Source organism: Nonomuraea sp. NPDC048892 (genome assembly GCF_040649735.1).
In the GTDB taxonomy this organism is placed as follows: domain Bacteria; phylum Actinomycetota; class Actinomycetes; order Streptosporangiales; family Streptosporangiaceae; genus Nonomuraea; species Nonomuraea maheshkhaliensis.
Window position 1 is genome coordinate 457,775 of sequence record NZ_JBEZFZ010000005.1, and the last position, 57,671, is coordinate 515,445.

At 71.4% G+C, this 57,671-nt stretch carries 48 protein-coding genes (2 of these 48 running past the window's edge); 29 read left to right on the forward strand and 19 right to left on the reverse strand.

The genetic code is table 11. The annotated features are described in order from the left end of the window. The 3 genes from AB0C28_RS19480 to AB0C28_RS19490 form a co-directional block, all read right to left on the reverse strand. On the reverse strand, window positions 1–565 hold the beginning of the coding sequence (locus AB0C28_RS19480; protein WP_357847256.1) for an acyltransferase family protein. It extends 713 nt beyond the left edge of the window; the window shows 565 of its 1,278 coding nt (coding positions 1–565); it begins with the start codon at window positions 563–565; the stop codon falls past the left edge of the window. Between the two features lie 176 nt (window positions 566–741). Continuing rightward, complete coding sequence (locus AB0C28_RS19485) at window positions 742–2,397, reverse strand: LCP family protein (protein ID WP_357847253.1); 1,656 nt, start codon at window positions 2,395–2,397, stop codon at window positions 742–744. 218 nt (window positions 2,398–2,615) lie between these two features. After that, window positions 2,616–4,070 carry a hypothetical protein gene (locus tag AB0C28_RS19490; RefSeq protein ID WP_358076133.1) on the reverse strand — a complete coding sequence of 485 codons (1,455 nt, stop codon included), beginning with the start codon at window positions 4,068–4,070 and terminating at the stop codon, window positions 2,616–2,618. A 282-nt stretch (window positions 4,071–4,352) separates the two neighbouring features. Between AB0C28_RS19490 and AB0C28_RS19495 the strand changes: the two genes are divergently transcribed. The 3 genes from AB0C28_RS19495 (at window position 4,353) to AB0C28_RS19505 (ending at window position 8,553) form a co-directional block, all read left to right on the forward strand. Further along, entirely contained in the window at window positions 4,353–6,464 is a 2,112-nt protein-coding gene (locus AB0C28_RS19495) for a glycosyltransferase family 39 protein (RefSeq protein ID WP_358076135.1), read from the forward strand. A 95-nt stretch (window positions 6,465–6,559) separates the two neighbouring features. Continuing rightward, window positions 6,560–7,489, forward strand: a complete 930-nt coding sequence (locus AB0C28_RS19500; RefSeq protein ID WP_357847244.1) for a glycosyltransferase family 2 protein — start codon at window positions 6,560–6,562, stop codon at window positions 7,487–7,489. Between the two features lie 2 nt (window positions 7,490–7,491). Then, a complete protein-coding gene (locus AB0C28_RS19505) occupies window positions 7,492–8,553 on the forward strand; it encodes a glycosyltransferase family 4 protein (RefSeq protein WP_358076138.1) in 1,062 nt (353 codons plus the stop codon). On the opposite strand, the gene AB0C28_RS19510 is transcribed toward AB0C28_RS19505, so the two are convergent. From AB0C28_RS19510 to AB0C28_RS19520, 3 genes are all read right to left on the reverse strand, one after another. Next, window positions 8,454–9,413 (reverse strand): lysylphosphatidylglycerol synthase transmembrane domain-containing protein, encoded by a 960-nt coding sequence (locus AB0C28_RS19510; RefSeq protein WP_358076141.1) that lies wholly within the window; start codon window positions 9,411–9,413, stop codon window positions 8,454–8,456. The two genes, AB0C28_RS19505 and AB0C28_RS19510, sit on opposite strands and share 100 nt — an antisense overlap. 9 nt (window positions 9,414–9,422) lie before the next feature. Continuing rightward, on the reverse strand, window positions 9,423–10,499 hold the full coding sequence (locus AB0C28_RS19515; protein WP_357847235.1) for a hypothetical protein: 1,077 nt from the start codon (window positions 10,497–10,499) through the stop codon (window positions 9,423–9,425). A gap of 78 nt (window positions 10,500–10,577) precedes the next feature. Continuing rightward, window positions 10,578–11,588 (reverse strand): SPFH domain-containing protein, encoded by a 1,011-nt coding sequence (locus tag AB0C28_RS19520; protein WP_358076144.1) that lies wholly within the window; start codon window positions 11,586–11,588, stop codon window positions 10,578–10,580. Between the two features lie 103 nt (window positions 11,589–11,691). Between AB0C28_RS19520 and AB0C28_RS19525 the strand changes: the two genes are divergently transcribed. The 7 genes from AB0C28_RS19525 (at window position 11,692) to AB0C28_RS19555 (ending at window position 21,189) form a co-directional block, all read left to right on the forward strand. Beyond that, window positions 11,692–12,519 (forward strand): class I SAM-dependent methyltransferase, encoded by an 828-nt coding sequence (locus tag AB0C28_RS19525; protein WP_357847228.1) that lies wholly within the window; start codon window positions 11,692–11,694, stop codon window positions 12,517–12,519. Beyond that, window positions 12,516–13,427, forward strand: coding sequence for a lysylphosphatidylglycerol synthase domain-containing protein (locus AB0C28_RS19530; RefSeq protein WP_358076147.1), 912 nt, complete (start codon window positions 12,516–12,518; stop codon window positions 13,425–13,427). Before AB0C28_RS19525 ends, AB0C28_RS19530 begins: the two co-directional genes overlap by 4 nt. 93 nt (window positions 13,428–13,520) lie before the next feature. Next, the gene (locus tag AB0C28_RS19535) at window positions 13,521–14,636 is read left to right on the forward strand and encodes a glycosyltransferase family 1 protein (RefSeq protein WP_357847221.1); all 1,116 of its coding nucleotides are present in this window, start codon (window positions 13,521–13,523) and stop codon (window positions 14,634–14,636) included. Window positions 14,637–14,656: 20 nt separating this feature from the next. Beyond that, window positions 14,657–15,748, forward strand: a complete 1,092-nt coding sequence (locus AB0C28_RS19540) for an NDP-sugar synthase (protein ID WP_357847218.1) — start codon at window positions 14,657–14,659, stop codon at window positions 15,746–15,748. 106 nt (window positions 15,749–15,854) lie between these two features. After that, complete coding sequence (locus AB0C28_RS19545) at window positions 15,855–16,748, forward strand: DNA-3-methyladenine glycosylase 2 family protein (RefSeq protein WP_358076486.1); 894 nt, start codon at window positions 15,855–15,857, stop codon at window positions 16,746–16,748. Between the two features lie 63 nt (window positions 16,749–16,811). Beyond that, a complete protein-coding gene (locus tag AB0C28_RS19550) occupies window positions 16,812–19,358 on the forward strand; it encodes a bifunctional FO biosynthesis protein CofGH (protein WP_357847215.1) in 2,547 nt (848 codons plus the stop codon). A gap of 82 nt (window positions 19,359–19,440) precedes the next feature. Then, window positions 19,441–21,189, forward strand: coding sequence for a substrate-binding and VWA domain-containing protein (locus AB0C28_RS19555; protein WP_358076150.1), 1,749 nt, complete (start codon window positions 19,441–19,443; stop codon window positions 21,187–21,189). 71 nt (window positions 21,190–21,260) lie between these two features. On the opposite strand, the gene AB0C28_RS19560 is transcribed toward AB0C28_RS19555, so the two are convergent. The 3 genes from AB0C28_RS19560 to cofD all read right to left on the reverse strand — a co-directional run bounded on the left by AB0C28_RS19560 (window position 21,261) and on the right by cofD (window position 24,627). Then, window positions 21,261–21,998, reverse strand: coding sequence for a lytic polysaccharide monooxygenase (locus AB0C28_RS19560; protein WP_358076153.1), 738 nt, complete (start codon window positions 21,996–21,998; stop codon window positions 21,261–21,263). A gap of 155 nt (window positions 21,999–22,153) precedes the next feature. Beyond that, window positions 22,154–23,692 (reverse strand): coenzyme F420-0:L-glutamate ligase, encoded by a 1,539-nt coding sequence (locus AB0C28_RS19565; protein WP_358076156.1) that lies wholly within the window; start codon window positions 23,690–23,692, stop codon window positions 22,154–22,156. Then, entirely contained in the window at window positions 23,689–24,627 is a 939-nt protein-coding gene (gene cofD / locus AB0C28_RS19570; RefSeq protein WP_357847203.1) for a 2-phospho-L-lactate transferase, read from the reverse strand. Before cofD ends, AB0C28_RS19565 begins: the two co-directional genes overlap by 4 nt. A 182-nt stretch (window positions 24,628–24,809) precedes the next feature. Between cofD and AB0C28_RS19575 the strand changes: the two genes are divergently transcribed. From AB0C28_RS19575 to AB0C28_RS19595, 5 genes are all read left to right on the forward strand, one after another. Then, the gene (locus AB0C28_RS19575) at window positions 24,810–26,981 is read left to right on the forward strand and encodes a hypothetical protein (protein ID WP_358076159.1); all 2,172 of its coding nucleotides are present in this window, start codon (window positions 24,810–24,812) and stop codon (window positions 26,979–26,981) included. Window positions 26,982–27,299: 318 nt separating this feature from the next. Further along, window positions 27,300–27,560: a WhiB family transcriptional regulator gene (locus AB0C28_RS19580; RefSeq protein WP_020546325.1), complete on the forward strand. Its 261-nt coding sequence runs from the start codon at window positions 27,300–27,302 to the stop codon at window positions 27,558–27,560. Between the two features lie 191 nt (window positions 27,561–27,751). Continuing rightward, window positions 27,752–30,685: a glycosyltransferase family 2 protein gene (locus tag AB0C28_RS19585; protein ID WP_358076161.1), complete on the forward strand. Its 2,934-nt coding sequence runs from the start codon at window positions 27,752–27,754 to the stop codon at window positions 30,683–30,685. A 53-nt stretch (window positions 30,686–30,738) separates the two neighbouring features. Continuing rightward, entirely contained in the window at window positions 30,739–31,620 is an 882-nt protein-coding gene (locus tag AB0C28_RS19590) for a DUF5719 family protein (RefSeq protein WP_358076164.1), read from the forward strand. 17 nt (window positions 31,621–31,637) lie between these two features. Continuing rightward, entirely contained in the window at window positions 31,638–32,054 is a 417-nt protein-coding gene (locus AB0C28_RS19595; RefSeq protein ID WP_358076167.1) for a DUF5719 family protein, read from the forward strand. Between the two features lie 56 nt (window positions 32,055–32,110). Here AB0C28_RS19595 and AB0C28_RS19600 read toward each other — a convergent pair whose 3' ends face one another. Then, a complete protein-coding gene (locus AB0C28_RS19600) occupies window positions 32,111–32,560 on the reverse strand; it encodes a metallopeptidase family protein (protein ID WP_346102633.1) in 450 nt (149 codons plus the stop codon). A 268-nt stretch (window positions 32,561–32,828) separates the two neighbouring features. Between AB0C28_RS19600 and AB0C28_RS19605 the strand changes: the two genes are divergently transcribed. From AB0C28_RS19605 to AB0C28_RS19625, 5 genes are read left to right on the forward strand one after another with little or no spacing between them, the layout of a single operon-like run. After that, complete coding sequence (locus AB0C28_RS19605; protein ID WP_357847191.1) at window positions 32,829–33,197, forward strand: DUF3499 domain-containing protein; 369 nt, start codon at window positions 32,829–32,831, stop codon at window positions 33,195–33,197. Between the two features lie 43 nt (window positions 33,198–33,240). Then, window positions 33,241–34,590: a phosphomannomutase/phosphoglucomutase gene (locus AB0C28_RS19610; RefSeq protein ID WP_357847188.1), complete on the forward strand. Its 1,350-nt coding sequence runs from the start codon at window positions 33,241–33,243 to the stop codon at window positions 34,588–34,590. Beyond that, window positions 34,587–34,754, forward strand: coding sequence for a Trm112 family protein (locus tag AB0C28_RS19615; RefSeq protein ID WP_106236648.1), 168 nt, complete (start codon window positions 34,587–34,589; stop codon window positions 34,752–34,754). Before AB0C28_RS19610 ends, AB0C28_RS19615 begins: the two co-directional genes overlap by 4 nt. Beyond that, complete coding sequence (locus AB0C28_RS19620) at window positions 34,751–35,857, forward strand: SIS domain-containing protein (RefSeq protein ID WP_357847183.1); 1,107 nt, start codon at window positions 34,751–34,753, stop codon at window positions 35,855–35,857. The genes AB0C28_RS19615 and AB0C28_RS19620 overlap by 4 nt, the downstream gene beginning before the upstream one ends. A gap of 49 nt (window positions 35,858–35,906) precedes the next feature. After that, entirely contained in the window at window positions 35,907–36,845 is a 939-nt protein-coding gene (locus AB0C28_RS19625; RefSeq protein WP_357847180.1) for a cation diffusion facilitator family transporter, read from the forward strand. 88 nt (window positions 36,846–36,933) lie between these two features. Here the strand turns inward: AB0C28_RS19625 and AB0C28_RS19630 are convergent, their stop codons facing one another. Then, window positions 36,934–37,266, reverse strand: coding sequence for a MerR family DNA-binding transcriptional regulator (locus tag AB0C28_RS19630; protein WP_106236653.1), 333 nt, complete (start codon window positions 37,264–37,266; stop codon window positions 36,934–36,936). A 115-nt stretch (window positions 37,267–37,381) separates the two neighbouring features. On the opposite strand from AB0C28_RS19630, the gene ahcY reads away from it, so the two are divergent. Continuing rightward, window positions 37,382–38,809, forward strand: coding sequence for an adenosylhomocysteinase (gene ahcY / locus AB0C28_RS19635; RefSeq protein WP_357847177.1), 1,428 nt, complete (start codon window positions 37,382–37,384; stop codon window positions 38,807–38,809). 187 nt (window positions 38,810–38,996) lie between these two features. Continuing rightward, window positions 38,997–40,232: an adenosylhomocysteinase gene (locus tag AB0C28_RS19640; RefSeq protein ID WP_358076170.1), complete on the forward strand. Its 1,236-nt coding sequence runs from the start codon at window positions 38,997–38,999 to the stop codon at window positions 40,230–40,232. An 86-nt stretch (window positions 40,233–40,318) separates the two neighbouring features. Here AB0C28_RS19640 and AB0C28_RS19645 read toward each other — a convergent pair whose 3' ends face one another. Both AB0C28_RS19645 and AB0C28_RS19650 read right to left on the reverse strand, forming a co-directional pair. Continuing rightward, entirely contained in the window at window positions 40,319–40,744 is a 426-nt protein-coding gene (locus AB0C28_RS19645) for a peptidase inhibitor family I36 protein (protein WP_357847171.1), read from the reverse strand. A 154-nt stretch (window positions 40,745–40,898) separates the two neighbouring features. Further along, window positions 40,899–41,534, reverse strand: coding sequence for a DUF305 domain-containing protein (locus AB0C28_RS19650; protein WP_358076173.1), 636 nt, complete (start codon window positions 41,532–41,534; stop codon window positions 40,899–40,901). Between the two features lie 165 nt (window positions 41,535–41,699). Here AB0C28_RS19650 and AB0C28_RS19655 point away from each other — a divergent pair, with 165 nt between their 5' ends. Together AB0C28_RS19655 and AB0C28_RS19660 are read left to right on the forward strand one after the other, a co-directional pair. After that, window positions 41,700–43,133, forward strand: a complete 1,434-nt coding sequence (locus AB0C28_RS19655) for a hypothetical protein (protein WP_358076175.1) — start codon at window positions 41,700–41,702, stop codon at window positions 43,131–43,133. 94 nt (window positions 43,134–43,227) lie between these two features. After that, the gene (locus tag AB0C28_RS19660; protein WP_357847162.1) at window positions 43,228–44,628 is read left to right on the forward strand and encodes a hypothetical protein; all 1,401 of its coding nucleotides are present in this window, start codon (window positions 43,228–43,230) and stop codon (window positions 44,626–44,628) included. Window positions 44,629–44,658: 30 nt separating this feature from the next. On the opposite strand, the gene AB0C28_RS19665 is transcribed toward AB0C28_RS19660, so the two are convergent. Then, window positions 44,659–45,645, reverse strand: coding sequence for an RDD family protein (locus tag AB0C28_RS19665; protein ID WP_358076178.1), 987 nt, complete (start codon window positions 45,643–45,645; stop codon window positions 44,659–44,661). A gap of 51 nt (window positions 45,646–45,696) precedes the next feature. Between AB0C28_RS19665 and AB0C28_RS19670 the strand changes: the two genes are divergently transcribed. Then, window positions 45,697–46,692, forward strand: a complete 996-nt coding sequence (locus tag AB0C28_RS19670) for a stage II sporulation protein M (RefSeq protein ID WP_357847156.1) — start codon at window positions 45,697–45,699, stop codon at window positions 46,690–46,692. A 7-nt stretch (window positions 46,693–46,699) separates the two neighbouring features. Here the strand turns inward: AB0C28_RS19670 and AB0C28_RS19675 are convergent, their stop codons facing one another. From AB0C28_RS19675 to AB0C28_RS19695, 5 genes are all read right to left on the reverse strand, one after another. Next, complete coding sequence (locus AB0C28_RS19675) at window positions 46,700–48,070, reverse strand: DUF58 domain-containing protein (RefSeq protein ID WP_357847153.1); 1,371 nt, start codon at window positions 48,068–48,070, stop codon at window positions 46,700–46,702. 88 nt (window positions 48,071–48,158) lie between these two features. Next, complete coding sequence (locus AB0C28_RS19680) at window positions 48,159–49,139, reverse strand: MoxR family ATPase (RefSeq protein ID WP_357847150.1); 981 nt, start codon at window positions 49,137–49,139, stop codon at window positions 48,159–48,161. Then, window positions 49,129–50,376, reverse strand: a complete 1,248-nt coding sequence (locus AB0C28_RS19685; RefSeq protein WP_358076181.1) for a DUF4350 domain-containing protein — start codon at window positions 50,374–50,376, stop codon at window positions 49,129–49,131. Before AB0C28_RS19685 ends, AB0C28_RS19680 begins: the two co-directional genes overlap by 11 nt. After that, window positions 50,373–51,122, reverse strand: a complete 750-nt coding sequence (locus tag AB0C28_RS19690; RefSeq protein ID WP_357847144.1) for a DUF4129 domain-containing protein — start codon at window positions 51,120–51,122, stop codon at window positions 50,373–50,375. Before AB0C28_RS19690 ends, AB0C28_RS19685 begins: the two co-directional genes overlap by 4 nt. Then, a complete protein-coding gene (locus AB0C28_RS19695; RefSeq protein ID WP_358076184.1) occupies window positions 51,119–52,465 on the reverse strand; it encodes a glycerophosphoryl diester phosphodiesterase membrane domain-containing protein in 1,347 nt (448 codons plus the stop codon). Before AB0C28_RS19695 ends, AB0C28_RS19690 begins: the two co-directional genes overlap by 4 nt. A 269-nt stretch (window positions 52,466–52,734) precedes the next feature. Between AB0C28_RS19695 and mtrA the strand changes: the two genes are divergently transcribed. The 4 genes from mtrA to AB0C28_RS19715 all read left to right on the forward strand — a co-directional run. Next, on the forward strand, window positions 52,735–53,412 hold the full coding sequence (mtrA, locus tag AB0C28_RS19700; protein WP_106236674.1) for an MtrAB system response regulator MtrA: 678 nt from the start codon (window positions 52,735–52,737) through the stop codon (window positions 53,410–53,412). 18 nt (window positions 53,413–53,430) lie between these two features. Continuing rightward, on the forward strand, window positions 53,431–55,209 hold the full coding sequence (gene mtrB / locus AB0C28_RS19705) for an MtrAB system histidine kinase MtrB (RefSeq protein WP_357847136.1): 1,779 nt from the start codon (window positions 53,431–53,433) through the stop codon (window positions 55,207–55,209). Continuing rightward, window positions 55,196–56,929 carry an LpqB family beta-propeller domain-containing protein gene (locus AB0C28_RS19710; protein ID WP_357847133.1) on the forward strand — a complete coding sequence of 578 codons (1,734 nt, stop codon included), beginning with the start codon at window positions 55,196–55,198 and terminating at the stop codon, window positions 56,927–56,929. Before mtrB ends, AB0C28_RS19710 begins: the two co-directional genes overlap by 14 nt. Window positions 56,930–56,991: 62 nt before the next feature. Further along, window positions 56,992–57,671: the 5' portion of a phosphoribosyltransferase family protein gene (locus AB0C28_RS19715; protein WP_357847129.1), read on the forward strand. The gene runs 40 nt beyond the window's last position; the window shows 680 of its 720 coding nt (coding positions 1–680); it begins with the start codon at window positions 56,992–56,994; its stop codon lies beyond the right edge, outside the window.

The window sequence follows — 57,671 nt, forward strand, 5'->3', positions numbered from 1 at the left end:
TCTGCCCGAGGGAGAAGCGCAGCGCCGCGTAGCCGACCTCGACGATCACGTAAGGGACGAGGAACGTGTCGACCAGTTTGTTGGTCTTCGCGTTGGAGTTCCAGAAGTTGCGCGACAGATAACCGCTGATCACCACGAACAGCGGCATGTGGAAGACGTAGATGAAGATGTAGAGCGCCCTGGCCGAGTCGGCGGCCAGGGTCGGCACCAGCGAGTGGCCGATCGGCACCAGCGCGATCAGGATGAACTTGACGTTGTCGAGGAACGGATCGCGCTTGCGCGGCTTCGGCTGCTCGGGCTGGGGACGCGGCTCCGGCCGCTCCTGGCGCTTCGCGCCGGACTCCGCGGCCTGGACCTGGGCGGGGGCCTGGGTGGGGGCTTTCGCCTGCACCGGGGGCACCGCCGCCTGCGGCGCGGTGCGCTCGCCCGGGGCGACTCCGTGGGGGTCGGTGGCCTCGCTCCAGAAGGTCTCCTCGGGAAGCGGCCACCGGGCCCCCGTGTCTGCGGGGCCCTCCTCTGGGCTCCGCGGGGGCGTGACCGGTCGGGAGGATCTGGTCTCAGACACTAGGGGAGTCGCTCAGCTTCGCTCGGGTCCGGGGAACACGACGGCAACACGACCAGGAACACCCTTGCGGCTCCGTGTCGCGCTGCGTCGCCGACCCGAAACAGACTATCCCGCACTCGTGGGTCCTGTCTCACGCAGCGGCCCAGATCGTCCCGTTACACAGGGAACTTTGAGGCTCAGGTGCAGACGTTCTTCTGCTCGGAGGCGGTGATGGTGCTGTTGTTGACGCTGTCGGGCAGCTTGGTCACCTTGACCGACTCGAAGTCCTCGCCGACCACCAGCTGGATCACCGGGGTGCCCTTCTTCGGGCCGGCTCCCGCCGTGGTGGCGGGGTTCGCGGTGGTGTACGGCTGCGCGTTGGTCGCCGCCACCTTGCCCGAGGCGGCCTGAGGCTTGGGCAGCACCGATGCGCCCAGCGCGACGGCGTGGTCGGCCGCCGTCTCGATCGTCTTGGCGTAGTGGATCTCACTCTTCGGCAGGCTCACGCCGCCCGGCGCCTCGAAGTTGCCCAGTCCGACGACGTTGAAGCCCTGCTTGGCCAGTTCGTCGGCGACCTCGCGGGCCTTGCCCACGGTCTTGGTGCCGTTGAGCACCTGGACCTTCACCTGCTCGGGCTTGATCGCGACCTTGGGCTTGGCGCTCGCGGTGGCGGTCGGCGCGGGGACGGGCTCGGTGTCGGTCTTGATCGAGGTGAACAGCTCGGTGGCGTCCGGCTCCTTCCAGACCACCCGGTTCGGATCGTCGGGGGCGGGACCCCAGGGCACCGTGGTGAACTTGACGCCGCCGGCGGTCATCTCCTTGGCGCTCATCGCGATCTGGATGAGCTGCTCGGTGTCGTTGGCCAGCTCGGGGTCCATGGTGACCGAGCCGGCCGCCGCCGCGATGAAGTCTCTGAGCCGGCCCACGTCGGTGAGCAGGTCGCTGCTGGTCGCCTTGGCCACGACCTTGCTCAGGAAGATCTGCTGCCGCTTGATGCGCTGGATGTCGCTGCCGTCGCCGTATTTGCGCAGGCGTACGTAGCCCAGCGCCTTCTCGCCGTTGAGCAGGCTCTTGCCGGCCGGCAGCACCAGTTTGGAGGCCCTGTCGTTGACGCCCGACTTCAGGCAGATCTCTATGCCGCCGAGCGCGTCCACGATGTTCTTGAAGCCGCTGAAGTCGACCTCGACGAAGTGGTTGACCCGGATGCCGGTCAGCGTCTCGATGGTGGAGATCGTGCAGGCGATGCCGCCCGAGTTGTACGCCGAGTTGATCATGTCCCGGCGCGGCGCCATCTCCTGCTTGGTGGCCTCGTTCTTGCACCTGGGGATCTGTACCAGGGAGTCGCGCGGGAAGCTGATCAGCCGCGCCTTGTCCCGGCCGGGGGAGATGTGCATGAGGATGATCGTGTCGGTGCGCTTGCCGCCGGCGTCGGCCGTGCGGGCCAGCTGCTGGCCGTAGCGCGCGTTGCCCTTGCCCGCCCGGGTGTCGGAGCCGACGAGCAGCACGTTGAGCGCGCCCGTGTCGGGAGGGCGGGGGTTGATGATGTCTTCCTTGACGCTCTTCTCGTTGATGTTGCCGAAGGCGTCGCGGTAGAGGGTGTACGCAGTCAGCGTGCCCGCGACCATCACCGAGGTCAGGCCGATGCTGACCCAGGCCAGCACGCGCATCTTGGTCTGGCCGTTGCCCGAGCCGCCCGAGCGGTGCCCGTGTGAGGGCCGCGGGTCCGGCGGCGGCGGGGGTGGCGGCGCGGCGGCGGCCGCCCGGCGGGCCATCCGGCTGCCCGGCTGCGTCGGCGCACCTCGGCGATCGTGCACGGGATCGACTACCGGCGGCACGCCTCTGTAGTCACTCATACGCCCCCTAGCCTCACTCCTTGCGCCGCCGGCTTGGTCGCTCCGCGCCACGAGACTAGGTCACGTACGGCGTGCCACGTGCCCGATCGTGCGGAACGGCCCGTGACCCGGGTGTGATGTTTCCGCGGCACAGCATACTCAGAGCCGGACATTGGGTGGAATATCATCGCCAAACTCTTTCCTGCCACCGATCCGTCCTCGGTCGTCAGGCTCGGTGGTCAGGCCCGAGGCTTCGACTTGATGCTCAGGGCGGCCGCCAGGCAGGCCAGGGGCACGGCCGGCAGCACGTACCGGTAGTCGAACTCGGCCGCCGCGGCCGGAGTGACCAGCAGCACCACGGCCACCGACCAGGACACCGCCCAGGCGGGCGGCCCCGCCGGCTTCGCGCCGGGACGCCTGCTCCGGCGCCGGCGGACGATCGCCGCGACCGGCGGCACCAGCAGGATCCCCAGGAGCACCGGGCCGGGCAGCCGCACCAGACTCTGGTAGGCCCGCAGCCATCCGGCGTAGGGCTCGACGATCTCCGTACCGATCGCACCCTGCTCGTAGAGCTTGGCATACTCGGCGCCGACCTGCGCGGGATAGCGCCCTGGCGGTCCGGGAGGGGTCACCGGGAACTGGTAGTAGGCGTAGATCTCGGGATCGGGGTAGACCGGGCGATCCCAGGTGAACGTGCGGCCCAGCTCGGTCAGCACCGAGGCGGCGTAGTCGAGCGGCTGGCTGGTGATCGCCAGCGTCGCGAACCTGGCCGCCAGGTCGTCGTTCTCCTTCGTGAACGTGATGCCCGGCCGCAGGACGAGCGGGGAGTCCTTGGCCCAGATGTACTCCTGCGACGGGGGCCGCCGCTCCGGCGGGCGCGGGTCGCACAGGACCGCCAGGTCGGGCGGGGGGTCCATCTTGGCGCAGTCGGCGAAGGACATCGCGCGCGCGTACAGGAAGACGCCGTTCGCGCCGATCAGGCCGGTTCGCTGGTAGGTGGCGTGGAACCAGGCGCCGTACGCGATGATCGGCACCAGCGCGGCGGCCAGCAGCACGGCGGCCGGCCTGAACCGCCGGCGCAGCACGAACCAGGCGGCCACCACCACGATGAGCGGCTGGCCGACGGTCCTGGTGAGCGTGGCGGCGGCCAGCAGCAGCCCGATCGCCACCACGGTGGCGGTCGTCGGGGCGGCCATCCGGGCGGGCCACCGTGTCGTGCACAGCGCCACGGCGGTGACGACCAGGAACATGAACAGAGTGTCGGAGACGAGCAGGTGCTCCAGCTCGATCTGGTACGCGTCCAGCAGCACCGGCACGGTCGCCAGCGTCCTCGCCCAGCGCGGGGCCCTGCGTGCCGCCCGGTAGATCAGCACGGCGGCGGCCAGGCCGAGCAGGTGCTGCACCACCGTGACGGCGGCGAAGGCGTGCAGCGGCTCAAGGAGCTTGAGGAACATCGAGTAGCCGGCCGGGCGCACCAGGTCGGGGCGGGGTCTGAAGACCGTGACGACGTAGGTGTAGGTGTCGGGGAACCACAGGGCGGGCCGGTAGCCCAGCATGGCCAGCGCGCGCAGGGCGGCGCCGAGGGCGAGCACCGCCAGGAACCAGCCGTGCCGCCGCGCCCAGGGCTTCGGGTCGCGCGGCAGGCGGTGGCCGCGGCCGGTCTTCGCGGGCTCGGCGTCACGAGCCTCCGACATCACCCGCACGTTCCTCCCGCTCCTCCGGCGCGTCGCCTGACCACAGGGCCACGTGGCCCGCTGACCGCGTCGCCGCACAGCTCGCCGGCCGCGTCGCCGCATGACCTCGCGAACCGCCGGCCGCGTGGTCCGTACGCTACCCGGGATCGGGGTGGACTCGTGCCGCCTGAGCGGCCCGTGCGGCGGGCGCGCACGGTTCCACCTGGGGGTTCGCGGGGTGGGGGCAAGATCGGCGGGTGCCGTGCGCACGGGGTGTGCCGGGTTGGATACGCTCGCTCAGCCATGGAAGTCGATCGACCCGGCCGGGTGCTCGCCACGCTGTCCGTACTGCCCGCACTGGCCGTGGCGGGCTGGCTGCTCGCGGGCCTGCCTCTGCTGCTGCTCGGCCGGTTCACGCCGCCGCTCGCCGCGCTGCTCGGCGTGCCCGCGGCGGCGCTGCTGTGCTGGGCGGGCACACGAGGGCTCGGCCGCCGCGCGGAAGCGCGCGGGCCGGGCGGCGCGAACGACGGGGACACATCGCGGCCGGGTGGCGCGAAGGGCGGGGACGCGTCGCGGCCGGGTGGTGCCACGGCCGGGGAGGCCGGGTCGGCGGCCACCTGGTGGCAGGTGGGCGGGGTCGCGGCGGTGGCCGTGGCGTCCGGGGCGTTCAACGCGATCATGCACAGCGAGCAGCTCGCCGTCAGGCGCGACCCGGCCACCTACGCCCAGTACGCCGCCTGGATCGCCGGCCACGGCTCCCTGCCCATCCCCACCCAGGCCGAGGCGTTCGGCGGCCCCGACCCGGAGTTGATCTTCAAAAGCGTCGGCTTGTACGCCGAGAACGGCGCCGTGGTGCCGCAGTTCATGCCGGGCCCGCCGCTGCTGTTCGCGATCGGGAACTGGCTCGGGACGCCGTTCCTGATCCCGGCTGTGCTGGGCGCGCTGGCCGTGCTGACGCTGGCCGGGGTGGTGGCACGGCTGTCGGGAGCGCGCTGGGCGGTGCTCGCGGCGCTCTCGTTCGCCGTGAGCCTGCCGATCCTCTACACCTCTCGCACCACGTTCAGCGAGATCCCGTCGCTGATCCTGCTGTTCGGCGGACTGGCGCTGACCTACGACGCGCTCGCCCGCCCGGCCTGGTGGAAGGGGTTGCCGGCCGGGCTGGTGTTCGGGCTGGCGGTGCTGGTCAGGGTGGACGGGCTGCGCGACGTGCTGCCGGTGCTGGCGTTCGCGGGGCTGCTGATCGCGATGCGGCGGCGCGGCAGGCCGCAGGGGGCGGTGGGGCCTGCGCTGCTGGCGGGGCTGATCGCCGGGGCCGGGATCGGGATGCTGGCGGCGTACGTACTGGCTCGTCCTTATCTTTCCTACCTGTCCGGGTCGGTGCGGCCGCTGCTGCTCATCTGCGCGGGCGTGCTCGTGCTGATCGCGGCCGGCACGGCCGCCGCGCCGGCGCTGGCCAGGACCCGGCTGCCGTCGTGGGCGCCGCCGGCGGGTGCGGGGCTGGTGCTGCTGCTGATGGCACTCCTGTACGCCCGCCCCTGGTTTCAGACCGTGACCCGGGCGCCGGCCAACCCCGACGACGTGCGCACGTTCGAGATGATCCAGCAGATCCAGCGCGCGAACGGCATGCCGCTCGACGGCACCCGCCTGTACTTCGAGAACTCCCTGCACTGGGTCGTCTGGTACCTCGGCGCCCCCGTCGTCCTGCTGGCCACGCTCGGCGCCGCGCTCCTCGTGCGCAAGCTGCTGCGCGACGGCGCGCCGTTCGAGTGGCTGCTGCCGCTCGCGATCGTGGGCTGGACGACCGTCACGACGCTGCTGCGCCCCGAGATCACCCCCGACCATCCGTGGGCCGCGCGCCGCCTGGTCCCGATCGTCATCCCCGGGCTGATCCTGCTGGCCACGTACGGGCTGGCCCGGCTGCACGTCCTGGCGGACCGGCATGGGCCGCTGGTGCGCAAGTGGGGGGCGGTGCTGACTGTGGCGCTCGTGCTCGTGCCGCCGGCCGTGACCTCGATCGGCACCGCGTTCACCCCGGTCGAGCGGGGCGAGGCGGCGGCGGTCGAGGCGATGTGCGCGCGGATCCCGCGCGACGCCTCCGTGCTGATCGTGGAGCGGGTCACCGCCGACCGGTTCACCCAGGTCGTCCGCGGCATGTGCGGCCTGCCCGCGGCGCAGGTGTCCAGGCCGGACCAGGGCCAGACCGCGCCGCCCGAGCAGGTGCGCAGGCTGGCCGGGCGGGTGCGGGCGGCGGGGCGCGTGCCGGTCGTGCTCGGGGCCGAGCAGGGCCAGGTCTCCCCGTACGGGACCGCCACGCAGATCCTCGGCCTGGTCACCCGCCAGGACGAACGCTCACTCGTGGACGCCCCGAACGCCACGTGGTCCCTGCGGATGAACGTGTGGATGGCCGTCGCCTGATCGTATGGTCCAGACTGGAAGCTGTCCCGAATCAGGAGCTCCCGGTAGGCCGATGTGGACTCGCCTTTCGGCTGGGCAGAGTAACCTCGACCCCCGTGAGCACGCTTGAGACCCCCAAGAGTGGAATTGCCGTGGAAGAAGCGCCGTACGTCACGATCGTCCTGCCCTGCTACAACGAGCAGGATCACGTCATCGACGAGGTGGAGCGCATCACCAAGGCGATGGACTCGAGCGGCTACACCTACGAGCTGGTCGCCGTGGACGACTGCTCGACCGACGACACGCTGGCCAAGCTGAAGCAGGCCGCGCCCGACTACCCCCACCTGCGCATCCGCGCCTTCCACCGCAACGGCGGCGCCGGCACCGTGCGGCGCATCGGCTCGCAGGAGGCCAAGGGCGAGATCGTCGTCTGGACCGACGCCGACATGTCCTACGCCAACGAGCGCATCCCCGAGCTGGTGCAGATCCTGGAGAAGGACGCCGCCATCGACATGGTCGTCGGGGCGCGCACCAGCGAGGAGGGCTCGCACAAGCTGCTGCGCGTGCCCGCCAAGTTCGTGATCCGCAAGGTGGCGGAGATGCTGGCCGGGCAGAAGATCCCCGACCTCAACTCCGGGCTGCGCGCCTTCCGCAAGTCGGTGGCCAAGCCCTACCTGCGGCTGCTGCCGCCCGGGTTCTCCTGCGTCACCACGATCACGCTGTCGTTCCTGTCGAACCAGCACGACGTCTACTACCTGCCGACCGAATACGCCAAGCGGGCCGGCAAGTCGAAGTTCAGCTTCGTCTCCGACGCCTACCGCTACATCCTCCAGGTGCTGCGGATGATCATGTACTTCAACCCGCTCAAGGTGCTCATGCCGCCGGCGTTGTGGCTGGTGGGCATCGGGTTCGTGAAGGGCGTCTGGGACATGGTCCAGCACCCGTTCTACTTCCCGGCCAACACCGTGATGATCTTCCTGTCAGGCATGCTCATCGGGTCCGTGGCGCTGCTGGCCGACCTGATCGTGCGCTCGCGGGGAGAGTGACGTTGCGGATCGCGATCGTCGGCCCGACATATCCGTACAAGGGGGGCGGGGCGCAGCATACGACCGAGCTGGCGCACCGCCTCGCCGCACTGGGCCACGACGTGGTGATCGAGTCGTGGCGGGCGCAATACCCGTCCTTCCTCTATCCGGGGCAGCAGACGATCTCCGCGCCCGAGGGCACACCGTACGAGAAGACCGCGCGCCGGCTCGACTGGCGGCGGCCCGACGGCTGGGTGGCGGCCGGGCGGCGGCTGCGCTCGGCCGACCTGGTGGTGCTGGCGGTGCTGAGCCCGGTGCAGGTGCCCGCGTACCTGGGCATTCTCCTCGGGATCGGGCGCAGGACCAGGACGATCGCGCTCTGCCACAACGTGCTGCCGCACGAGCGCAAGCCGTACGACCGGCCGCTGATGACGGCCCTGCTCAAGCGGGTCGACGCCGTGCTGACCCACTCCGAGCAGCAGGCGGCACTGGCCAGAGGGCTCACCGGAAGTCCGATCGAGGTGGCCGCGCTGCCGCCGCACCTTCCTTCCACGACCGGTGAGCGGTCGGCCGAGGTGCACCGGCGGCTGCTCTTCTTCGGCATCGTGCGGCCGTACAAGGGGCTCGACCTGCTGCTGCGGGCGCTGCCCGAGGGGATCGGGCTGACCGTCGCGGGCGAGTTCTGGGGCGGGCTCGACGAGACGAAGGCGCTGATCGCCGAGCTGGGCCTGGGCGAGCGGGTGGAGCTGCGGCCCGGCTACGTGGCGGCCGGCGACGTGCCGAAGCTGTTCGCCGCGGCCGACGCGCTCGTGCTGCCCTACCGCAACGCCACGGCCAGCCAGAACGTCTGGCTCGCGCACGAGCACGGCGTGCCGGTGATCGCCACCCGGGTGGGGGCGCTGGCCGACCACGTCACCGACGGCGTCGACGGGCTGCTGGTCGAGCCGGGCGACGTGGACGCGCTGCGCGCGGCCATCGAGCGGTTCTACGCCTCAGGCGAGCCCGAGAGGTTGCGGTCGGGGGTCAAGGCGGTCGATCCCGAGCCGTTCTGGTCGGCGTACGCCGGGGCGCTGCTCGGCGCCTGACGGCCCAGCAGGAACGCGATGCCCGCGGCCGCCGCGTCGGCCAGCGTGAACGCCAGCCGCGACACGATCGCCACCGCCAGCGCGGCCGGCGTGCCGATGACCGGGCCGAGCACGAGCACCAGCGCGCCCTCCCTGACCCCGACGCCGGCCGGGACCACGACCGTGAGGATGCCGGTCGCCCAGGCGAACGCGTACGCGCCGGTCGCGACGAGGTAGAGGTCGGTGCTGCCCGCGACCAGCCAGATGTGCACGCCGTAGACGAACCAGCCGAGGGCCGTCCACGCCACCGCGACCACCACCGTGCGGCCCGGCAGCACGCTCTCCAGCGGCTCCTTCCGCGCGACGCGCAACGCCAGGTTGAGGCCCCAGGTGAGCACCTTCGGATGCAGGCACACGATGATCGCCGGCACGAGCAGCACCAGGTACCAGGCTTCGCGCACCGCCTCCAGCCGGCTCAGCGTGGCCGCGGCGATCGAGATCGCCACCCCCAGGTTGATCACCAGGCCGAGCGAGATCGTGGCGAACGTGCGCCGCGGCGGGCTCCCGTGGTCGCGGCCGAGGTCCATCATCGCCGCGTACGCCCACACCGCCCCCGGGATGTACTTCCCGAGCTGCCCCACGAACATGATCCGCCCGGCGATCCGCACCGGCACCCGCGTGCCGAGCCCCGCCAGGATCTCCCGCCAGGCCAGCAGCATGAAGAACTGGCCGAGCAGCACCGCCGCGAAGGCCCCGAGCACCGCCCACGGCGACATCGCGGCCAGGGCCGTGGTCGTGTCGTCCCAGTTGGCGGCCAGCCCGTAGCCGAGGAAACCCAGCGCGACCAGGGCGAGCACGATGCGCAGCAGGCGGCGGAGCATTGGCTCAGGTTACGCGTGGTTCACCAGGTATAGCCAGACGGCCACGGCGACGATCAGCACGACGGCGGCCACGGCCATCGAGATCTTGACCACGCTGTACGGCCGGTCGCCCTGCACCTCCCCGTTCGCCCCGTTGATCAGCACCTGGTACGTCTTGCCGGCGAACAGGTAGTTGCCCGCCCACACCGGCAGCAGCACCAGCTTGAACGTGACGCCGGAGTAGGTCGTGCGCACCGACGACACCTGCTGCACGTCCCCGCCGATGTCGCGGCGGCAGTCGGCGTGGATGACCTCGGCCATGAGCTGCTTGGCCTGCTCGAAGCCGGTCTGCGGCTCGTAGTCGTAGCGCAGAGTGTGGTGCCCGGCGAGGTAGGCGGGGTCGTAGGGGAGCGCGTACCCCAGCGGCCAGGGCTGCAGCGCGGTCAGCCGCTCGGGCGGGACCCGGCCGGTCGCCACGGTCAGCACGTCGTCGAACCCGCGCGCCACCCGGCCCGCCGCCGGACGCCAGCGGGTGCGCCGCTGCCGGCGGGTGCGCCGGTTGCCGTTCGAGTCGGTGTAGCTGGAGCTCACGTAGTAGTGCTCGCCACGCCTGCCGGTGTAGTCGGAGACCGTCTGGGTGTCGAACGTCCAGTGCGGCAAGTACGTGCTCTTCATCGTCTCCGCCTCGCTGACCTTCTTGAGGCGGCTCGGGGCGAACCAGCGGCTCTTGACCCAGACGCGCAGTGCGTTCCGCGCGCCTGCCCGGTCCAGAGCGAACGGGAGCACCGCCTCGGGGGCGATCTGGTCGTCGTGCACCGGATCGGCCACCAGATTGGTGCCGCAGAACTGGCAGGCCCGCGACAGCGCGTCGCTGTCCGTACGGGCGCCGCAGCCCGGGCAGCTGTACTGGTGCCTGGCCAGGGAACGGACGCGCGGCTTGGCCATGAAGGCGTCGAAGGAGAACTCGCGTACCGGCCTGGCGGGCGAGGCGATGCGCTGCTCGGCGCCGCAGTACGGGCAGCGCAGGACGGCGGTGCCGGGAGCGAACGCCACGCTCGCGCCGCAGCCCTGGCAGGGGCGGGCGGGGGTCTGGGCGGGTGAGGTCATGGTGGATCAGGAGGGTGGGAGCGGGGGCGGGGTGTCGTGCAGGAGGGCGGCGAGTTCGGGCACGTCGCGGGCCGGAACTCACTGGGACATCCCGGTCTTCCACACCAGGCTCTCCGGCGTGAGCCCGTTGCCGGGCAGCTCCGCCGCGCCGAACGGTCCTCGTTGTGCGCCGTTCACCCCGATGAACCAGCGTTCGTTCCCGGGCAACGGTGGCGGCCCGTCAGAAGGCTGGGACGGCTGGGTTTTCTGGGGGGCCAGGGACTCGGCCATCTGCCGGCCGGCGGCGATGCCCATGCCCAGCCCCATGCCCTCCGCCGCCCCGCCCGCGTTCTCCAGCGCGTTCGCCGCCTGGAACCTCGCGTAGTCGCCCAGATCGCCCACGATCTCCATCTGCGACCGCTTGTCCAGCGCCCGCTCCACCTCCTCGGGCAGCGAGATGTTCTCGATCGTGAACGTGGGGACGGCCAGCCCCACGCCGGCCAGGTCGGCGGTCAGCGCCGTCGCCAGCCGCCGTCCCATCTCGTGCTGGTCGGCGGCCAGGTCGAGCAGGGGCACGCCGGCGCTCGCGAGGGCGGGCGCGAGCCGGCCCACGACGAGCTGGCGCAGGTAGCCCTCCACCTCCTCGGTACGGAACTGCGGATCGGTCCCCGCCAGCTCGCGCAGCAGCGCCGGGGCGTCGGTCACCCTGGCCGCGTACGAGCCGAACGCCCGCAGCCGCACCGGCCCGAACTCGGGGTCGCGCACGATGACCGGGTTCTGCGTCCCCCACTTGAAGTCGGCGAACTGGCGGGTGCTGACGAAGTACACCTCGGCCTTGAACGGCGAGTGGAAGCCGTGTTTCCAGCCCTTGAGCGTGGACAGGACCGGCAGGTTCCGCGTCTCCAGCGTGTAGGTCCCCGGCGCGAACGCGTCCGCGATCCGGCCCTCGTTGACGAAGACGGCGGTCTGCGACTCGCGCACGATCAGCCGGGCGCCCATCTTGATCTCGTTGTCGTGGCGCGGAAAACGCCAGACGAGGGTGTCGCGGGTGTCGTCGAGCCACTCGACGATGTCGATGAATTCGCCGCGGATCTTGTCGAACAGCGCCACTTCGCCCCCGTCCGTGCTGGTTTCGCCGGTCGGCCACCGTACCAAAGGCGTTTGACGTCGGAGTGGCGTCGAGGTCGGGTGGAGGTCGGTACGGTGGGGAACCGTGGTGAAGCAACGGGTCGCGCAGCTCGAATACTCAGAGTTCCAGTCCGCCATGCTCGACGAGGCGAAGCGCAGGCGGAAGGCGGCGAAGATCATCGCGGTGCTGGAACACTTCCACGGGCCGCTCAGCGGGCTGACCGTGGGCGACGTGGGCTGCTCCGCCGGGTTCATCGCCGACGAGCTGGCGGGCGCGGGGGCCGGCCACACCCTGGGCATCGACATCGACGTGCCGGGGCTGCGCAAGGCGGCCGACCGGTTCGGTGAGCGGGTGGCGTTCGTCTGCGGCGACGGCACGGCGCTGCCGTTCCCCGACGGCTCGATCGACGTGCTGGTGTTCAACCACATCTACGAGCACGTGGTCGACCCCGACGCCGTGGTGGCCGAGATGCACCGGGTGCTGTCCGACGACGGGGCGCTCTACCTGGGTCTCGGCAACCGGCTCGGGATCATGGAGCCCCACTACAAGCTGCCGTTCCTGTCCTACCTGCCGCCCGGCCTGGCCGACCGCTACGTGCGCGCCTTCGGGCGGGCCGACCACTACTACGAGCGGTTCAGGACGCGGCGCGGGCTGCGCAGGATGCTGCGGGCCTTCCACGTGTGGGACTACACGTTCCCGGTGCTCGCCACGCCCACGCAGTTCGCCGGGGGAGAGCTGTTTCCCGGGATGCCGGGGAAGGTGGTCAAGGCGGTGCTGTCGCGGGCCCCGCGCGGGGTGCTCAAACTGCTGCTGCCGGTGGTGCCGACGTACCTGTGGGTGGCGACAAAGACGCCGCGCCGGCCGGTGGGCGCGACGCTGCCGCAGCCGCCCGAACTGGTCCGCCCGCTGTGAGCGTCGAAGAAGACACGACGGTGGAGCCCGTGCCGCGCCGCCGGTCCATGGGTCGCCGGCTGGTCAGATACGGCTTTCTGGCGGTCGCGCTCGGCTTCGGCACGTGGGCGGTGGCCCGGCAGTGGGACGACGTGGTGGCCGGGTTCTCCCGGCTGACCCCGGCCGCGCTGGCGGGCGCGCTGGTGGCGGTGGTCGCCGCGCTGCTCGGGGCCATGCTCACCTGGCGCACGCTGCTGGCCGACCTGGGCTCGCCGCTGCCTCCCAGGCCCGCGGCCAAGGTGTTCTTCGTCGGCCAGCTCGGCAAATACATCCCGGGCACGATCTGGCCCGTGCTCGCCCAGATGGAGATGGGCCGCGACCTCGGCGTGCCCCGCGCGCGCAGCGCGGCGGCGTTCTTCCTGATGATGCCCATCCAGCTGGCCACCGGCCTGCTGGTCACGCTGGTCACGCTCGGCTGGGACCGCTACGGCTGGCTGCTGCTGTTCATCCCGCTGCTGCTGGTCCTGCTCGAACCCAAGGTGATCAACGCCGTCATCGGGTACGCCCTGCGCCGGCTCAAGCGCGAGCCCCTCGAACGGCCGCTGACCAGGCGCGGCATGCTCACGGCGCTGGGCTGGGCGTTGATCGGCTGGATCGCCTACGGTGTGCACCTCTACTTCGTCGCCCCCCAGGGCGGCCTCGTCTTCGCGATCGGAGCCTTCGCCCTGTCGTGGTGCCTGGGCATCCTGACCTTCGTGATCCCGGCGGGGGCGGGGGTCAGGGAGCTGGCCATGGTGGCGATCCTGGCGCCCCACCTCGATCAGGGCGCCGCCATCGCGGTGGCGCTTTCGTCAAGGATCGTCATCATCGTGGGGGATCTGATCTGTGCCGGACTGGCGGGAATCGCAGCGCGTCGCGACTCGGTGTGATTTGGCCCACGATTTAGGGGAGGCTGGTCATAAGGTGAACTTCAGAGGGGGACGACCAGTCCCACGTTGATCTTGAGGGGAGAAGATCTTCGTATGCCTCGAGTGCTCGTCGACGCGGTAGCGGTCCCCGCGGACCGCGGCGCGTTGATCAGATACGTTGACGGGCTGGTGGCCGCGCTCGACCGGGCCGGCGCCGACATCGCGGTGGTCTGCCAGCGGGCCGAAGCGGAACGCTACAGACGCCTCGCACCTTCGGCCCAGGTGATCCCCGGGCCGGTCTCGATCACCAACAGAGCCGCCAGGCTGGCCTGGGAGCAGAGCGGACTGCCCCTTCTCGCCCGCCAGGCCGGCGCCGACGTGATCCACGCCCCCTACTACTCCATTCCGCTCAGCGCGGGCCTGCCGACCGTCGTGACGGTGCACGACACGACGTGGTTCACCGAGCCCGACCAGCTCAGCCCGCGCGCCTCGTTCTTCCGCTCGGCCACCCGCACCGCCGTCCGCCACGCCAGGCGGGTGATCGTGCCGTCCAAGGCGACGAGGGACGAGCTCATCCGGGTACTGTCCGCCGACCCCACCCGCATCGACGTCGCCTACCACGGCGTCGACCTGACCCAGTTCCACCCGCCGACGGGCGAGGAGATCCGCAGGTCCGCCATGAGGTGCGGGCTGCACGACCAGCCGTACGTGGCCTTCCTCGGCGCCCTCGACCCGCGCAAGAACGTGCCCAACCTCATCAGGGGCTTCGCCGCCGCCGTCAAGCGGCTGGACGAGCCGCCGGCGCTGGTGCTCGGCGGAGGCGTGCACGAGGACGACGTGGACGCCGCCTGCCGGGAGGTGGAGGCCACCGTCAGGGTGATCAGGCCGGGCTACCTGCGCGCGCCCGACCTGCCCGGGTTCCTCGGCGGGGCGCTCGTGGTCGCCTTCCCCTCGCGTGGCGAGGGGTTCGGGCTGCCGGTCCTTGAGGCCATGGCCTGCGGCGCGCCGGTCCTGACGACACACCGCAGCTCGCTGCCCGAGGTGGGCGGCGACGCGGTCGCCTACACCGAGCCGGATGCCGACAGCATCGCCACGGCGCTCGGCGAGTTGCTGGCATCTCCCCAGCGCAGGCACCAGTTGCGGGAGGCGGGCCTGGCCCGATCCCGCGAATTCACCTGGGACGCCAGCGCCGAGGCGCATCTCAGCTCCTACCAACGCGCGATCGAATAGTTCGGTAACCTCACGGAGTGATGGAGAGCTCTTTGCCAGACCTCGAGGCGATCCTCCTGGTCGGGGGGCAGGGCACGCGCCTGCGTCCGCTGACACTGGGCACGCCGAAGCCGCTGCTGCCCACCGCCGGGGTGCCGTTCCTGGCGCACCAACTCGCCCGGGCGCGATCTTTCGGCGTACGCCGGATCGTGTTCGCGACGTCGTACAAGGCGGCCATGTTCGAGCCCGCCTTCGGCGACGGGGCGGCGTTCGGGCTCTCGCTGGAATACATGACGGAAGAGACGCCGCTGGGCACGGGCGGAGCCATCCGCAACGCCGGCGAGGCGCTCGACGCAGGCCCCGACGACCCCGTCCTCATCCTCAACGGCGACATCCTCTCCGGTCACGACATCGGCGCGCAGGTGCGCCTGCACCGTGACAGGCAGGCCGCTGTAACGCTCCATTTGACAGAGGTCGACGATCCCTCTCGCTTCGGCTGCGTGCCGACCGACGAGGCGGGGCGGGTGACGGCGTTCCTGGAGAAGACGCCCAACCCGGTGACCAACCGGATCAACGCCGGCTGCTACGTCTTCACCCGCTCGGTGATCGACTCGATCCCGCGCGACGAGGTCGTGTCGGTCGAGCGCGAGACGTTTCCCGGGCTGATCGAGTCGGATCAGCTCATCATGGGCTACGCCGACCGCACTTACTGGCTCGACGTCGGCACGCCGAGCGCCTACGTGCAGGGTTCGCGTGACCTAGTGCTGGGCCGGCTGGCCTCGCCCGCGCTGCCCGGCCCGACCGGCGAATACCTGGCGCTCGACGGCGCCAGGATCTCGCCCGAGGCCAAGATCCAGGACGGCACGGCGGTCGGCGCGCGCGTGGTCGTCGAGGCGGGGGCGACGGTGGCCGGGTCGGTGCTCAGCGACGACTGCGTCGTGGAGACCGGGGCCCGGGTGACCGACTCCGTCGTGGGGCAGCGGGCGCGCATCTGCGCGGGCACGGTGGTGCGCGACGCGGTGATCGGCGACGACGCCGTCGTGGGGCCCGGCAACGAGCTGCAGCACGGCGTACGCGTCTGGCCGGGCATCGAGCTGCCCGAGCGGGCCCTGCGTTACTCCAGCGACGTCTGACCCCCTTGTCTCGGCCGCGGCCCTGCTTGTGCTTGGGGCGCAGGCTGTTCGCCGCGCGCTGAGCCCGGCCTGAGCAGGTGAGGGGCAGGGGCAGACTGGTGGGGTGATGGAGCGCAGGTGGGTGCCCGCGGGGCCGCTGGACGTGGGGCTGACGCTGATGCCCCACCGGCGTGGCGGCGGCGACCCCACCTGGCGCCGTGAGAGCGGTGGCGTCGTGTGGCGCACCTCCAGGACCCCCGACGGCCCCTGCACGCTCAGGGTGAGCGTCAAGGCCGGGTGCGTGCACGGGCAGGCGTGGGGGCCGGGCGCGGTCTGGGCTCTGGAGACCCTGCCGGCGCTGCTGGGCGCCGATGACGACGTCGCCGGGTTCAGCGTCGAGCACGACGTGCTGGCCGAGGCGGTCAGGAGGAATCCTGGGCTGCGGATCGGGCGTACGGGGCGGGTGATGGAGGCCCTCGTGCCGGCGGTGCTGGAGCAGAAGGTCGTCGGGCGGGAGGCGTGGCGGGCCTGGCGGTGGCTGCTCGGCCGCTACGGCGAGCCTGCTCCCGGGCCCGCGCCCGAGGGCATGCGGGTCGTGCCGGAGAGCGACGTGTGGCGGCAGATCCCGAGCTGGCACTGGCACCAGGCGGGCGCCGAGGCCGTACGCGCCAGGACCATCGCGGGCGCCGCCTGGCACGCCGCCAAGCTGGAGGCCGCCGCCACCACCGAGGAACTCGACAGGCTGCTGCGCGCGCTGCCCGGGATCGGGGTGTGGACCTCGGCCGAGGTGCGCCAGCGCGCCTTCGGCGACCCCGACGCCGTCAGCGTCGGTGACTTCCATCTGGCCAAGCTGGTCGGTTACGCCCTGACCGGGGAGAAGACCGATGATTCCGGGATGATGCGGCTGCTTGAGCCGTACACCGGGCATCGGCACCGCGCCACGGTCCTGGTCTGGCTCAGCGGCGTGCGCCCGCCGGCGCGGGGGCCCCGGATGCCGGTCCGCGACTACCGCGCGTTCTGAGCCCGGTGTGGTGAGCCGACCCTGGGTGCGTACGGCGAACTCAGGCGGACGTACTGTGCCTCTATGAGTTCTGACTCCGCGCTCCGCCGCGCCCTCGCCCGCGCCAGGGACGGCAAGACCCTCGACGTCACCGAGGCGACCGTCCTCCTGCACGCCCGGGACGAGCACCTCGATACGCTTCTCGACCACGCCTCTCGCGTGCGCGACGCCGGGCTGCGTGCCGCCGGGCGCGAGGGGGTCATCACCTACAGCAGGAAGGTGTTCATCCCGTTGACCCGGCTCTGCCGGGACCGTTGTGGATACTGCACTTTTGCCACGGCTCCGCACAAGCTGCCCGCGCCGTTCCTGAGCCCGGACGAGGTGCTGGAGATCGCCCGCCAGGGGGCGGCGATGGGGTGCAAGGAGGCGCTGTTCACGCTGGGGGACCGGCCGGAGGACCGCTGGCACCAGGCGAGGGAGTGGCTCGACGCGCACGGCTATGACGACACGTTGTCCTATGTGCGCGCGATGGCGATCAGGGTGCTGGAGGAGACCGGGCTGCTGCCGCACCTCAACCCGGGGGTGCTGAGCTGGCGGGACCTGCAGCGGCTCAAGCCGGTCGCGCCGTCGATGGGGATGATGCTGGAGACGACGTCGCGGCGGCTGTTCGAGGAGAAGGGGCAGGCCCACTACGGCTCGCCGGACAAGGATCCCGCCGTGCGGCTGCGCGTGCTGGAGGACGCGGGACGGACGAACGTGCCGTTCACCACCGGGATCCTCATCGGCATCGGCGAGACCGTCGAGGACCGGGCCGAGTCGATCTTCGCGATCCGGCGGGTGGCCAGGGAGTACGGCGGCATCCAGGAAGTCATCGTGCAGAACTTCCGCGCCAAGCCCGACACCGCCATGCGCGGCCTGCCGGACGCCGACCTCCAGGAGCTGGCCGCCACGATCGCCGTTGCGCGGCTGGTCCTCGGCCCCCGCGTACGGCTGCAGGCGCCGCCCAACCTGGTGGACTCCGAGTACGAGCTGATGATCAGGGCCGGGATCGACGACTGGGGCGGCGTGTCCCCGCTCACCCCCGACCACGTCAACCCGGAACGGCCGTGGCCGCAGATCGACGACCTCGCGGATCGTACGGCCGGCGCCGGCTTCCAGCTCCGCGAGCGTTTGACGATCTATCCGGAATACGTGCAGGCGGGGGAGCCCTGGCTCGACCCCCGCCTGTTCGCCCACGTCGCCGCGCTCGCCGATCCGGCCACCGGCCTGGCCCGCGAGGACGCCGTGCTCGAAGGCCGGCCCTGGCAGGAGCCCGACGGCGGATTCACCGCGTCCGGCCGGGTCGATCTGCACGTCGAGGTCGACACCACCGGCCGCACCGCCGACCGCAGGGACGACTTCGACCACGTCTACGGCGACTGGGACGCCCTCCGCGACCGCCTCCCCTCGCCCGCCGCCGCGTTCTCTGGTGAGGTGCGGCAGGCGCTGGCCAGGGCCGCCGCCGATCCCGCCGGGCTGACGGACGCGGAGGCCGTGGCGCTGCTGAGCGCCGACGGCGAGGAGCTGGACGAGCTGGCCGCCATCGCGGACGCCCTGCGCGCGGAGGCGGCCGGCGACGCGGTCACCTACGTCGTCAACCGGAACATCAACTTCACCAACGTCTGCTACACCGGCTGCCGCTTCTGCGCCTTCGCCCAGCGCAGGACCGACGCCGACGCCTACACGCTCAGCCTCGACCAGGTCGCCGACCGCGCGGAGGAGGCGTGGGCGGCCGGCGCCACCGAGGTGTGCATGCAGGGCGGCATCCACCCCGACCTGCCCGGCACCGCGTACTTCGAGATCGCCAAGGCGGTCAAGGCCAGGACGCCCGGCATGCACGTGCACGCGTTCTCCCCGATGGAGGTGATCAACGGAGCGAGCCGGACGAACCTGTCCATCCGCGACTGGCTGGAGGCCGCCAAGGAGGCCGGCGTGGACTCCCTGCCGGGGACGGCGGCCGAGATCCTCGACGACGACGTGCGCTGGGTGCTGACCAAGGGCAAGCTGCCCGCCAAGGAGTGGGTCGAGGTCATCACCACCGCGCACCAGGTCGGCCTGCCCACCACCGCCACCATGATGTACGGACACGTCGACAACCACCTGCACTGGGTCAGGCACATCAAGCTCATCAGGCGGCTGCAGGAGCAGACCGGCGGGTTCTCGGAGTTCGTGCTGCTGCCGTTCGTGCACACCAGCGCCCCCATCTACCTGGCGGGCGTGGCCAGGCCGGGCCCGACCGCGCGGGAGAACCGGGCCGTGCACGCGCTGGCCAGGATCCTGCTGCACGGCGCGATCGGGAACATCCAGTGCTCCTGGGTCAAGCTCCAGGACGACCTGTGCCGCCAGGTGCTCACGGGCGGCGTCAACGATCTCGGCGGCACCCTGATGGAGGAGACGATCAGCCGGATGGCGGGGTCGGAGAACGGCTCGTACAAGACGATCAGCGAGCTGCGCGAGATGGTCGCGGTCACCGGCAGGCCGGCCAGGCAGCGCACCACCGAGTACGGCGTCCCGAGCGAGGAGCGGCTGGCGGCCTCGGCGGCCAGCGACGGCGTCTGCCAGAGCGTCAGAAGGGTGCTCCCGCTGGCCTAGTTGTAACATGTTCTAACAAGCACTTGCGTCCGCCCAGTGAGTCGCTGGGAGAATCGTCACTCCCCTGGGAGAGAGGTTCACCGTGCGGTTGGGTCGACACCGCGCCGCGCTGCCCCCCGAGCAGCGGCGGAGGAAGGCACTCCAGCGCGGCATCCTGGCCGGGCTGTCCGCCGTGGCCATCTTCGCGGCCGGCCTGGTCGTGATCTTCGGCAGCGGCGGCGTGCTGTGCACCACACGAGAGCCTGTTCTGGTCGACGTGGCCGCAGCGGTGGACGTGGCTCCTGCCGTGATGGAGGCGGCGAGCCGATTCAACGGGACGAAGACGGCCGTGGGTGGCCGGTGCGTGCTGGTCCAGGTGACCGAGCAGCCGCCGGCCACCGTCCTGCGCACGCTGATCGGCGACCGGGCCGGCGTGCTGAGCGAGCGGCCCGACGGCTGGATCGCCGACTCCTCCGCCTGGATCAGGCTGGCCCGCCAGCAGGGCGCGAGCGCGCTGCCCGCGGGGGAGAGCGTGGTGGCCACCTCGCCGCTGGTGTTCGCCACCCGGTCGTCGCTGGCCCAGCGCTTCTCCGTGGGGCGGACCGAGATGAACTGGCGGATGGTCTTCCCCTCGACCGTGCGCGGGCGGCTGACGCCCAACGCGGACGAACCGGACGTCGTACGCGTGCCCGACCCGTCGCTGGCCGGGGCCGGCATCGCGACCGTGGCCGCCGCGCGGGACGTCGTCGGGAAGGGGCCCGAGGCGGACAAGGCGCTGACCGCGTTCGTTCGGTGGGCGCAGGCGGGCTCGGCGCCCGACTACCGCAGCATGCTGGCCGCGGTGGACGACCGTACGTTCTGGCAGCGCCCGGTCGTGATCGTGCCCGAGCAGTCCGTGTGGCAGCACAACCTGCGGCCCTCCGCCGATCCGGTCGTGGCCCTGCATCCGCGCGAGGGCACGATCAACCTCGACTATCCGTACGTCGTCACCGCCACCGATCCCTCCGTCGCCGAGGCGTCGAGCGTCTTCGCGGGCTGGCTGAAGGGCGCGCAGGCGCAGGAGATCGTGCGCAGGGCGGGGTTCAGGTCGGGCGACGGCGCCCAAGGGCCGATCTCGCCCGGCCCGCAGATCCCCACGGAGGCGCCCAGGACCAGGGCCTCGGTGTCGCCGCAGGACATCGACGACGCGCTGCTGGCCTGGAGCAGGCTGGCCCCGCCGACCAACATCCTCGTGCTGGCCGACACCTCCAAGCACATGGCCGAGCCGTTGAACGGCACCCCGCGGGTCAGCGTGGCGCTGGCGGCGGCCAAGATCGGGTTGCAGCTCTTCCCCGCTTCCACGCACATGGGTCTGTGGGAGTTCGCCGACAAGGTCGGGCGCATCAAGGGGTATCAGGAACGCGTGGCCCTCGGCCCGATCAGCGAGCCCGACGGCGGGCAGGTCATCCGCAAGAGCCGCCTGGACGAGCTGACCAGCACGATCACCGCCCATCCCAAGCTCGCCAGCTCCCTGTACGACGCCATCCACAGCGGCTTTCGCGAGGTCAGCGAGGAGTACCGGGAGGAGATGAACAACGCGCTCCTGGTGATCACGGCCGGCCGGGACGACGGCAAGGGCCTGAACCTGCGCCAGTTGCTCGACCAGTTGCGGCGTGAGTGGAACCCGGACAAGCCCGTACAGATCATCGTCATCGCGTTCGGCAAGGACGTGGACCGGGCGGCCCTGTCGCAGATCACGGCCGCCACGAACGGCTCACTGCACGAGGCCCAGGAGCCCGGCGAGATCATCGACGTGTTCCTCGCCGCCCTGGCCCGCCGCCTCTGCCATCCGACCTGCAAACCCACCACCTGACCGCCCGCCCCAGGGAGAACGTGGACCGGCCGCCCAGGGGAGTCCTGGGCGGCCGGGCCGGGTCGGAGTGACTACACGCGCTGCCAGAGCGCCGGCACGTTCGGCGGCTCCCAGCCGGCGAGGGCGGTGTGCGCCTGGACGCACCGGTAGCTGACGCCGTTGTAGGTCACGGTGCTGCCGACGCTGTACGCGGTGCCCGCCCGCCAGGTGCCGGAAGGCGTCGTCGGGGGAGGCGTCGGCGTCGGCGTCGGGGTGGGAGTGGGCGTCGGCGGGGGCGTCGGGGTGGGGTTGCCGCCACCGCCGCCGAAGTTCAGGTCGATGCAGGAGTAGAAGGCGTTGGTGGTGTCGGAGATGTTCCAGATGGCGAGCACCTTCTGCCGGCCCGAGTAGCCGGAGAAGTTGACCGGGTGCGAGACCGTCGCCGGCGGCTGCTGGTTGTTGCCGGAGAAGCTGGCCACCCTGGTGTTGCCGATGTAGTACTCGAAGTTCGAGGTGGCGTGCCTGGCGGTGAACGTCCAGGTGAAGGTCACGGTGCTGCCCACCGACGCGGCGGGCCACGGCTTGCTCTCGTCGCTGAGCTGGGCGAACTGGCCGAGGTTGGCGTGGCAGTTGCGCAAGCCCTTGGGGCCTTCCACGCTCTGCGGCTCGTAGACGATGTTGCCGCAGCCGGAGACCTTGCCCTGGTGGCAGTTGGCCTGGCGACTGGGCGGCGTGAGCACGTACCCGTGCGCGAACGCGGGCGTGGTGTTGAACACCGTGGTGGCGACCGCGGTCACCGCCACGGCGAGTACTGAGAGAGTCCTTCGCATGAAGTGGCTCCTTTACATGGGGGGTGACCCCTAATGTAAAGGAAACTTTCCTAACGGTAAACTCGACTTGACCGCTGTCCGGACCGCCGTCAACGCGTCAGGACGAAGCCGTCACCGCGTGACGGATGAAGCCGTCACGTGTGCGGAAGAAGTCGTCATCGCGTCAGGATGAAGTCGCCGGGATCGCGCGGCGCCCGGTCGCGCGGCGGCGCGGCGGCGTGCCCGACGGCCACGCAGCCCATCGGGTCCCACGACTCGGGCAGGTCGAGCACCTCGCGCACCACGGGCCGGCAGAACATCGTGGACGACACCCACGCCGAGCCCAGCCCCTCGACGGCGAGCTGCACCAGGAAGTTCTCCACCCCGGCGCCGGTCGCCACGATGAACATCTCCCGCTCGGAGGCGTTGCGCCGCTCGTCCCTGTAGGTGTGGGACCCCTCCATCACCAGGCACGGCACCACCAGATAGGGCGCGTTACGCAGCACGTCGCCCCGTCTGACCCGCTTGGCGATCGACTGCTCGGTGAACCCGTCGCCGCGCAGGTCGGCGATCCACGCCTCGCGCATCGCGTCGAGCAGCTTCGTCCGCGTCTGCGGCGACTCCAGCAGCACGAACCGCCACGGCGTCGTGTGGTGCGGCGCCGGCGCCGCGATGCCCGCCGCGACCGCCCTGCGCACCGCCTCGGGATCGACGGGCCGGTCGGAGAACTCCCTGATCGTACGGCGGGCGAACACCACGTCACGCGACCCGAACCGGAACAGATCATCGTCGGCCGGCCGCACCAGCGGCCTGACCCCGGGACCGTCGTCCTCGGTCACCAGGTGGGACAGCCCGCGCACGATCGCCACCGGGACCCCGGCGAGCTTGCCCTTGACCAGCTCGGCGGCGCTCGCGATCTCGTCGGCCAGGGCTGTGACCGTGGCGCTGAGCTGGTTGCCGTAGGTGTCGGAGGTGCCGCGGTAGTCGTCGAGCGGGCGGAGGCCGGCCACCCCGATGGCCACGTCGGTGAGCCCGTTACGCCACGGCCGTCCGAACGTGTCGGACACGATCACCCCGACCCGCACCCCACCGCGCCCGCCATCGTGCCCGCCATCGTGCCCGCCATCGTGCCCGCCATCGTGCCCACCGTCGCGCCCACCGTCGCGCCCGTCGCCGGGCTCGCTGTCGCTCCCGCCGTCGCGCCCGCTGAGCCCTGCCCTGATGCGGCGGGCCGAGGCGTCGGAGTCTTCGGGCAGGAGCAGGACGGTGCCGGGCTCGGTGTTGGAGGCGTCGACGCCGGCGGCGGCCATGACGAAGCCGTGGCGGGTCTGGGAGATGACGGTGTCGCCGCGCCTGGCGACCACCCGCTCGGTCTCCTCCTCGATCGCCCGGGTGCGGTCGGGCGCGTGGCGCACCCGGCCCTCGGCCTTGCTCACGATCTTGGAGGTGATCACCACGATGTCGCCGTCACGCAGCCCGGCTCCGGCCAGCAGCGCCGCCACGTCGTCACCCGGCCGGACCTCGCCGATCCCGGTCACCGCGATCACCTCGACCCGCTCGGGCACCACCGAGCCGTCGTGCGGCGGGGCGGCGGGGCCGCCCTGCGGCAGGGACACGGCAGGAGCATCGTGCGGCGGGGTCGAGGCAGGGTCGCCCTGCGGCCGGGTCGCGGCAGGGGTGGCGGGCGTCGGGGCGCCGGGTGAAGGGGTGGTCATCGGGCGAGCTCCAGAGCGAGGTCGAGGGCGGTGCGGGCGATGGCGGCGGTGGCCTCGGCGTCGTGCATGAGGATCGGCCTGGCGACCACCCGCACGCCGTCGAGCGCGACCCCGGCGTCCTCCTCGGCCACCAGCCAGCCGTCGATCAGCTCGGAGCCGTACAGATCGAGCACCGCCTGCGCGGTCGTCTCGACCCCGATGGCGGTCAGGCAGGCGTCGGCCATGCCCCTGACCGGCGCGCCGCCGATGATCGGCGAGACGCCGACGACGGTCTTGGGCAGCAGCGCCTCGCGGATGCCGGGAATCTGGAGGATCGTGCCGATGCTGACCACCGGGTTGGACGGCGGCAGGACGACCACGTCGGCCTGCTCGATGGCCTCAAGCACCCCCGGGGCCGGCTTCGCGGTGTCGGCCCCCACCAGCGCGAACGACTGCGCGGGAACGGAGGCGCGCAGTCGCACCCACCACTCCTGGAAGTGGATCGCGCGCTTGCCGCGCTCGTCCTCGATCACGACGTGGGTCTCGCAGCGGTCGTCGCTCATCGGCAGCAGCCGCACGCCCGGCTGCCAGCGCGCGCAGAGCGCCTGCGTGATCTGCGAGAGCGGGTAGCCCGCCTCCAGCATCTGCGAGCGCACGATGTGGGTGGCGAAGTCGCGGTCGCCCAGCCCGAACCACTGCGGCTCGACGCCGTACGCGGCCAGCTCCTCCTTGACGACGTGGGACTCCTTGGCCCGGCCCCAGCCCTGCTCCTCGTCGATGCCGTTGCCCAGGGTGTACATCACGGTGTCGAGGTCGGGGCAGACCCGCAGGCCGAACAGGGTGATGTCGTCACCCGTGTTGCCGATGACGGTGATCGAGGAGTCAGGCGCGGTGGCGCGCAGGCCGCGCAGGAAGCGGGCGCCGCCGATGCCGCCGGCGAGTGACACGATGTGCATGCGCCCCAGTCTTTCACCGGGCTCCGACAACCCTTCCGGGGGACCGGTTTTCGCCTTTTTGTCGGCGGCGTACGTCCTGGTACTGCATGAATTGAGATGGAAGAGGTTGCTGGGACTCCCGGCAGGTGGGTCGGTGATGTGGCAAACTCCCTTCGGGCTAAAGGGTCCCGATGGGGGTAGTTGTGAGCAAACTTGACGTCGCTCGGCTGAAGGAGCCGGCCGCCTGGATCATGCTCGTCACCGGGTTGATGCAGGTCGTGCTGGCGATCGGCCACATCCTGATCGGGTCGACCGCGTCGTCGTCGTTCATGGAACGCGCGGCGGGGAACTTTTCGAGCGTGACCAGCCCGGTCGTGACGGCGCTGCTGCTCGGCGCCGTGCTGCTGGTGACGAAGGTGGGCGAGCCGTCGGCCAAGGCCAAGCCGATCACGTACGGCGCCGCCGCCGGACTGTTGCTGGCCTCGGTGTTCGGCATGCTTGCGCTGCTGCTCGGCCTGTTCTCCGGCCTCGGCGCCCGCTCCACCATCGAGTACGTGCTCCTCGGCGTGCCCACGCTCGCTCTGACCGCCATCGCGCTGGTCTACCTGCTGCCGCAGGTGATGCCTGAGCGGCCGGCGGCCCAGGTCTACCACGGCCAGTTCGGCGCTCAGCCCGGCTTCTTCGCCGGCCAGCCCCAGCAGTTCGGCCAGGGCGAGCAGCCCCAGCCCGGCTACGGCCAGCCCGGCTACCCGCAGCAGCCCCCCTCGGGCCAGCAGCCCTTCGGCCAGGACCAGCCCGGTCAGCCCGGCTACGGTCAGGACCAGGCGGCGGGCGGCTTCGCCCAGCAGCCCGGTCAGCAGGGCTTCGGCCAGGAGCAGGGTCCAGGCCAGCAGGGTCCTGGCGGTCCTGGTCAGCAGGGCCCCGGCGGTCAGCCCGGTTTCGGCGGCCCGCAGGACCAGCAGCAGGCCCCGTACGGCCAGCAGCCCATGTCGGGCCAGCAGCCCGGTCAGCCCGGCTTCGGTCAGGACCAGGCCGCCGCTCTCGGCGGCCCCCAGGACCAGCAGGCCCCTTACGGTCAGCAGCCGATGTCCGGGCAGCAGGGGTTCGGCCAGGAGCAGGGCCCCGGCCAGCAGGGTCCCGGTCAGCCCGGTTTCGGCGGTCCCCAGGACCAGCAGCAGGCCCCGTACGGCCAGCAGCCCATGTCGGGCCAGCAGCCCGGCTACGGCCAGCAGCCGCCGTCCACCCCCGGCTACGCGCAGCAGCCCCCCTCCACCCCCGGCTACGCGCCCCAGCCGCTCTCAGCCCCCGCGTACGACCAGCAGCAGCCGTCCGCCCCCGGATACAACCAGACGCCCGGCGGATACGGCCAGCAGCCCCCCTCGACGCCCGGCTACGGCCAGCAGCCCCCGAGCTTCGGCGGGCAGCCCGAGCCGCAGACCAACCCGCAGCAGCCGTACCCGCAGATCAGGGGCGCGCTGCCGGCCGCGCCCTCCGACCAGCAGCAGCCCGAGCCGTCCTTCCCGCCGCAGGGTTTCGGCCAGGGTTACGCCTCCGTCGACACGTCCCCGGCGGGCCAGGACTACAGCACGCCGCCGGCCGGGGAGTACACCCCCGCCCCGTACGTGCCCGCCGACAGCCAGCCGAACATCTACGGCCAGCCGAGCCCGAACCCGTACGCGCCCGCCGCGAACGACCAGGCCAATTCCTTCGCCCCGCCCGCCGACCAGCAGCAGGCGAACCCGTACGCGCCTCCGTCCGACAACGCGTACACGCCGGGCGAGACCGCCCCCAACACCTCGTTCCCGCCGGCCGAGCCGCAGCAGCAGTCGTACTTCGGCCAGAGCGCGTTCGACCAGCAGCAGCAGCAACAGCAGGGCGGCCAGCCGTTCACCGGCTACTCGGGCGCCGAGTTCGCCACCCCGTCCGCCTACCAGGAGCCCGACCCGCCGGTCGACCCGCGCTCGCAGCAGCTTCTCGACGCCTACCATCAGGCGGAGACATACCAGTCGAACGCCGGCCAGCCGAATGCGGGCCAGCCGAACGCGGGCACCCAGCCGGAGCTGCGCGTGCCCGACTACGGCCAGGGCGGCGGCCAGTACGGCGGCGACCCGTTCGGCCACCCGCAGCAGGAGCTCCTGCGACAGGTCCAGGAGCAGAACGGCGGGTACGAGCCCCAGCAGGGCCAGTACCGGCCCACCCACCAGGCTCCGCAGGCCGCCGCCGCCCAGCCGGGATGGCCGGACCAGGGCGAGTCCACGATGCGGCTCGACCCGGCGGCGTTCGGCGGCAACGCCTTCGGCGGCGACCAGCGCCGCCCCGGTGACGACCCGATCGACCCGACGGCCATATACACCCCCAACGAACCCCGCAGGTAACGGACCGGCAATGGACGGCTAGAGAGAAGGTGGGCCATGGGCGGGCGTGTTTCCCGCCCTGGTACGGTTCCGACCGCAGACAGCGTTGAACGAGCCAGGCCGACGCCATGCGTGCGAGGCGCCGGCCGGGTGCGAACATCACATGCCGAGCACACCGGGGCGAGATCTGGTCTTTCCCCGGATAGCTGCATGCCGCTTGACGTCACGCACGGCACGCGCGTGTAATTACAACCATGTTGTTACGCCTTCCTGTGGGTGGGTAATAAGGAAGGCGTCCATGGGGGGCTCCATTGCGGGCGGGCGGCAGGGAGGTGTGCAGTGACCGATCCGGTCATCGCACAGGATCAGCTTGACGCTGAAGAACTCGGCTGGCAGGAGCGCGCGTTGTGCGCGCAGACTGATCCGGAGGCGTTCTTCCCGGAGAAAGGCGGCTCCACCCGAGAGGCCAAGAAGGTCTGCCGATCGTGTGAGGTCCGTGCCGAGTGCCTGGAATACGCACTCGAGCACGATGAGCGGTTCGGCATCTGGGGTGGGTTGTCCGAGCGGGAGCGCAGACGGATCAAGCGTCAGGCCGTTTAGGCCGAATGAGAGATCCGGTGCGGGCCGCCGCTGCGGCGTGGGTCGCGGACGGCAGTCCGACCTGCGGTTTCTTATCGTTATATAGGGGGGAAGGGGTCACGCGGTCCGCCGTGTGACCCTTTTCGCATCTCCTGACAGCCGCGCACCTGTATGGTGGGGCCGCTGATCATCCCCCCAGGAGTCACCCACCCATGGCACGTCCCTACGTCACCGTGATCGTCGTCGCCCATGACGGCGCGCGCTGGCTCGGGGAGACGCTGCGCGCCCTGATCAACCAGAGCCGCAGACCGGACCGCGTGGCCGGCGTCGACAACGGCAGCAGGGACGGTTCGGCCGACCTGCTGGCCCAGACGCTCGGGCGCGGCAACCTGATCTCCCTGCCCCGCTCCACCGGTTTCGGCGAGTCGGTCGCCACGGCGCTGGAGAAACTTCCGTCCGCCGGACGGGACGAATGGATCTGGCTGCTGCACGACGACTGCGCCCCCGACAGGCGCGCGCTGGAGCTGCTGCTCACCGCGGCCGAGCAGGATCCCAAGGCCGCCGTGCTCGGCCCGAAGTTACGCGACTGGCTCGACCGCAGGCGGCTGCTGGAGATCGGCGTCACCGTGGGCCGTACGGGACGCAGGGACACGGGGCTGGAGCCGCACGAGTTCGACCAGGGGCAGCACGACGGCACCCGCGAGGTGCTGTCGGTGTCCACGGCGGGGATGCTGATCAGGCGCGACGTGTGGGAGAAGGCCGGCGGCCTCGACCCGTTCTTCCCGATCTTCCGTGACGACCTCGACCTGTGCTGGCGGGTGCGCAACGCCGGGCACAAGGTGCTGATCGTGACGTCCGCGGTGGCCTGGCACGCCGAGGCGGCGGCCCGCAGGCGCCGGCGCATCACGGTCAGCGGCGACCATCCGCGCCGCCTCGACCGGCGCAACGCGATCTTCGTGGTCATGGCGAACCTGCCGTTCCGCGCGATGTTGTGGGCGCTGCTGCGGAACGTGATCAGTTCCATCGTGCGCACGGTGCTGTTCATCGTGAGCAAACAGCCGGCGAACGCGCTGGACGAGGTCGTGGCCATCTGCTCGATCCTCGTGCATCCGTTCCGGCTGCTGCGGGCGCGCCGGGCCCGCCGTCACGGCCGCAAGAGGGGATATATACGCATAAAGCGGCTTATGACCCCTCGGGGTGCGGCCTACCGGCGCCTCACCGACATGGTGCAGAGCTTCCTGGCCGGCGAGGCGCCCGTCGACTCCGCCGGCCGGCATCACCACTCCACAGCCCACCCAACCGGCGCCTCGGGCGAGGAGCAGGACGTCGTCCCGCCGCCCGACACCGGCGCCTTCCAGCGCTTCATCGGCCGGCCCGGCGTCATCCTCATGTTCGCGCTGACCGTCGTCTCGCTGATCGCCGAACGCTCGCTCCTCGGCGGCGAACGGCTCGGCGGCGGCGCCCTCGTGCCGGTGACCGGCGGCGCGAGCGACCTGTGGGCCTTCTACACCGAGGGCTACCACGACGTCGGGTTCGGCTCCACCGCCTGGGCGCCGCCGTACGTGGCCGTGCTGGCCGCCCTGTCCACGCTCGCGCTCGGCAAGACCTGGGTGGCCGTGTCGGTGCTGCTGCTGGGCTCGGTGCCGCTGGCCGGGGTCACGGCGTACCTGGCCACGCGGCACATCGTCCCCGCGGTGCCGGCCCGGGCCTGGGCGGCGGGGACGTACGCGCTGCTGCCCGTCGGCACCGGGGCCATCGCGGCGGGGCGGGTGGGGACGGCGGTGGTGTTCGTCCTCGTCCCCGTGTACGCCTGGCTCTGCGCCCGGCTGCTGTCCGCCGAGCCGCGACCGGCCAGGCGGGCCGCGTGGGGTCTTGGCCTGCTGCTGGCCGTGGGGACGGCGTTCGTGCCCCTCGTCTACCCGCTCTTCGCGGTCCTCGGCGTGCTCGGCGCGGTGGCCTTCGGCGGCGTCCGCGGCCGGTCGCGTTCCGCCGGCCGGGATGACGCGCCGGGCGGCGCGCGAGGTGGTGTGCAGGGCGGCGCGCGAGGTGATGCGCAGGGTGGCGTGCGGAGTGACCTGCGAGACGGTGTGCGGGGCGGGGTCGCCGGGTCGATGGGCATCGCGCTCGCCGTGCCGCCGCTGCTCCTGCTGCCCTGGCTCATGGACCTGCTGGGCGAACCCTGGCGACTGCTCCTTGAGGCAGGCTTGCACGATCCGGCCCTGGTGGACCCGTCGTTGCCCGCCGCGTCCCTGCTGGCGATCAGCCCGGGCGGGCCGGGGTTGCCGCCGTTCTGGGTGAGCGCGGGGCTGGTGGCGGCGGCGCTGGTCGCGCTGCTCATGCGCCGCCAGCGCACGATCGTCGCCGTCGGCTGGGGCATCGCGCTCTACGGCGTGCTGGCGGGCGTCCTGGTCAGCCGGATCACCGTCGAAGGCGCGCGGGCCTGGCCAGGGGTGCCGCTGGCGTTCGCGGGCGCGGGGCTGGTGGTGCTGGTCGGGTTGACCGCCCACCGGCTGACCGAGCTGCGCGCGGGTGGCGGGCTGCGGGGGCTGGGGGCGACGGCGGTGGTGGCGGTGGCGTTCAGCACGCCGCTGCTGGCCGCCGGTTACTGGATGGCCGGTGGCGTACGCGGGCCGCTGCTCGGCGACGCGCCCGACGTGATGTCGGCGCTGGCCGCCGCCCGTACCACACAAGGGGAACGGACCCTGGTGATCAAGGGCTCCGGATTCACGGTGCTGCACGGGCGCATCCCGCTGATCGGCGAGGCGGAGCTGCCGGCCGACCCCCAGGCCCGCGCCCGGGTGGGCGCGGCGGCGGAAGGGCTGGTCGGGGGCCGCGGCGGCGACGCGGCCACGCTGGCTCAGCAGGGCATCGGCATGGTGGCGCTGGCGCCTCCGGTCTCCTTCGAGCTGGCCAGGACCCTCGACTCGCAGCCGTCGTTGCAGCGCCTGAGCCTGTCGGAGTCGGGCGGCCTGTGGCGGCTGGCGGAGCCGGTCACCCGCGTGCCCGCCCAGCCGGTGAGCGTCATGCACGTGCCGCTGCTGTGGGCGCAGGGGGCGTTCCTGCTGGTGGTGCTGCTGATGGCGGCACCAGGCCGGCAGCGACAGGAGACGGCGGAGCCCGCCGGCGTGGCACTGGCGGGCGCCTGATGCCGGGCAAACGTGGCACAGGCGGGCGTGTGCGGGCGGGCGGAGGTGGCGCGATGAGGGACTTCGTGGAGCACAGGGTCGGGCTGCTGGTGCTGGTCGTCGTGTCTTTGACCGCCCTGTACGGCGTCGCGTACGTCACCACCCCGGCCCCGATCCCGCCCCCGCCCTCGGCCCCGAGGAAGGTGTCCGTGGAGTCGGTCACCGCGGTCTGCCCGGGGGCGAAGGGCGAGCGGACCGGCGTCTACCTGCCGGGAACGGTGAACGGCGAGACCATGGAGGACGCGAAGCCGTTCGTGACCAAGGGCCCCGCCGGTCTTGAGGCCGGCTACCTCACCCGCGTCACGAAGGGCGCGGGCCGCGGCCTGGCGGGCGTCCGCTGCACGGAGCCGTCCGCCGCCACCTGGCTGGTCGGGCCGGGCCCCGCGAACGCCGACGTACGCCTGCACCTCACGAACGCCGACAAGGCCCCCGCGCTGGCGGACGTGCAGGTCTACGCGGCGGAGGGCCCGATCTCGGGTGACGCGGGCGTCGGGCTGGAGATCGCGCCGGGCGAGCACAGGGAGATCGACCTCAAGACGCTGGCCCCGTCCGCCGACATCATGGCCCTGAGCGTCACCACCGTCTTCGGCCGCGTGGCCGTGGCCGCCAGGACCACGCTGGAGACGGGCGGCGTGGACTGGCTCCCACCTGCGGCGCCGCCGGCCACGCGCGTGGTCGTGCCCGGCATCCCCGGGGGCGGCGGCCTGCGCCGCCTGCTCGTCGCCGCGCCCGGCGAAGAGGACGCGACCGTGCAGGTCAGGGCGGTGAGCGAGGACGCCGAGTTCGCGATGCGCGGCAAGGAGTCGCTGAACGTGCCGGCCGGCGGCGTGGTCGCCCTCGACGTCACCACCGGCATCGTCGGCAGCGCGTCCGCCCTCGTCCTGACCTCGTCCTGACCTCGTCCGCGCCGGTCGTGGCCGGGCTGATGATCACCGGCACGGGCGCGCGTTCGGACGTCGCCTTCACGGCGGGGACGCCGTCCCTGGAACTGGGCAGCGCTGTGGCCCGCAACGGCGCCGGCTCGGAACTCCTCCTCACCGCCGTCAGCGGCCCCGGCTCGGTGCGGGTCCAGGTGGTGCAGGGGGAGGGGGCGGAGCAGGCGCCGTTCGACGTGGAGGTGGCGGCGGGACGGACGCGGGCGGTGAAGCTCAAGGCCAAGGGGGACTTCGCGGTCGTGGTCACGCCGGTGTCGGGGGAGGTCTACGGCGGGCGGGTGGTGCGCGAACGCCTGAAGTCGGGCGTCCTGCTGACGGCGCAGCCGCTGGCTCCCGCACGAATGTGGACGATGCTCCGACCGCTGACGGACACCCCCCGCGTGGTGCTCCCCTGAGCACCGGAACCCCGGCGGGACAGGCTCCGCGTGGTGCTCTCTTGAGCACCGGGCGTTCAGCGGCGGTCGTCGTAGCCCGGGTCGACCGTCTCGGGGGCCAGGCCCAGCAGCGTGGCGACCTGTTCCACCACCGTGTCGTGGACCATCGCCCCCAGCGTGTCACGATCACGCGCCCTGGCCTCCAGCGGCCGCCGGTAGATCACGACGGACGCGGGCGACTGCCCGGCCGCGGCGTCGGCCCGGCCGAACGGGATCGGGTCGGAGCCGAGCCGGGGCCCGTCGCCCAGCTCGCTCAGCGGCGGCACCTCCTCCACCGCGAACTCCACCGCCGCGAGCTGTTTCTCCCAGCGCGGCCTGAGCCGGTCGACCGCGTCGAGCACCAGGTCGTCGAAGCGTTCGCTGCGCGACTTCGCGATGGGGACATGGGAGGGAGCGAGCGGGCCGCGCAGGCCGCGACCATGGCGATCGCGCCGTCTGGGCCCGCGCTTCTGAGTCACGTCAGCCAGTGTACGGGGCGCGTCCCCCGCGCACCGGGAGCACGTACGGGTTACGCCCGGGCGGCTCCGATGCGGGTTCTTGGCCAAGGAAGGGGAGGCAGGAGAGGTTGCTCATGAGGGGAGGTGGGGAAGCCGGGGAGGGAAGTGCGGGGGAAGGGGCGTTTTCTTCGGGGCATGTGGGTGGAAAACCTGCGACAGGTGTCCGAATTGTGGCGACACGCTCGTTAAGAGCGCTCAGGTAGTGGCGCCTCGCACTCTTACCAGATACGGTCCCTCCGTGAGCCCCGTCCGCCGCTGTTCCCGCACCGCCTGCAGCCAGCCTGCCGTCTTCACGCTCACGTACGTGTACGCCGACTCGACCGCTGTTCTGGGCCCCCTGGCGACGTACGCGGAGCCACATTGTTATGACCTGTGCGCCGAACATGCCGAGCGGCTGACCGCTCCCCGCGGCTGGGAGGTGGTACGGCTGCCGACGGACGGCGCCTCGCCCAGTTCCGACGACCTCGAAGCGCTGGCCAACGCGGTCAGGGAGGCCGCGCGGCCGACGCCGTCAAGCGGCGGTGAGCCGGTCGGTCAGGGCGTCGAGGTCGGCCGTCGCGGGCACCTGCGCGTTCTGAGATCGGCCCAGCAGCACCGTGACCGGTAGGCTCCCTGTGTAAGGCGGAACCGACCTAGGGCGGAGCTGGAGAGTGGGCGACCTCGCCAAGATCTTCAAAGCGTACGACGTTCGCGGAGTGGTGCCCGACGAGCTGGACGAGCCGGCCGCCGAGGCCGTGGGCGCGGCGTTCGTCGAGGTGACGGGTGCCGGATCGATCGTGGTCGCGCACGACATGCGCGAGTCGTCACCCCCGCTGGCCGAGGCGTTCATCCGCGGCGCCCGTTCGCGTGGCGCCGACGTCGTGCACGCCGGGCTGGGCTCGACCGACCTGCTCTACTACGCCAGCGGCAGCCTCGGGCTGCCCGGCGTGATGTTCACCGCCAGCCACAACCCGGCCCGCTACAACGGCATGAAGATGTGCCGGTCGGGCGCGGTGCCGATCGGCGGCGACACGGGCCTGGCCGAGATCCGCGACCGGGCGGCCGAGCTGGTCGGGGCCACGTTCGCGCCGGGCGGCTCGGTGATCGGCAAAGACCTGCTGACGGGCTACGCCGACCATCTGCGCACGCTGGTCGACCTGCGCGGCATCAGGCCGCTGAAGGTCGTCGTCGACGCGGGCAACGGCATGGGCGGCCACACCGTGCCGGCGGTGTTCGACGGGCTGCCGATCGAGCTGACCCCGCTCTACTTCGAGCTCGACGGGAGCTTCCCCAACCACGAGGCCAATCCGCTGGAGCCGCAGAACCTGGTGGATCTGCAGCGCGCGGTGGTCGAGCAGGGCGCCGACCTGGGGCTGGCCTTCGACGGCGACGCCGACCGGTGCTGGGTGATCGACGAGCGCGGCGAGTCGGTCTCGCCCTCGGTGATCACGGCGCTGGTGGCGGCGCGCGAGCTGGCCAAGCATCCAGGGGCGACGATCATTCACAATCTGATCACGTCGCTCGGCGTGCCGGAGATCGTGCGCGAGCACGGCGGCGTCCCGGTGCGCACGCGGGTCGGACACTCGTTCATCAAGGCCGAGATGGCGCGCACCGGCGCCGTCTTCGGCGGCGAGCACTCCGCCCACTACTACTTCAGGGATTTCTGGTACGCCGACTCCGGCCTGCTGGCCGCGATGCACGTGCTGGCCGCGCTGGGCGAGCAGGACAGCCCGCTGTCGGAGGTGGTCGGGGCCTACTCGCGCTACCACGCCTCGGGCGAGGTCAACAGCGCGGTGTCCGACCAGGCGGAGGCGCTGAGGCGGGTGCGTGAGGAGTTCGCGGGGCGCGGGGAGTTCGACGAGCTCGACGGGCTGACCGTGACCGGCTCCGGCTGGTGGTTCAACCTGCGCGCCTCCAACACCGAGCCGCTGCTCAGGCTCAACGCCGAGGCGGCCGACGAGACGAAGATGACGGCGATCAGGGACGAGGTCCTCGCCATTGTGGGAAAGGTGTCAGAGTGAAGATCGACGACTGGCTGCTGGAGATCCTGGCCTGCCCGGCGTGCAAGGCGCCGCTGCGTGCCGAGACCGAGGCGGAAGAGCTGGCCTGCACCGGATGCGGGCTGATCTACCCGGTCAGGGATGACATCCCGGTTCTGCTCGTCGACGAGGCCAGGAAGCCGTGACCTGGGAGCCGGAGCGGCTCGACGACCAGCGTCATCTCAGCGAGGGCGATCCCTCGGGCATGCTGCCGGCGGTGGCCGGCGCGGCGGCCCACGTACGCACCGGCTATCGCAGCGCCGTCGAGGCCCGCGTCGACCGCCTGGCCGGCCAGGGGCGTCCCCGCGCCATCGTGGTCGCGGGCATGGGCGGCTCCGGCATCGCCGGCGACATGCTGGCGGCGGTGGCGGGCAACGGCGCCCCGCTGCCGATCGTGACCCTGCGCTCCTACCAGCTCCCCGGCTGGGTGGGCGCGACCGACCTGGTCATCGCCGTCTCCGGCTCGGGCGACACCGAGGAGACGCTGTCCGTCGCCACCCAGGCCGTGCGGCGCGGCTGCACGCTGCTCGGCGTGGGCGCTCCGGGTTCGCCGCTTGAGGCCATCGCCACCCAGGCGTCGGCCGTCTACGTCCCGGTGCCGGTCAGCGGCCAGTCCAGGGCCAACCTGTGGCTGCTGGCCGTGCCGCTGATCGTGGCCGCGGCCGAGCTGCGGCTGGTGACGGCGGAGCCTGAGCTGTTCGAACGGGTGGCCGCGGCGCTTGAGGACATGGCGAACCGGTGCCGGCCGGCCAGCGAGTCGTTCATCAACCCGGGCAAGTCGCTGGCCATGGACCTGGCCGAGTCCGTACCGATGATCTGGGGCTCGTCGCCGTCCGCGGCCGTCGCGGCGCACCGGCTGGCCGGCCAGCTCCACGCGAACGCGAAATATCCCGCGATGCACGGCGAGCTGCCCGAGGCCGGCCATCTCCAGGTCGCGGCCCTCGACGGGCCGGTGGCCGAGCGCGACATCTTCGCCGACGTCTCCGGGCGCACGCTGCGGCTGGTGATCCTGCGCGACGTCGAGGAGCATCCCCAGGTGACGCGGCGGCGCGAGGCGTCGCTCAGGCTGGCGCGCGAGCGCGGGGTGCCGGTCACCGAGCTCGTGGCCGAGGGCGTGCACCCGCTGGAGCGGATGGCCACGCTCATCGGGCTCGGTGATTACGCCAGCACCTACCTGGCACTGGGTTATGCCATCGATCCCACCGCTGTGTCGGCGATCACTGAACTCAAGGCCCGAATTTCGCAATAGGATCCCCTATCAGGCCTTTGTAGTTGATCTTTATGAGTGGAGCAGATCGGTGAGCGCGAGCGGCGGAACCAAAGCGATCATTGCGGCATTGTCCGCGAACTTGGCCATCGCCGTGGCCAAGTTCGTGGCCGCGTTCTTCACCGGATCCTCCTCGATGCTGGCGGAGGGCATCCACTCGGTCGCCGACTCGGGCAACCAGGTGTTGCTGCTGGTCGGCGGTAAGAGAGCGGCCAGGGCCAGCACCAAGGAGCATCCGTTCGGATACGGGCGCGAGCGTTACTTCTACGCCTTCGTGGTGGCCGTCGTGCTGTTCACGATCGGCGCCGCGTTCTCGATTTACGAGGGCGTGCACAAGCTCTCCGATCCGCACCCGGTGGACGCGCCGCTCTGGGCGTTCGGCGTGCTGATCTTCGCGATCATCGCCGAGGCGTTCTCGTTCCGTACGGCGATCAAGGAATCGAACGCCGTGCGCGGCAAGCAGTCCTGGGTCGCCTTCATCCGCCGCTCCAAGTCGCCCGAACTGCCCGTCATCGTGCTCGAAGACCTGGGCGCGCTGCTCGGCCTGGTCTTCGCCCTGTTCGGCGTGACGATGGCGGTCGTCACCGGCGACGGGCGCTGGGACGGCGTCGGCACCCTGATGATCGGCGTGCTGCTGGCCGTGATCGCGATCGTGCTGGCCGTCGAGATGAAGTCGCTGCTCGTCGGCGAGGGTGCCGCGCCGGAGATGGAGACCCGCATCCGCGCCGCCCTGGAGGGTGCGCCCGAGGTGGCGCGGGTCATCCACATGCGCACGCTGCATCTGGGGCCCGAAGAGCTGCTGGTGGCGGCGAAGATCGCGGTCGAGCACAACGACACGGCGGCGGAGGTCGCCCACGGCATCGACGAGGCGGAGCGCCGCATCAGGGACGCCGTGCCGATCGCCCGCGTGATCTACCTGGAGCCCGACCTCGACCGTCAGAGCTCCAGCAACGCCTCCACCTCCGCCTGACCTCATCCGAAGCCTGAGCCCATCTGAAGAGCCTCGGCCTGATCGGGCCGAGGCTCCTGGCGGGTCCGCACCCCGCCTCGCGGCCTGCTCAGCGGTGGCGGAGCAGGCGCAGGGCCTTCTCCTTCTCGAAGTCCAGTGCCCTGCGCGGCACCTGGATGCGCCCGATGCGCACCCCCAGGTCGCGTACGGCCGCCGCCACCGCCGGGTCGCTCAGCACCCGCAGCGCGAACGCCAGCTCGGCCGGCGAGACGTCGAACCGCTTCTCCAGCTCCACTCCCTGGGCCACGGCGGACAGCTCGTCCGGCCCGAACCGGCGATGGGCCCCTTGCTCCCGCACCGGCGGCAACAGGCCGAGAGCCTCCCGGTATCGGAGCATTCGGGGGGACATGCCGAGTCGCTTGGCCGCTTCCGTGATGCGCATTCTTACATTCTTACGTCAGATTCCGGCCGCCTGGGGTGCGACCGCGTACGAGGGCCGCCTAAACTCGTCGGCGACAACATCAGTGACTAGCATCAGTGACGCGAGGGGAAACCCGATGGACTTCAAGGTCGCCGACCTTTCACTTGCCGACTTCGGCCGCAAGGAGATCCGGCTCGCCGAGCACGAGATGCCCGGCCTTATGGCGGTCCGCAAGGAATACGCGGCCTCCCAGCCCCTCCGCGGCGCGAAGATCATGGGCTCCCTGCACATGACCATCCAGACCGCCGTCCTCATCGAGACGCTGGTGGCGCTCGGCGCCGAGGTGCGCTGGGTGAGCTGCAACATCTTCTCCACCCAGGACCACGCCGCCGCCGCCGTCGTCGTCGGCCCCGACGGCACCGCCGACGACCCGAAGGGCGTGCCCGTCTTCGCCTGGAAGGGCGAGACGCTGGAGGAGTACTGGTGGTGCACCGAGCAGGCGCTGACCTGGCCTGACGGCGACGCCCCCAACATGATCCTCGACGACGGCGGCGACGCCACGCTGCTGGTGCACAAGGGCGCCGAGTACGAGAAGGCCGGCGCCGTGCCGCCCGCGACCGCCGACGACCCGGAGGAGTGGCACGTCATCATCGACCTGCTCACCCGCACGGTCGGCGCCGACAAGCGGTGGACCAGGATCGCCGAGAGCATCAAGGGCGTCACCGAGGAGACCACGACCGGCGTGCACCGTCTCTACGAGATGCACAAGAACGGCCAGCTCCTCTTCCCGGCGATCAACGTCAACGACTCGGTCACCAAGTCGAAGTTCGACAACAAGTACGGCTGCCGCCACTCCGTCATCGACGGCCTCAACCGCGCCACCGACGTGCTGATCGGCGGCAAGGTGGCCGTGGTCTGCGGTTACGGCGACGTCGGCAAGGGCTGCGCCGACGCGCTGCGCGGCCAGGGCGCCCGCGTCATCGTCACCGAGATCGACCCGATCTGCGCGCTCCAGGCGGCCATGGACGGCTTCCAGGTGACCACGCTGGAGGAGGTCGTCGGCATCGCCGACATCTTCGTCACCGCCACCGGCAACTTCAACATCATCACCGCCGCGCACATGGCGCAGATGAAGCACCAGGCGATCGTCTCCAACATCGGCCACTTCGACAACGAGATCGACATGGCCGGCCTGGCCAAGCTGCCCGGCATCGTCAGGAACACGATCAAGCCGCAGGTCGACGAGTGGGTCTTCGCCGACGGCCACTCGATCATCGTGCTGGCCGAGGGCCGCCTGATGAACCTGGGCTGCGCGACCGGCCACCCCAGCTTCGTCATGTCCAACTCGTTCACCAACCAGGTGATCGCCCAGATCGAGCTGTTCACGAAGACGGCCGAATACCCGCTCGGCGTCTACACGCTGCCCAAGCACCTGGACGAGAAGGTGGCCCGCCTGCACCTCGACGCCCTGGGCGTCAAGCTCACCGAGCTGACCAAGGAGCAGGCCTCCTACATCGGCGTCCACATCGAGGGCCCCTACAAGTCCGACCACTACCGGTACTAGATCTTCCTCAGAGATAGCTCCGGGAGATCCTCTCTCGGAGCTATCCGTTTTTTCATCTTTTACGGCGGGCCAGGTTACCCGCACGCGCCGACGCCACCTCCGTCCGTCATGGCCGGTCGTGAAGGCTCACGGGCCGGGCGCCGTGACGACGCGTAATCTTGGCCGTGTTCTTCGGTGGGGGCTGGCCATGGATCTCAGTGCGAGCGGTGAGCGGCAGATCTCCTGGGCTGCCCGGTCGATGCCGGTGTTGACCGCGATCGGTGAGCGGTTCTCCCTCGAACGCCCGCTGGACGGGCTGAGGATAGCCGCGTGCCTGCACGTGACCGCGGAGACGGCCGTGCTGATGGGGGCACTGAAGGCGGGAGGCGCGCAGATCGCGCTGGCCGCGTCCAACCCGCTGTCCACGCAGGACGACGTCGCCGAGGCGTTGCGGAGCTACGGGATCGCGGTGCACGCGCGGGCCGGGGTGGATCGGGCGGCCTACTACCGGCACATCCACCAGGCGCTCGACCTCGCGCCCGACCTCGTGCTCGACGACGGGTGCGACCTGGTCAACATCCTGCACACCGAGCGCACCGACCTGCTCGAAGGCGTGAGCGGCGGCTGCGAGGAGACCACGACCGGGATCATCCGGCTGCGGCAGATGGCCGCCGAGGACGCGCTGCGCTTCCCCGTGGTGGCCGTCAACGACACCCGCACCAAGCGCATGTTCGACAACCGCTACGGCACCGGCCAGTCCACGCTCGACGGCATCATGCGGGCCACCAACACCATGCTGGCGGGCCGGACCGTGGTGGTGGCCGGGTTCGGCTTCTGCGGGCGGGGGGTGGCCGAGCGGGCGAAGGGCTTCGGCGCCCGGGTGATCGTGACCGAGATCGACGCGGTCAAGGCGCTCGACGCCACCCTGCAAGGCTACGAAGTGCGGCCGATGGCGCAGGCCGCGCTGATCGGCGACCTGTTCGTCACCGTGACGGGCAACCGCGACGTGATCAGGGCCGAGCACCTGGCCGCGATGAAGGACGGCGCGATCCTGGCCAACGCGGGGCACTTCGACGTGGAGATCGACGTGCGGGCGCTGGACGAGCTGGCCTCCGAGGTGCACCGGGGCGTGCGCCCCAACACCGACGAATACGTCATGCCCGACGGCCGCCGCCTCCTGCTGCTGGCCGAGGGCCGCCTGGTCAACCTCACCGCCGCCGAGGGGCATCCGGCGGCCGTCATGGACATGTCGTTCTCCGCCCATGCCCTGGCCGTGGCCTGGCTGGCCGGTGAGCGGGCCGGGCTCGCGCCGGGGGTGTACGACGTGCCGGAGGAGATCGACCATGAGGTGGCCAGGCTCAAGCTGTCCGCGGCCGGCATCGGCATCGACGTGCTCAACCCTGAGCAGGAGGACTACCTGCATTCGTGGCGCGTCGGCTCGTGAACGCGGGCGCCGGCCCTCTCCCGAGCCGGCCTGCCGTTGACGCCGGCGTCCGTGGCAGGGGGCTGCCGCGGACGCCGCGCCCGGCCCTACCAGACGACCCGGTCGACGGTGTCGTTCAGCAGGACCGGCTCCTCCAGGTGCTGGCCGGGGAACAGCGGGCGGGTGCGGCCGCTCTGCTCGTCGATCAGCACAGCGACGCCTGCCGTGCGGTTCACCCAGGACGAGACGTTGTCGGCGGCGGTGGGGCCGCCGTGCCCGGGCATGGGCAGCCAGCGCAGGTCGATGGCGTAGCCGGCGCCGATCCCGTACGCCGGGCCGGAGAAGCCGTAGTCGCGGTAGAGGCACAGCGTGCCGGGCGGGCACGGCTCGCCGTCGCCGAGCTGGATCACGCCCGGCGGCAGCGGCGCGGCGGCGGCGGGCGGCGCGGCGGGCAGGGCGGTGACGCCGGCGAGGGCCACGGTGGCGGCGGTGACGGTCAGGGCGCGGGCGAGTGCGGTGCTCAGGGACGGCAAGATGCCTCCTCGGGAGGGCGGTTCGATGCTGACGCCCCACACTCTCGTACACGAACAGCGACGAGATAACTACTCAGAGTGATGTATTGCCGTGGCTCTCAGGTGACGGACGACCCACCGCCATGACCTGCGGAAACGTTGTAGGCTCCGGGCTTCACGGCGCCCGCTGCAGCTCCTGCATGCGGCGGATCTCCGCCGCCTGGGTGACGCTGACGTCGCTCGCCAGTTCCTCGATCCGGATGTGCTTCCCGCCGCCCAGCACCTGCTCGGACATCTTGATCGCCCCGAGGTGGTGGTTGATCATGAGCTGCAGGAACATCTGGTCGAAGTCCTTGCCCGTGGCCGCCTTGAGCGCCTCCATCTGCTCCGGCGTGGCCATTCCCGGCATGCCCTCGTGCGCCGCGTGATGCTCGGGCACCTTCTGCTCCTGCTCCCGCAGCCACGAGGTCATGAACTGGATCTCCGGGCCCTGTGCAGCCTTGATGCGGTCGGCCAGGCTCTTGAGCTTCGCGGACTCGGCGCGGCTGGGGGCCAGCAGGGCCATGTCCATGGCCTGCCGGTGGTGCACGATCATGTCCTGGACGTACGTGATGTCCGCCGCGTTGGGCGTCTCGGAGGGTACGGCGGTGGCGGCCTCGCTCGGGGAGAGCGTTCTGGCCTGCTCGCCCGGACGGCCCGGCGCGATCACGGGGGCGGTCGAGCCGGCCCGTGGAGCCTGGGGCGCCGTACTGGAGGTGCAGCCGGTGAGGACGACGAGCAGGCTCGCGAACACGATGAGCGCAGCGCGCACCCAACCTCCTGACTGACTCGGTTCAGAATGCGCACTCTAGGTGATAAGCCCGCCGAAGAAAAGAGGGCGAACCGTGACAAAAATTGACACGTTGGACGCTGGTCACGGAAGCGAAGAAAGGTGAGGATTGCCTAGATTTATGCTCCCTTTATCGGAGGTTCCCGCGTGTTCACCCCCCGCAGGGCTCTCATCCTGCTCGCGGCGCTCGTCGCGATGTCCGGCGTCATCGCGCCGGCGCAGGCTGCGGACATCCCGGCTCCCGGCGAGATCGTCATGAGCCCGAACATCAAGCACGTCACCAATGTGCCCAAACCCGAGGCTCTGGCCGACATCCACACGGACATGGCCTTCCAGGGCGACTACGCCTACGTGGGCAACTACTACGGCTTCTCGATCTACGACATCAGGAACCCCAAGCGAACGTCCCTGGTCAGCTCGGTGGTCTGCCCCGGCGGCCAGATGGACGTGTCGGTGTACGGCAACCTGCTGTTCGGGTCCGTCGACTCCTCGCGCAACAACGACTCGTGCAGCAGCACCGGGCAGAGCGCCACGATCAAGGAATCGTGGGAGGGCATCCGCATCTTCGACGTCTCGAACAAGGCCAACCCGACGTACGTCAAGGCGGTCGAGACGAACTGCGGCTCGCACACGCACACGCTCGTGCCCGACCGCAGGCGGCAGAACGTCTACATCTACATCTCCTCCTACAGCCCGAGCGCCACGTACCCGGACTGCCAGCCGCCGCACGACCTCATCACCATCGTGAAGGTCCCGCTGCGCAACCCGGCGGCGGCCTCGGTCATCGCCACGCCGAACCTCTTCCCCGACGGCGGCTTCCCCGGCGTGCCGGGCCAGTACCCCGACGGCAAGTCGGCCACCACAGGCTGCCACGACATCACGGCCTACCCGGAGAAGGGCATCGCCGCGGGCGCCTGCATGGGTGAGGGCGTGCTGCTCGACATCCGCAACCCCGAGCAGCCCAGGGTCACCGCCACCGTCCGGGACGAGACGAACTTCGCCTTCTGGCACTCGGCGACGTTCAACAACGAAGGCACGAAGGTCATCTTCACCGACGAGCTCGGCGGCGGCACCAGGGCCACCTGCAACGAGGCCATCGGGTCCGTCAAGGGCGCGAACGCCTACTACGACCTGGTCAACGGGCAGTTCGTGTTCAAGGGCTACTTCAAGATCCCGCGGCACCAGGCCGACACCGAGAACTGCGTGGCCCACAACGGCTCGCTGATCCCGGTCAAGGGCCGCGACATCATGGTGCAGGCGTGGTACCAGGGCGGCATCTCGGTGGTCGACTTCACCGACTCCGCGCACCCGCAGGAGATCGCCTACTTCGAGCGCGGCCCCGACAACACCGCGCCGGCGCTCAGCGGCGGCTTCTGGTCCGCCTACTACTACAACGGCTACATCTACGGCTCCGACTTCAACCTCGGCCTCGATGTGCTGAAGCTCAACGACTGGCGTACGAACAAGGCCAACGGCGTCAAGATGCGCTCGCTGAACGCGCAGACGCAGGAGTCGTACCCCGAACGAGGCCACGGCCACGGTGACGGCCACGGTGACGGTCACGGCGGCGGCCACCACTGACAGACCCCAGCGGCGGGGGCGCCCGGAAGGAGCCCTCGCCGCTCAGGCTTTTCCCGCCACAGTTCCCGAGTAATGCAATCAAGGAGGCTCCCGAGTGTTCCCATTTCGCCGCTCGATCGTCGTGGCGGCGGCGGCCACAGCGTTAGCGCTGGCGGGCATGCCCGCGTCGGCCGCCGACATCCCGCCCCCCGACGCCGTGGTCACCAGCCCGAACGTGACCCACGTGCTGAACATCCCCAAGCCGGCCCCGATCGCCGCCACCATCAACACCGACATCGCCTTCCAGGGCGACTACGCCTACGTCGGCAACTACGGCGGCTTCTCGATCTACGACATCAGGAACCCCAAGCGGGCCAGGGCCGTCAGCTCGGTCGTCTGCCCCGGCTCCCAGATGGACGTCAGCGTCTACGGCAACCTGCTGTTCACCGCCGTCGACTCCTCGCGCAACAACGACTCGTGCAGCAGCACCGGGCAGAGCGCCACGATCAAGGAATCGTGGGAGGGCGTCCGTATCTTCGACGTCTCCGACAAGGCGAACCCGCGCTACATCAAGTCCGTCGAGACCAACTGCGGCTCCCACACCCTGACCCTGGTGCCGGGCAAGGGCCGCGACAAGAACAAGAACGTCTACCTCTACGTCTCGTCGTACCTGCCGCAGGCGGACTTCCCCGACTGCCAGCCGCCGCACGACAAGATCTCGATCATCAAGGTGCCGCTGCGGAACCCGACCGCGGCCGCGGTTGCCTCCACCCCGATCGTCTTCCCCGACGGCGGCAACGAGACCCAGCCGGGCCTGCTGATTCCGACCACCGGCTGCCACGACATCACCGTCTACGCCGAGAAGGACATCGCGGCGGGCGCGTGCATGGGTGACGGCGTGCTGTTCGACATCCGCGACCGGCTGAACCCGAGGGTCACGGCCAGGACCACGGACCCGAACTTCGCGTTCTGGCACTCGGCCACGTTCACGAACGACGCCAGGAAGGTCGTCTTCACCGACGAGCTCGGCGGCGGCGGAGCGGCCACCTGCAACGAGGCGACGGGGCCGAACCGCGGCGCGGACGCGATCTACGAGATCGTCCGCGGCAAGCTCGTGTTCAAGAGCTACTTCAAGATCCCGCGCTACCAGGCCGACAGCGAGAACTGCGTCGCGCACAACGGCTCCCTGATCCCGGTCAAGGGCCGCGACATCATGGTTCAGGCCTGGTACATGGGCGGGCTGTCGATCTGGGACTTCACCGACGCCTCGCGGCCGAGGGAGATCGGCTACTTCGAGCGCGGTCCCCGCTCGGACGGCAGCGGCGGCGGCATCTGGTCCGCCTACTACTACAACGGTTACATCTACGGCGCCGACTTCAACGAGGGGCTCGACGTCATCAAGATCGACGACCGGCTCACCGACGGCGCCAGGCACGTTCGTACCGACAGGTTGAACGTCCAGACGCAGGAGTCGTTCCCCGGCGGTGGCCACGGTGGTGGGCACGGCGGCTGGTGAGGTGACCGCTCGTCCGCCCTCTGACCGCGCTCACTGAGGCGGTGCGAACCCGCCCGGAGTCGCCCTCGGCGGCTCCGGTGCGGGTGCGGGCGACGCCGGCTGCGGCGGGGGATACCCGGCAGGCGGCCCCTGCGGCGAAGGCGCCTGAGGCCCGTACGGCCCGGAGGGCCGCGCGTACGGCCCGGAGGGCGGCGCATACGGCCCTGGCCCGTACGGCCCGGAAGGCGCGTACGGCCCTGGAGGAGGGCTCTGGGGCGGTGGGGCGGTGCCCATCCGCTGGGCGAAGCGCACCTGCTCCCTGCGCCGCCGCTCGGCGAGCACGGCGCTCAGGTACGCGTGCGGCGGCACCCCGGCGGGCGCGGACGGCGAGACGAACGCCGCCACCTGGGTCGCGATCCGCACCCCCATCTCGTGCTGGACCTGCGGCGACAGCTGGTGCCATCGCGCCAGGTACTGTCTGGCGGCCTGCGCGGCGTCGTCCGGCAACTGGGAGAGCTCCAGCGAGGTCGCCCAGTGGGCCAGCTCCGGCGGCATCGCGATGAGCTGGCCCGACTCGCGCGGCGCCCGGTCGGAGATCACGATGGTGCCGGCGAACACGTCGCCGAGCCGCTTGCCCCGCTGCGAGACCAGCGACGCGATCAGCGCGGGCGCTCCGGCCAGCAGCCAGAACTCCAGCATCCCGGCCAGCCCGCGGAACAACGCCTGACGGAAGCGCACGGGACTGCCGTCGTCGCCGACCACCCGCAGCCCGAGCGCCAGCTTGCCGAGGCTGCGCCCCCTGGACAGGGTCTCGAAGATCACCGGATAGCCGACCAGGACCAGCACCGTCAGCAGGATCATGACGGCGGCGTACATGGCGAAGTCGGTGACCCCCGCGAACGCACCTAAGATCGCGTTGATCGCGACCAGGATGACGAACTGCGTGGCCAGATCGATGATGATCGCCAGCGCGCGGGAGGGCATCTGGGCCACCCGCACCTCGACGACGACCGCGTCGCCGGTCACAACCTCTGACATATGTGGAGCCTAACGGCTCTGCCCCCGTGATTGAGCGGCCAGAATGTTCGGGTGGACATCGATGCGTTCGTCACAGCACACCGCCCCGTGTGGGATCGGCTCGACCACCTGGTCAAGAACCGGTCCTCGCTGACCGGCGACGAGGTGGACGAACTGGTCGAGCTCTACCAGCGGGTGTCCACGCATCTGTCCATCGTCCGCTCCGCCGAGCAGGACCCGATGGTGGTCGGCCGGCTGTCCGCGCTGGTGGCCAGGGCCAGGTCCGCGGTCACCGGGGCCCACACCCCGGCCTGGCGGGAGCTGGCGCGCTTCTTCACGGTGTCGTTCCCCGTGGTGGCCTACCGGGCGCGGTGGTGGTGGCTGGCCAGCGCGCTGGCCTTCCTCGCGGTCGCGTTCGCGATGGGCGCGTGGGTGGCGGCCAACCCCGACGTCCAGGCGACGATCGCCAGCCCCGACGAGATCACCCAGCTGGTCAACGAGGACTTCGCCGACTACTACTCCGAGCACCCGGCCGCCTCCTTCGCCAACCGCGTCTGGATCAACAACACCTGGGTCTCGGCCCAGATGATCATGTACTCGGTGGTGCTCGGGCTGCCGATCCCGTTCGCGCTCTACTCCAACGCCGCGAACGTCGCCGTCTCCGGCGGGCTGATGGCCTCCAGGGACAAGCTCGACATCTTCTTCGGCCTGATCCTGCCGCACGGGCTCCTGGAGCTGACCGCCGTCTTCCTGGCCGCCGCTGTGGGCCTGCGTCTCGGCTGGACGGTCATCGACCCAGGCCCCCGCAGGCGCGTCGAGGCGCTGGCGGAGAACGGCCGGGCGGTGATGAGCGTGGCGCTGGGGCTGGTCGTGGTGCTGTTCGTGTCGGGGCTGATCGAGGCGTTCGTGACCCCGTCGGGGCTGCCCACGTGGGCGCGCGTGGGCATCGGGGTGCTCGCCGAGGCGGTCTTCCTCACGTACGTGATCGTCTTCGGGCGGCGAGCGCTGCGGCAGAACGAGACCGGCGACATCGAACGCGCCCCCGACGTCGCCCCATCAGCCGGATAGGGCCGGGTCAGAGGCGGCCGGCCGCCTTGAGCGCCAGGTAGGCGTCCGCCAGCGCCGGCGCGATCTCCTCCGGCGGCGCGTCCACGACCTCCACGCCGTGCCGCCGCAGCCTGGCCGTGATCCGCCTGCGCCCGAGCTGCGCCTGCTCGGCCGCCGCCGCGTCGTACACCTCCTCGACCGACCCCCTGCGGCCCGCCATGGCCGCCACCCGCGGATCGGACACGCCGGCCACCAGCACCAGGTGCCGCGAGGACAGCTGCGCCAGCACCGGCATGAGCCCCTCGTCCATGGCCGCCGAGTTGAGGTCGGTGAGCAGCACGACCAGGCAGCGCCGCTTGGCCCGCGACAGGATGGCCGCCACCATGCCCTGCGCGTCGGCCTCGATCAGCTCCGCCTCGATCGGCGCCATCGCGTTGACCAGCATCGACAGCAGCTCGGTGCGTGACGCGCCGCTCAGCCAGGCGCGCACGGCGCGGTCGTAGGCGAGGAAGTCGACCTGGTCGCCGGCCCTGGCCGCCAGCGCGGCCAGCAGCAGCGCCGCGTCCATCGACCAGTCCAGGCGTGGCCAGCCGGGCGCGGGCCGGGAATCGGGGGGTGCTAGCAGGCCGGTGTTCGCCTCCGTCCCCGCCATGGGGACGGGCGCGTCGCCCACCCGGCCCGCCGAGGTGCGGCCGGTGTCGAGCACGATCAGCACGCGGCGGTCGCGTTCGGGGCGCCAGGTGCGCACGACGACGTCGTGGCGGCGCGCGGTGGCCCGCCAGTCGATCGAGCGCACGTCGTCGCCCACGACGTACTCGCGCAGCGAGTCGAACTCGGTGCCCTGCCCGCGCACCAGCGCCGGATGTTGCCCGTCGAGCTCGCGCAGCCTGGCCAGCCTGGACGGCAGGTGCTTGCGCGACAGGAACGGCGGCAGCACCCGTACCGTCCACGGGGCCCGGTGGCTGCCCTGGCGCGCGGCCAGGCCCAGCGGCCCGACGGAGCGCACGGTCACGGCCACGGACGAGCGGTCGCCGCGCCTGGTCGGGGTGAGCGTCACGACGATCCTGCGGCGCTCGCCGCTCAGCACGTCCAGCTCGGCCTCGCGTGGCGTGGCGCCCGCCGACGGCGGCCAGGCGTCCCTGAGCAGGCCGCGTACGCGCCGCTTGCCCGGGTTCTCGACCACCAGCTCCACCGTCGCCTGCCCGCCCAGCCTGACCAGGGTCTCGCCTGAGCGGTGCAGCCGCAGCGGGCGCACGGCGCCGGCGAACGCCAGATCGACCACGATCCCCGAGGCCAGCAGCAGGCACACCCCGGCCAGCGCGGCGCCGGGACGCGGCGCGAACAGCACCACGACGATCCCGGCCAGCGCGATCAGCCCGGTACGTCCGGTCAGCGCCATCGGCCCCACCCGCCCTGTCGGCCCGCCCGCTCGGTCAGCTCGTTCGCGGGCATCAGCGGCACCAGTCCATTCGGCTCGTCCCCAGGCATCAGCGCGGGACCGGGACCGAGGCGAGGATGCCGTCGAGCAGGCCGTCGGCGGTCGCCCCCTCCAGCTCGGCCTCGGGCCGCAACTGCACCCGGTGCCGCAGCGCCGGCCTGGCCAGCGCCTTCACGTCGTCGGGCGTCACGTACGGCCGCCCGGACAGCCACGCCCACGCCCGCGCCGCGGCCAGCAGCGCCGTGGCGCCGCGCGGCGAGACGCCGAGCTGCAGCGAAGGGGAGCTCCTGGTCGCGCGGGCCACGTCCACGACGTAGCCGAGCACCTCGGGCGCCACCCGCACCTGCGCGACCGCCTCCCGCCCCGCCGCCAGGTCGGCGGCCGTGGCCACGGCCTTGACCTCCGACAGGTCGCGCGGGTCGAAGCCGAGCGCGTGCCGCTCCAGCACCGAGATCTCCTGCTCGCGCGGCGGCAGCGGCACCGTCAGCTTGACCAGGAAACGGTCGAGCTGGGCCTCGGGCAGCTGGTAGGTGCCCTCGTACTCGACCGGGTTCTGCGTCGCGCACACCATGAACGGGTTCGGCAGGAGCCTGGCCGTGCCCTCCACGCTGACCTGCCGCTCCTCCATCGCCTCCAGGAGCGCCGCCTGCGTCTTCGGCGGGGTGCGGTTGATCTCGTCGGCGAGCAGCAGGTTCGTGAACACCGGCCCCTCGCGGAACTCGAACTCCGCCGTGCGCGTGTCGTAGATCAGCGACCCCGTCACGTCGCCCGGCATCAGGTCGGGCGTGAACTGCACCCGCTTGAAGTCCAGGGACAGCGCCGCCGCCAGCGTCCGCACCATCAGCGTCTTGGCCACGCCAGGCACGCCTTCGAGCAGCACGTGCCCTCCGCACAGCAGCCCGATGACCAGCCCCGTCACCACCGCGTCCTGGCCGACCACGGCCTTGGACACCTCGGCCCGCAGCGCGCCCAGCGCCTCTCTGGCCGAGTCGCCCGAGGCCGTCACCCGGTATGCATCCTCAGAGTTCACTCAACTGCCTTTCGATGAGGTCGAGATATCCGGCCAGCGCGACGAGCCCCGCGTCGTCGGGCGGGGGCGGGCCGTAGAGCGCGGCGCCGACCTGGTGGGCGTCCTGTCCGGTACGGGCGGCGATGGCCGCGACGACCTCGTGCTGCCCGGCGTTCGACCCGAGCCCGAGCCTGGGCGCGAGCCGGTCGATCGTGCCCGCCCGCAGCGACGCGGCCGCCCGGCCCCTGGCCCGCCTGGCCCGGTAGAGCCGGCCGCGGCCCTCGACGGTCTCGGCCGCCCTGACGACGACGGGCAGCTTCTCCGTCACCACGGGCCCGAGCCGCCTGCCCCGCCAGAACGCGGCGACGGCCACGGCGATGATCGCCATGTAGACGGCCCAGCGGATGCTCTCCGGCATCAGGTCTTCCATCGACTTGCCGCCCTCGCCGGGCAGGTCCACGGCGGGCGGGGTGGCCGGGCGTACCAGCCACAGGACGCTCTTGCCCGTCTGGAACAGGTTGATCGCCAGCGCCGCGTTGCCGTCCTCGGCCAGGCGCTGGTTGCTCATGAAGCTCCCGTCGGCGACCACCGTGGTGAAGCCGGCGTCGCGCTGGAAGCGGACGAGGAGATGCCCGTCCTCGACAGGGAAGCAGCCGATCGTGCCGGTGGGGCCGTTCATCGCGAGCCCGCCGATGTGCACGCTGCCGGCCGCCGCGGCGGCCGGCAGCGTGCATTCGGGCTCGCGGGAACGGGCGCGGTTGTCGCCCGGCTCGACCCGCACCCCCGGAGCCAGCACCTCCAGGTACGGCAGCGGGCCGACGACGAGGCGGTCACCCGGGATCCTGGCCAGGCGCTCCTCGTCGAAGTACGTGATGTCGGTGACGACCAGCAGCTTGTCACCGGCGGCGGCCTTCTCCTCCGCCGCCTCCATCGAGTCGACCCGCTCGATGGGGACGCCCCGGTCGCGCAGGATCTCGGCCAGGGCCCTGGAGCCGGCCAGAGAGGTGTCGCCGGGGTCGAGCGGACGGGACTCGCCGCGGCTGGGGCTGAGCAGGACACCGATCACGGCGATGAGCACGACCAGCACGCCCAGCAGCACGATCAGGCGGCCGGAGCGCCAGACGGAGCGGGCGGTGGGGGAGGTCGAGGAGGAGCCCCGCCCGTCCGCCCCTGGCGGCGGGGCCGGCGGCGTCGGCGCGGTCGCGGGGCCGGCCGGAGGCGGTGCTCCGGCGTCGGCAGGACGCGCGAAGATGCTCATCCCGCCCCGCCCCCCGTCCCACCGGCCGCGGGCGTGGAGCCCCCGCCGGGTCCGCTTGCGGGGCTTTCGCCCGTGGAGCCTCCGCCGGACCCGCCCGCGAGGCTTTCGCCCGTGGCGTGTCCGAGCTGGGCGCCCGCTGTTGCGAGCGGGGCCGGGCGGGCCTGGCGCAGGCGGTCGTCGAGGCTCGCCATCCGCTCGTACGCCTCCCGCGTCCCCAAGACCCCGCCATACGTCACGTCGTCGAACGACCGGGCGGCCGCCGCCAGTTCCCCGGCGAAGCCGGGCAGCGACCACGCCGCCTCGTTGGCGAGTTCGTGGGCCGTGCGCCCCGGCATGCCGTCCACGATCGCCCGCTCCTCCAGGTCGCGGGCGATGGCCCTGAGCCGCTCCTGGACCGCCTCCGTCCAGGCGCCCTCGGCGGCCAGCCGCTCGGCCGCCCGCCGGTGGTCGGCCGCGTTCATCGTCCGGCCGCCGAACAGCCCGCTCGTGCCGGGCGCCCGCTGCCGGGCGGTCCTGCGCAGCCGCCAGGTGATCAGCGTCATCACCCCGAGCAGGATCGCCACGATCAGCGCCGCGGCGATGATCCCGCCCGCCGAGCCGCCCCCGCCGACCGCGTCGACGAGGTCACCGAGGAACTGCGTCACCCGCCGGTGGATCAGGTCGAACAGCGATTCGTGCTCGTAGCCGGGATCGAGGAGCTCCCGCGCGGCCCTGCCCGCGGCCTCCCCCCTGTCGACCGGGTTCACGACCCGGCGGAGTTGGACGGGTGCCAGAGCTCGTCGGCCGAGGCGTGCACCCAGCCCTGGCGCTGCTGCTCGATGGCGGCCGTCTGCAGCACGAGGTCGAACGCCTCACTGCGCATGCGCCGGTCGGCGTACAGCAGGCCGGAGACGCCGGCCTCGAACGGGTAGGTGAACATCGACCCGAGCGTGGCGCCGATCGTGATCAGCACCGCGGAGACCACGGTCGTGGCCGCCGAGCCCGCGCCGAACATGCCGAACATGGTGCCGGCCAGCGTGAACGGCACCGTCAGGATGCTCGCCACCAGGCCCACGAGCAGGGACGTGAGCAGCAGGATGCCGAAGCACCGCCAGAAGTCGCCGCTGACCAGGTGCCACGAGCGGCGCATGGCGTCGAGCGGCCCCCTGCCCTCCAGCACCACGGCGGGGGAGGCGAGGGCGAAGCGGGTCCTGAAGTACAGGTAGTAGGCGAGGTAGACGATGACGAACAGGATCGACACCAGGGCGATCCAGCCGGCGTCCGAGCTGGAGGCGTTGGCCGCGAGCGCCACGATGAGCCCGACGAAGACGATCAGCGGCACCAGCATGATGACGGCCATCAGGCCCACCACGCCGAACAACGCGGGCACCCGGCCCTTGACCAGCCGCCACGCCTCGCCGGCGGTGATGTTGCCGCCGAAGACGGCCCGGCCGAGTATGCGGGTCAGCACGCCGGTCAGCAGCGTCACCACGACGAACTGGATGGCGTACGAGATGATCGAGCCGATGTATTGCCCGGCGACGCCGTAGATGGTGGTGAGCTCGCTCTCGGCGGTGCTCACGCTGCCGGGGTCGGACAGTATGCCGCTCATGGAGTTGAGCACGAACACCTGGCCGATGGCCAGCGGCACGGCGGCGAGCAGGGCGGCCACGGCCGACAGCCCGAGCACGGCCTTGGGATTGGACCGGATCAGCTTGATCGTGCCGTCGAGGATGTCGCCGAGGCCGAGCGGGCGCAGCGGGATGATCCCCGGGCGCAGGGCCGGCGCATGGGGGCCGTAGCCGGGGGCCGGATGCGGGCCCCAGCCCTGCGGGGGCTGCTGGTGCGGCTGGTTCGGATAGTTCGGCTGGTTCGGCTGGTTCGATTGGTTCGGTTGGGGCGGATGCGGCGGATACGGTGTCTGGGGTCCGAGCGCGTCGGGCCGCTGTTGCTGCGGCGTGTCCCCGTACGGCTGCCCGTAGGGCACCTGCTGCTGCGGCTGAGCGCCGGGCGCGGTCCACGGCGAGGCCGGCGGGGCGCTGTAGGGCGGGGGCTGTTCGGCCGACCAGCCTGATGGCGTCTCGGGCGTGGGACCGTGACCGTCTGACATATCCCAATCCTGGCACGCTGGGCGGGGCATTGGTGTCGCGGGAAGGATTCGCGATGTCATCTTGACGGCATTCACCGACGAATCCGGGCAAGGTTCGCGTCCGGGGATGGCCGAAAGTCGCTGTGTTACCGCAGACTGAGATTGCGGTCGCGGGGGCGGACCTAAAATTCGCCTTTTGCACGGCTCAGGTCACACTCATGGGCCGACCAAGGGTAACCTTCAGCGATCGTGCGGGTATGTCCCACAATGCGTAGAACGAATGAGGGGCCATGAAAGGTCGCGTGCTGGTCGTCGACGACGACGCCGCTCTCGCCGAGATGCTGGGGATCGTGCTGCGAGGGGAAGGCTTCGAGCCGTCATTTGTGTCCGACGGCGACAAGGCCCTCGACGCGTTCCGGGATACACGCCCGGACCTGGTGCTGCTCGATTTGATGCTGCCGGGGGCCGACGGCATCGACGTCGCGCGGAGGATCAGGGCGGAGTCGGGGGTTCCCATCGTCATGCTCACGGCCAAGAGCGACACGATCGACATCGTGCTCGGTCTGGAGTCGGGCGCCGACGACTACATCGTCAAGCCGTTCAAGCCGAAGGAGCTGGTGGCCAGGGTGCGGGCGCGGCTGCGCCGCACTGATGAGCCGACGCCGGAGATCCTGCAGATCGGCGACATCACCATCGACGTGGCCGGCCACTCGGTCAAGCGCGGCGAGGAGACCATCAACCTCACGCCCCTGGAGTTCGACCTGCTGGTGGCGCTGGCCCGCAAGCCGCGCCAGGTGTTCACCCGCGAGGTCCTGCTCGAACAGGTGTGGGGCTACCGCCACGCGGCCGACACGCGGCTGGTCAACGTGCACGTGCAGCGGCTCAGGGCCAAGATCGAGAAGGACCCCGAGCACCCCGAGATCGTGGTGACGGTACGCGGCGTCGGCTACAAAGCCGGCCCCGCCTAACCCTCGTAGCGCCCTGCCATGCCCCCGACCAGGAAGAAGAGAACTCGCCGACGCACACTCCGTCAGATTCTCGGAGGCGTTCGCCGGCGGGTTCGCCGTGCGGCGGGCAGGACGCGCAGCATCTGGCGGCGCTCGCTGCACCTCCAGGTGGTCACCAGCACGCTCGTGATCTCGGTGATCGTGGTCGTGGTGCTCGGGACGTTCCTGTTCCAGCAGATCAACAACTCGGTCGTGCAGAGCAGCCAGCAGTCCTCCTCCGGCGAGGCGACCGCCGACCGGCTGCGCATCGCCGACGCGCTGGCCCCCGAGACCGACGATCCGGCCAAGGCGGCCGACGGCGGCGAGAAGGGGGCGGCCGACCCGCTCGACGACGTCATGGACACCATCACCGGCTCCCGCGACGACGCCTCGGAGAAGCGCTACGAGGTGCTGGTGCTCAACCTGACCAACCCCGGCAAGTCGCGGGCGTCCAACAGCGTCGAGCCCGCCAACGTGCCGGTGGGGCTCCGGCTCAGCCTGCAGCGCAACATCCGCGAGTACAAGTACGACAAGACCGTCGGGTTCATCCAGTCGATCAGGCTCGCGGGCGAGAGCCAGCCGCAGCTGCGGTTCGTGGTCGGCGGCATCGTCCACGTGCTCCCGACCGGCGAGAACTACGAGGTCTACCACTTCTTCCCGTTCAACGAGGAAGAAGAGCTGCTGACCAACGTCAGGCTCGCCATCGTCGTGGTCGGCCTGGGGCTCGTGCTGCTGCTGGCCGCCATCGCCTATCTCGTCGCCCGCCAGGTCGTCAGCCCCGTGCGGCTGGCGCGCGAGGCCGCCGAGCGGCTGGCCGCCGGCAAACTCGACGAACGACTCAAAGTACGCGGCGAGGACGACCTGGCCCGGCTGGCGAACTCGTTCAACGAAATGGCCGCCAACCTGGCGCTCAAGATCCACCAGCTTGAGGAGCTGTCGCAGGTCCAGCGGCAGTTCGTCTCCGACGTCTCGCACGAGCTGCGCACGCCGCTCACGACCGTCCGCATGGCCGCCGACCTGCTCTACGACGCCCGCGAGGACTTCGACCCCATGGCATCCCGCTCGGCCGAGCTCATGCAGGCGCAGCTGGAGCGGTTCGAGTCCATGCTGACCGACCTGCTGGAGATCAGCCGCTACGACGCGGGCGCGGCCACGCTCGACCTCGACTCCGTGGACGTCCGCGACGTGGTGCTGCGGGCGATCGGCGACTCCGAGGCGCTGGCCGAACGCCACACCACCCGCTTCGAGCTGCGGCTGCCCAACGAGCCGTGCATGGCCGAGATCGACAACCGGCGGGTCGAGCGGATCCTGCGCAACCTGCTGTTCAACGCCATCGAGCACGGCGAGGGCAGGGACGTCGTGGTCACCGTGGGGGCCGACAGGGACGCGGTGGCCGTCGCCGTACGCGACCACGGCATCGGGCTCAAGGCCGGCGAGGACACGATGGTGTTCGACCGGTTCTGGCGGGCCGACCCGTCGCGGGCCAGGACCATCGGCGGCACCGGGCTCGGCCTCGCGATCTCCCGCGAGGACGCCACCCTGCACGGCGGCTGGCTGCAGGCATGGGGGCAGCCCGGCGAGGGCTCCCAGTTCAGGCTGACCCTGCCCAGGGTCGCCGGATCCGACCTGAAGGGCTCGCCGCTGTCGCTGGTGCCGCCCGAGATCGAGATGCGCCGCACCTGGCGCACCGCCATGACGCCCGTGCTGCTGCCCGCCTCGGGAGACGGTGCCGCGTTCGATGGCGCTGGATACGACAGGGCCGGATATGACGAGGATTAGGCGGCTCGGCACGGCGGTCGCGCTCGCGGTCACGGTGGCCTGGGCGGGCTCCGGCTGCACCGTGATCCCCGTGAGCGGCCCGTACACCGTCAACGACCAGGGCGCGGGCGATCCGCTCAGCAAGCCGTTCCACCGCATGATCGCCATCAAGCCGCAGCCCAACTGGGGCATCGACGAGACCATGCGCGGCCTCCAGGCCGCCATGGCCGCCTACGCGGACGACCCGTCGATCCTGCTCAGCTACCTCACCCCCGAGGCGCGCGCCAAGTGGAGCGCCGGCGGGCCCGTGACGGTGGTCGAGGACGCGATCGACGTCGTCCCGCCGCCGCCGCGCGAGGCCACCGACCCGGTGCTCAAGGTCGTGCTCAAGGGCAAGTACGTCGCCCGCATCGACGAGGACGACACCTACACGCCCACCGGCGGGTCGTGGGAGCAGCCGTTCGATCTGGTCAAGGCGCCCCAGGGCGGTTACCTGGTCAAGAGCCTGCCGCAGGGGCTCGTGCTCACCAGGGCCGACGTGCGGCGCGCGTACCGTCCGACCACCCTCTACTACCTCAACCGCAGCCTCCAGGACCGGCTGGTCGTCGACCGGGTGCGGCTGCGGCTGAAGACGACCGAGTCGTTCGCGCAGACCGTGCTCGAACGGCTGCTCAAGCCGCCGACCGCGACCCTGAAGGACGCGGTGACCACCAGCCTCCCCGAGGGCACCAGGATCGAGTCGATCAGGTCGGGCGAGGGCGGCGAGCGCGTCGTGGTCAACCTGTCGGGCCCGCTCGACCTCAGCTCCAGAGACGCGCTCAGGGCCCAGATCAAGTACAGCCTGAACGCGAACGACGTCGCCAAGGGCCGCACGATCGAGATCCAGACGAACGGCGAGCCGTACACCACCGCCCTGCCCAACACCGACGAGAGCTGGCTGGACGACAGCGGCAAGACCGCCTACTACGTGACCAAGGGCGCGATCCACTACCTGAGCAAGGACGGCCCGGGCGGCGTCGTGGCCGGCGCGGCGGGAGAGCAGCGCGACGGCTACAGCGACTTCGCCGTCTCCAAGGAGGAGAACGGCAACTCCCTCGTCGCCGCCAGGACCTCCACCGGCATCTCGGTGGCGGCGATGGTGCCGCAGGGGCGCTGGCAGGAGGTCATCCACGGCAAGGGCGACGACTTCACCGCGCCGACCTGGCATCGTGACGGCTCCCTGTGGACCTATGACAGGAAGAACTCCGTGCTGCTGCGGTACGACCCCTCCAGCGGACGCGGGGCCGAGCCGGTCGAGGCGCCCAACCTGGCCGGGCTCGACGTCACCAGGCTGCGCATCGCCAGGGACGGCGTGCGCGTCATGGTGATGACCGGGCGCAACACCGTCCAGATCAGCGCGCTGACCGGGGAGGGACCGCAGATGAAGCTGGGCAACCTGCGCGCGCTGACCGCCACGAACGAGGCCGACAAGATCATCGACGTGGCGTGGGGGGACGAGGAGCACCTGCTCGTCCTCGTGCAGAGCCAGGCCGGGCACATCCTCACCGAGATCAACGTGGGCGACGGGGAGAGCACCGGGGTGCCGCTGACCGAGCGGCTCAGGTCGGTGGCGGCACTGGGGGACCGGGTGCTGGCGGAGACCGACAAGGGGGCCAAGCTGCTCGAACTCGGCCAGGACCGGCAGACCTGGACCCCCAAGATCGACTCCGACGCGGGCGCACCGCTGTTCCCTCTCGGCTGATTTCTGCTCCTGCGCTGTTCCTGAGGCCGGAACTGTCGGTGGCGGCGGGCATGCTGGGCCGCGTGCTCAGCGCCGTACTGGATCTCATCCTCCCCTCCTCCTGCGCCGGCTGCGGCGCCCAGGGGGCGTCGTGCTGCCCCCGCTGCTTCGACGCTCTGACCGCCGTGCCCGTCAGGCGGATGCCCGACCCGGTCCCGCCCGGGCTGCCCGACTGCTGGTCGGCGGCTCGTTATGAGGGGGCGGTGCGCCGGCTGGTGGTGGCGTACAAGGAGCGGGGCGCCGTGGTGCTGGCGGCAGTCCTGGCGCAGGCGCTGACCCACACGGTCCTGGCGGCCGTACGCGAGGGATGGCACCGACCAGATGGGAGGTGGGCGGATGGAGGGCTCGTGGTCGTGCCGGTGCCCAGCGCGCGGCGGAGCCGCAGGGGCAGGGGGCACGACCACGTGGGCAGGCTGGCCGGGCTCGTCGCCGGGCGGTTGCGGGAGGCCGGGCTGGCGACCGAGGCGTGGCGAGGGCTGCGGCAGACCGGCCGGGTGGCCGATCAGGCGGGCCTGAGCGGCCCTGAGAGGGTCGCCAACCTCGCCGGGTCACTCCAGGTCGTTCCGGCCGCGAGCGGCCCTCCAGGGGCCTTTGCGCTGCTCGTGGACGACATTGTCACGACCGGCGCCACCCTCGCCGAGGCCGCGAGGGCACTGCGGTCGTCGGGCCTGCGCGTGCCGCTGGCGGTGACCGTCGGAGCGAC

Coding starts and splice junctions, on each gene's coding strand:
- AB0C28_RS19485 (WP_357847253.1), bottom strand. CDS start 2,397: ATGAGTGACTACAGAGGCGTGCCGCCGGTAGTCGATCCCGTGCACGAT.
- AB0C28_RS19490 (WP_358076133.1), bottom strand. CDS start 4,070: ATGTCGGAGGCTCGTGACGCCGAGCCCGCGAAGACCGGCCGCGGCCAC.
- AB0C28_RS19495 (WP_358076135.1), top strand. CDS start 4,353: ATGGAAGTCGATCGACCCGGCCGGGTGCTCGCCACGCTGTCCGTACTG.
- AB0C28_RS19510 (WP_358076141.1), bottom strand. CDS start 9,413: ATGCTCCGCCGCCTGCTGCGCATCGTGCTCGCCCTGGTCGCGCTGGGT.
- AB0C28_RS19515 (WP_357847235.1), bottom strand. CDS start 10,499: ATGACCTCACCCGCCCAGACCCCCGCCCGCCCCTGCCAGGGCTGCGGC.
- AB0C28_RS19535 (WP_357847221.1), top strand. CDS start 13,521: ATGCCTCGAGTGCTCGTCGACGCGGTAGCGGTCCCCGCGGACCGCGGC.
- AB0C28_RS19540 (WP_357847218.1), top strand. CDS start 14,657: ATGGAGAGCTCTTTGCCAGACCTCGAGGCGATCCTCCTGGTCGGGGGG.
- AB0C28_RS19545 (WP_358076486.1), top strand. CDS start 15,855: ATGGAGCGCAGGTGGGTGCCCGCGGGGCCGCTGGACGTGGGGCTGACG.
- AB0C28_RS19550 (WP_357847215.1), top strand. CDS start 16,812: ATGAGTTCTGACTCCGCGCTCCGCCGCGCCCTCGCCCGCGCCAGGGAC.
- AB0C28_RS19560 (WP_358076153.1), bottom strand. CDS start 21,998: ATGCGAAGGACTCTCTCAGTACTCGCCGTGGCGGTGACCGCGGTCGCC.
- AB0C28_RS19565 (WP_358076156.1), bottom strand. CDS start 23,692: ATGACCACCCCTTCACCCGGCGCCCCGACGCCCGCCACCCCTGCCGCG.
- cofD (WP_357847203.1), bottom strand. CDS start 24,627: ATGCACATCGTGTCACTCGCCGGCGGCATCGGCGGCGCCCGCTTCCTG.
- AB0C28_RS19585 (WP_358076161.1), top strand. CDS start 27,752: ATGGCACGTCCCTACGTCACCGTGATCGTCGTCGCCCATGACGGCGCG.
- AB0C28_RS19590 (WP_358076164.1), top strand. CDS start 30,739: ATGAGGGACTTCGTGGAGCACAGGGTCGGGCTGCTGGTGCTGGTCGTC.
- AB0C28_RS19630 (WP_106236653.1), bottom strand. CDS start 37,266: ATGCGCATCACGGAAGCGGCCAAGCGACTCGGCATGTCCCCCCGAATG.
- ahcY (WP_357847177.1), top strand. CDS start 37,382: ATGGACTTCAAGGTCGCCGACCTTTCACTTGCCGACTTCGGCCGCAAG.
- AB0C28_RS19640 (WP_358076170.1), top strand. CDS start 38,997: ATGGATCTCAGTGCGAGCGGTGAGCGGCAGATCTCCTGGGCTGCCCGG.
- AB0C28_RS19665 (WP_358076178.1), bottom strand. CDS start 45,645: ATGTCAGAGGTTGTGACCGGCGACGCGGTCGTCGTCGAGGTGCGGGTG.
- AB0C28_RS19675 (WP_357847153.1), bottom strand. CDS start 48,070: ATGGCGCTGACCGGACGTACCGGGCTGATCGCGCTGGCCGGGATCGTC.
- AB0C28_RS19685 (WP_358076181.1), bottom strand. CDS start 50,376: ATGAGCATCTTCGCGCGTCCTGCCGACGCCGGAGCACCGCCTCCGGCC.
- AB0C28_RS19695 (WP_358076184.1), bottom strand. CDS start 52,465: ATGTCAGACGGTCACGGTCCCACGCCCGAGACGCCATCAGGCTGGTCG.
- mtrA (WP_106236674.1), top strand. CDS start 52,735: ATGAAAGGTCGCGTGCTGGTCGTCGACGACGACGCCGCTCTCGCCGAG.
- mtrB (WP_357847136.1), top strand. CDS start 53,431: ATGCCCCCGACCAGGAAGAAGAGAACTCGCCGACGCACACTCCGTCAG.
- AB0C28_RS19710 (WP_357847133.1), top strand. CDS start 55,196: ATGACGAGGATTAGGCGGCTCGGCACGGCGGTCGCGCTCGCGGTCACG.